The organism is Microaerobacter geothermalis, assembly GCF_021608135.1.
GTDB lineage: Bacteria > Bacillota > Bacilli > DSM-22679 > DSM-22679 > Microaerobacter > Microaerobacter geothermalis.
Window position 1 is genome coordinate 1 of the sequence record NZ_JAKIHL010000020.1, and the last position, 51,835, is coordinate 51,835.

Below are 51,835 nucleotides of genomic sequence, written 5' to 3' on the forward strand. Positions count from 1 at the left end.
CTGTTACAACAGATAGGTCATCCTTCATCCCTTAATGGCCCTAATAGCTTGTATCGTGAATGAAATCAAGGGCGAGCGACAGCGAGGGCTTTGCCTTTACCCTTGATGAAATGAGCGATACAAGCTAGCATCCCTCAAGGGATGAAGAACATCTAAAAAAGTGACAGAATCACTGACGTTTTAATATGACATTTTCACTGACGCTTGACATGGGTTGTACAATGCTCCACAGGGATTGCCGACGGTAGGGCTAGTTCAAGTAAGGAAAGGAATATGGGTGTAGGATCCAATTATCACATCGGGCAATTCCTCCTGGTATATTTCGATCGCTCTCTTGACCCCATACAGTTCTCCCTTACGTTTTGGAATCATTTCCAAATAGCTTTCTGGATCGATATTCAAATTGCGCAATTGGATCAATTTCACTTTATGCTTACGAACAAAGTGAATCATCGCTTCCATTTCCTCTTCACGGTCAAAGACACCTGGAAACATCAAGTAATTAATGGAGGTATAGACTCCTTTTTGTGCTGCATAAGAAAGGGACTCCCCGACATTTTTTAGATGGTATCCCCTGGGGCGATAGTAGGCTTCATAATGTTCGTCAATGGCACTGATGATACTAACCCGCATCAAATCTAAGCCGGCATCAACGATGGATTTAATCTGACTGGTCAGACCTGCGTTGGTATTTATGTTGATATATCCAAGGCTTGTCCTCTTCCTTACCTGTTTGATCGCCTCTACAATTAATCCTGCCTGGGTTGAAGGTTCTCCTTCGCATCCTTGTCCAAAACTAATGATGCTTTCTGGAGTTTTCAAATGGTTTAACATCACTTCAACCAGCTCTTCTACGTTTGGACGAAAATTCATCCTTGTCTGAGGTGATGGAAATCCGCTGTCTTCCGGCTGTTCGGAAATACATCCAAAGCACCCGGCATTACAGGAATAGGAGACGGGAAGAGCCCCCTCCCATCGATTTAGGAATGTATTGGAAGCTGTCAGGCATTCATATTCAAGGGCACATTTTTGCAGGTGAGCATAGATTCGGTTTTCCGGATGATCCTCCAGAAAACGATTTACCTGTTTTTTTATCTCATCCCTGTCAAAGTTGAGGGGATTCCATTGATCCGGGTTATCGCTTTTTCTGGCAGCCACGTAAAAACCATCCTTCTTCCATACCACTGCAGTATATCCAAACAGAGGGAGCTTTTCCTCTTTGTTCGTTTTTACGTACCCCGGAAGCAACAGCCTGGTATACCCTTGGGGAAGGAGTGCGCCAACGGCCCAACCTCCTTCTAGGGCAACGATTTCCCCAGTATCAGGGTCCATGGCCAAAGGACGTGTGCAGGGTAAGGAGACTAGGGTGGCTCCCTTAGGAAGGGGAATCAGTTCTTCTTCCAGCATTTCCATGACCATGTCCCCGTCACGACCGACTCCAAACCATTCGGGATGATCAAAGACTTGGCCCTTTTCATCTGCATATACTAAATACATTTTCACTTCTCCTCATATAGGAAACTTTGCTTGCCACATTGTATCTCATCCGGATGGTAGTGTAAAGTGGAGAGTTCACCAAGTCAAGGGAGATATGGCAATGGGTTTATGGGAGCTTGATTGACCCGAATTTCAAAATGAAGATGGTATCCGGTTGTATCTCCTGTATTTCCAACATACCCGAGACTTTGCCCCACATTGACATAATCCCCCTCTTTTACTAACAATTTTCCCATGTGGGCATAATAGGTTTCTATCCCACCGCCATGGTCAATGATAATCAGATTCCCATATCCGCCCCGGTTAAATGACGACTGAACTACGGTTCCACTTCTAGCAGCCTTGACGATGGTTTTGTCTTCATTCTGATTCCAGATATCTAAACCCGTATGAAGCCTGCCCCAGCGTATGCCAAAACCGCTAGTAATGGTTCCCGTAATAGGCCAGGAAAAGGAGGGCAGTTGATTTCGTGCGGCTCCTTCTCTACTGCGACTGGCAATGGTCACCCCTATTTTCCGGGAAGAATAGGGCTGTCTGATGGGTTCCGGTTTGTTTCTGGGGATGACCAATTCCTGTCCGTAATAAAGGCGATTTGCCACTATCTTCAGTTCCGGATTATTTTCAATCAATTCCTCTACTTCTACGCCTCTGGATTCTGCTATGGAATAGAGGGTATCCTCCCTTTGGACCGTATAAACTTCACTGTTGACGGGGATTTTTAATGATTGTCCCACTCTGATCAGGTTGGGATTCTCCAGTTGATTCATTTCAATGATTTTTTCCACAGGCACACGATATCTCTTAGCAATAAAAGTCAGGTTGTCCCCTGGCTTTACCTTATATGTTAATTGGACTTCTTTAGGTTTGGTTATTTTTTGCTTGAGATCCATGAAGGGATTAAAATATCGAAATACGGCTTCTCGAGCAATAGCCTTTTGATATTGAGGTGTATCCGCCGGCCTGGCTTCTGCTTTCCCCTGAAGGGAATTGGCAGATAATCCGATCCCAGCGATGACAGCTGAGGAAATGACGAAGCGTTGAACAGATTTCATTCCCATTCACCCCATATAGTTTAGTGGATCATCCTCTTTATATCATATGAGGCAACGGGAGTAATTAGACCGTTTTCCAGGAACTTAAGATGCGGTCGTTTTGACCGGCTTTGGAATTCCCTTTGGTTCTCCTTTGGGTTCAAACAGCTGAAAGAATTCTGCATTTGTTTTTGTCTCTTTTAGCTTCCGGATAAATTGTTCTACAAAATCTGCCCCTTCCGTCATGTTTTTTCGCAAGACCCATAATTTGTCCAATTCATCCTTCGTTAGCAACAGTTCTTCTCTTCGTGTACCGGAGCGGCGAATATCAATGGCCGGGAAAATTCTCCTTTCTGCCAGCTTTCGGTCCAAATGAAGTTCCATATTTCCTGTTCCTTTAAATTCTTCATAAATGACATCATCCATTCTGGATCCTGTTTCTATAAGAGCAGTTGCTAAAATCGTTAAGCTGCCCCCTTCCTCAATATTGCGGGCCGCTCCAAAGAATCGTTTGGGTCTATGAAAGGCCGCTGGGTCAATTCCCCCTGATAATGTCCTTCCACTGGGGGGGATAACCAAGTTGTAGGCGCGGGCGAGGCGAGTGATACTATCTAATAGGATCACTACGTCCTTTTTATGTTCAACAAGCCTTTGCGCCCTTTCAAGAACTAGTTCCGCCACTTTAATATGATTTTCAGGAAGCTCATCAAAGGTTGAGCTGACAACTTCTCCATTTACCGATCTCTGCATGTCAGTCACTTCTTCTGGTCTTTCATCTATCAGTAATACAAAGAGTTCAATATTTGGATAATTGGTGCTGATACTGTTGGCAATCTCTTTAAGCAACAAGGTTTTTCCCGCTTTTGGCGGAGCGACGATTAATCCTCTTTGACCTAAGCCTACTGGAGAAATTAAATCCATAATTCTGGTGGAAAAATTGTCGGGTGTTGTTTCCAGGTTTAATTTTTTCTGAGGATGTAAAGGAGTTAAGGCAGGAAAGTGGAGTCTTTCTGCTGATAATTCCGGATTCTGGCCATTTACGGCAAGAACTTGGAGCAAGCCGAAGTACCTCTCATTGTCTTTTGGGGGCCTTACTTTTCCCGATACTTTGTCACCTGTTCTTAAGTCAAACCTTCGAATCTGGGACGCAGAGATATAAATATCCTCCGAACTGGGAAGGTAATTAATGGGTCTTAAGAACCCGTATCCTTCCGGAAGGATTTCCAATACTCCTTCCATAAACATAAATCCTTCTTTCTCTGCTTTTGCTCTTAGGATAGCAAATATGAGCTCCTTCTTTTTTAATGTACCGTAATAGGGAATTTGATATTCTTTGGCTAATTTATAAAGATCAGTCAGTTTCATATCTTCCAGTTTTGCAATTTCTAGATCCATAGATCCACCACGCTTTTCTAATTAAATTTTTCATCAGTATAACCAGGTTTTTTCCACCTTATTCCATTCCTTCGTTATTCCATAACCAAATGGGGCTTTCTGGATAATTTATGCTTCCCTTCAATAAAGCGTACGGTTCCGGTTCTCGCCCTCATCACTACGGAATGGGTGGTTGCTTCCAATCCGTGAAATCGAACTCCCTGTAACAGTTCCCCATCTGTTACACCAGTGGCTGAAAAAATGGCGTCATCCCCTTTTACCAAGTCATCCATACGGAGTACCATTTTGGGATCTGCCAACCCCATTTTTTTACACCGTTCATATTCCTCATTGTTTTGGGGAAGTAAACGGCCTTGAATTTCTCCTCCTAAACACTTGAGGGCGACGGCAGCCAAAACTCCTTCGGGTGCGCCGCCAATGCCAAACAAGATATCTACACCCGTATCAGTAAAAGCGGTATTAATGGCTGCTGCCACATCACCGTCAGAGATCAGTTTGATTCTTGCTCCGGCTTCCCTTATTTCATGGATAATCTTCGCATGTCTTGGCCTATCTAAAATGACGGCGGTTAAGTCGGTCACGTCTTTATTCAGAGCTTTCGCCAAATTGTACAGATTATCCTTCACTGGAGCATCAATGTCTACCACTCCAACCCCTTCGGGACCTACAGCAATCTTGTCCATATACATATCGGGGGCATGGAGTAAATTTCCCTGGTCTGCCACGGCAACAACGGAAAGGGCATTCCATAATCCCTTGGCCACAATATTGGTTCCTTCCAAAGGATCCACGGCTACATCTACCAAAACTCCTCCGCCACCCAGCTTTTCACCGATATATAGCATCGGAGCTTCATCCATTTCCCCTTCTCCAATCACAACGGTCCCGCTCATAGGCACTGTATCAAACACTGCTCTCATGGCACTCGTCGCTGCATGGTCTGCTTCATTTTTCTTTCCTTTTCCCATCCATCTTGCTGAGGCCAGGGCAGCTGCTTCAGTTACTCTTACCAGCTCCAATGTCAGGCTTCTCTCCATGTTTGACCCTTCCTTTCTTTATGAATACCGATTATTTCCTGTTCATCTATCCCTCTTTTGGTTTTTCGTCTTTTGGGTTATGATCTTTTGATTTTTCGCCCTGTCGGGGAACAAGGCCCTTCGGAATCAGATTTTTTGAAAAGGAAATTCCGGAGAACATGCTTTTCTTCTCAGGGTCTCCTTCACTTCTATACATATCCAAAAGAATTACACCATAGAAGAGAACAATGATTCCCAGTAGTTCACTAAGGGGTAAAAATGCGGTTAATCCCATTTTTGCCAATCGTCCACCAAAACTCATAATCAATGCACCGGCAGCAATATAAAGGAATCCTTTATGTCGATTTCTCCACCAAGAGTAAAGGGAGCCTACCAATAAAAGGATTCCGCCTACTCCAGAAAGCCAAAAGCTGTATCTTCTCACCTCGTCAGGCATTCCCTCTCCGCCAACGGCATAATCGGCGCTAAATAGAAGGTTGGTATTCACTTCGGCTGGAATCAGTTGAATCAGCAATAAAAGGGAAAGGATTCCCACATACCCAAGGTACACATAATTAACCCAACGATTCGCCATAATATAAATGGTTCCTCCGGCCATCACGGGGACTAATGTGATGGCTGGAAAATAATAGATCTTGTACATCCAAATGGTCCATCCAAAAGCAGTAGAATAAAACTCCCCGAAGGCTGCGATCGTAAACATGTATAGGGAGATGGCATATAGCAGATTGTGCACTTTCCTGGTTTCTCTATACTTTTGAGTCAGTACTAAGGCAAAGAACAGACTGATGATCGTTGCCAACAGGGGAATAATCCACACGAAATGTTCACTCCCTTTCATACGGATGATGATGGGATGGGTATTTATGAGATTCGGTGGAGGCTCTCCAAGTTTTAGCCCCTAGTGCCTTCAATTTCTCTTCCAACTTCTCGTAACCTCGATCAATATGTTCCACCCCGCTGATCTCGGTTACTCCATCGGTCATTAAACCGGCAATGACCAAAGCGGCACCTGCCCTTAGATCACTGGCTTTAACCTTGGTTCCATGAAGAGGAAATCTACCGTCAATGACCGCAGAACGACCTTCCACCTTAATATTTGCCCCCATTCTGCGAAGTTCATCTACATGTTTAAAACGGGACTGATAAATATTATCCGTTACGATGCTCGTCCCATTCGCTTTGGTTAACAAGGTTGTGAAGGGTTGCTGCAGATCCGTAGGAAACCCGGGATAAGGAAGGGTTTTTAAATCAACGGATTTGTATTGCTGACCACCTGATATATATAAAGCATCATCCTCTTCTTCCACTTGAACGCCCATTTCTTTCAGCTTGGCGGTCACTGGTTCAAGATGCTTTGGGATCACATTATCCACCAGTACATCTCCATGGGTAGCCGCAGCAGCGATCATATAGGTGCCAGCTTCTATTCGGTCCGGGATAATGGAATGGGTACACCCGTGAAGTTCGGAAACTCCCGTAATCTTGATCATATCGGTTCCCGCTCCTTTGATTTGCGCTCCCATGGCATTTAACAACGTTGCAACATCTACAATTTCTGGCTCCTTTGCCGCATTTTCAATGATGGTTTGTCCCTTGGCCCGGACGGCTGCCAACATAATATTGATGGTTGCTCCAACACTGACTACATCCAGATAAATTTTGGCTCCGACAAGTTCTTCCGCCTTTATATAAACAGCACCATATTTGTTCTCCACGCGGGCCCCCAATGCTTCAAATCCCTTGATATGCTGGTCGATGGGCCTGGGACCCAAATTGCATCCCCCCGGAAGGCCAATCACTGCTTCACCAAACCGGCTTAATAATGCACCCATCAGATAGTAGGATGCTCTTAAGCTTTTGATTTTCCCATTAGGCATCGGCACCGGGGAGATGTTTTCAGGGTGAATGGTCATTTGATCTCCCTTAAGGAACACATTACAGCCCAGTTCTTCCAAAAGCTCTTTATACATCACCACATCTCGGATGGCTGGAAGATTGTCAAGGACAGTTGCGGAATTGGCAAGGATGGTTGCCGGTATCAGAGCCACAGCACTGTTTTTTGCACCGCTGATTTCCACCTTTCCTCTTAAGGGATGGCCTCCTCTGATATACAATTTTTCAGCATTTTCCATGATTCCTCTCCCTTTCTATAGATGCGGAACTAACGCCGTCCTTAGTAAATTCTTTGATATGAAAATAACATTTTCATATCAATTTGTGACCCTTCGGGTCATGGATGTTTAGTTCCGTCCATATAGCTTGGGCAAGAACAAAAATCGCATTGCGATTCTGTTTAGAAGTTTAGAAATCAGACCGGTTGAAATCGAGATTGGCGCTCTTCCAGTCAGACAAAAATTTTTCTATGCCAATATCCGTGAGAGGATGCTTTACCATCTGCTGAAGAACTTTAAATGGGACGGTCGCAATATCCGCACCTAGTCGTGCAGCTTCCAGAACATGTATAGGGTGGCGAATGCTGGCGGCGATAATTTCTGTTTCAATTTCGTGGATGTTAAATATCTCTGCAATATCTGAGATGAGCTGCATTCCGTCATGTCCGATATCATCCAAGCGGCCGAGGAACGGAGAAACATAGGTTGCTCCTGCTCTGGCAGCAAGCAATGCTTGAGTGGCAGAAAAGACTAAGGTTACATTGGTCTTGATTTTCTTCTTGGTAAAAATCTTCACAGCCTTCAGACCTTCAGCAGTCATCGGGACTTTCACAACAATATTTTTGGAGAGGCGGGCCAGTTTCTCTCCTTCCTCCACCATTTCTTTGGCATCCAGGCTGATGACTTCAGCACTAATGGGACCGTCAATGATGTCAATAATTTCATTTAATGTTTCAATGAAATCGCGGCCTTCTTTTGCCACAAGGGAGGGATTGGTGGTGACGCCGGTGATGACGCCCCATTCATTGGCTTCCCTGATTTCATTCATATTGGCCGTATCAATAAAGAAATTCATGACTTTTTCCTCCTTGTTGCCTATGCTTCCCTATGCTTTGTTGTTGCTTCCAAACAGGCGAATTTTGCCTCGAACCACTTCTTTCATGGCTTCTCTGGCCGGACCAAGGTATTTGCGAGGATCATAGACCTTCTTATCTTTTTCAAAGATATCGCGAATGGTGTTGGTCATCGCCACCTGGTTTTCTGTATTGACATTAATTTTACCCACACCATAGGAAATAGCCTTCTTGATGGACTCATCAGGCACTCCGGAGCCTCCATGGAGAACAATGGGAACATCAATCTGTCTGGCCACTTCATCAATAATATCATAATGGATCTTGGGCTCGCCCTTGTAAATTCCATGGGCCGTTCCCACGGCAATGGCTAAGCAGTCTACTCCTGTTTCTTTCCAGAAGCGGATTGCTTCTTCCGGGTTGGCTAAATGAGCCTTGGATTCATCTACGGAGATATCATCTTCCGTTCCGCCAATGGTTCCCAGCTCTCCTTCTACAGATACTCCCATGGCATGGGCAACTTCCACCACTTTCTTTGTGATCCGAATATTCTCTTCCAATGGATAGTGGGAACCGTCAAACATCACGGAAGTGAATCCAGCACGAATACATTTCATCGCCACTTCAAAGCTGCTTCCATGATCCAAATGAAGAGCTATGGGCAATCCGGACCAATCGGCCGCCGCCTTTGCCATCGCTACTGTAAATTCCATCCCCATATATTTTAAGGCCCCTTCACTGACACCAAAAATAAGGGGGGAATTTTCTTCTTTAGCGGCTTGAACAATGGCTTGTGCAAATTCAAGATTGTTCATATTAAATTGACCGACTGCAAACTTCTCTTCTTTTGCCTTGGACAAAAAGGCTGTCATCGGAACTAAGGGCATGGATAAAATTCCTCCTTTAATTGTTTTAAGATTGTTGGATATGAAGAATCTTTCTGGCTTCATCCGGTGATGCAATATCACGTCCTATCTCCCTGGCCAGTCTCACCACCCGCTCTACCAATTGGGCATTGCTAGTTGCCAGGATCCCTTTTTCATAAAATAAGTTATCTTCAAAACCAACGCGTACATGTCCTCCCCAAAGGAGGGCATGTGCAGCCATGGGAAGCTGCCATCTGCCAATCCCTGCAACGGTCCAGGTAGAGCCCTCAGGAATTTGTTCCACCAAATGCAGAAGATTCTTAGGGGTGGCAGGTATTCCTCCCGGGACCCCCATGACAAAGTCAAAGTGAAGGGGGGGATGAAGTAATCCCAGTTTGACCAACTTGAGAGCATTGGATATCATGCCCACTTCGAATATTTCACATTCAGGTTTTACTCGATATTCCTGAAATTTTTGGGCAAATATTTTCAGATCATTGAAGGAATTTGCAAAAATGTCTTCTCCAAAATTGACACTACCGGTGGTAAGGGTGCCCATTTCTGGATGTAGTTCCAACGGCTGTATCCGTTCTGCAGGAGACATCCCCACGGCTCCACCAGTTGATACTTGGATAATTATATCACAACGTTCCTTAATTTTTTCAATGATTTGCTGATAAATTTTCCGGTCTTGGGTAGGAGTTCCATCAGATCGACGTGCATGAATATGGGCAACGGACGCCCCCGCTTGATGGGCCCTTGCCACTTCATCTGCAATTTCATCAGGGGTATAGGGAACGTGGGGATTATGTTCTTTCATCACTTCCGCTCCAACCACCGCAGCGGTAATAATCACCTTATCCAATGGATTCATCTCCCCCGATGATTTTTTTCTTCCTCTGTTTGTCTTTGGGAACCACACAAATGCCTTCTGCTTTACAGACTAAAACAGGCTGTTCCAGCACATCTGCTGCAGAAGACTCTCCTGGTATCCCATGGACCTGAATCACCTTATATGCCTCAAACTCCATCCTTCTTGATGTAATTCCCACTTTCGTGATTCTTCCCTTGGCTTCTATGTAATCCCCTGCAAAAACCGGCGCCGTAAAATGAACATGTTCATAAGTGAGAAAAAGACCCTCATCCCCATCATGACGAATCAAAAGTTCTGTTGCCACATCTCCAAACAAAGATAACACCTTGGCTCCATCCACCAAATATCCTCCATAATGGGCATCTGCCTGTGACATCCTTAAACGTATCATCGCTTCTTCCATTCCTTTCCCCCCAATTTCCTTTACTCAACCGAATGCTCTTCCGCTATAATTTGTTCCACTGTTTTCCTGAGTTCATCAATATCAAAGGGTTTGGTAAAATGGCTAATTGCGCCCAAATCAGTGGCTTCCCTTACCATTTCCAATTCCCCGTATGCTGTCATCATAATTACTTTTATGTGGGGATTGGTTTTCTTTATGCGTTTTAATATTTCCAATCCATCCATTCCGGGAATTTTCATATCCAATATCACTATGTGGGGCGAATGCTCGTGTACAATCTCCAACGCTTGTTTCCCATTGGATGCTTGAAAAGTTTCATATCCTTCCTTACCAAACACCTCTGCTAGTAGGGCCCGAATACCAAACTGATCATCAACGATTAACAATCTGCCTCCTTTTTTCATATGAACCCCCTTCGTTAAAAATGAACATATTTTTTAAATTTATTTGCAATATTCGCCATTCCCAGTGGAAATCCTTTTTGTCCCCCTTTTCGTCTATAAGATTAGGAAAAAATTCCTACAGATTTCAAACATTCGTCACGTTTCCAGTTTGGATCTATAGATGTGGAACTAAACATACATGACCCGCAGGGTCACAAATTGATATGAAAAGGTATTTTCATATCAATTTGTGGCCCGAAGAGGCATGGGCGTTTAGTTCCGTTTATATAGTTTAAAAGTGGAAGATAGATTCACACGTCCGCTTGTCGGGCAAGATGTGAGAAAAAAGAAACACCGGATTTCTCCGGTGTTGAGTTAATTCTTCTTTATTTGCAAAGAGGCTCGCACAAATTCGCGGAAAAGGGGCTGTGGACGGTTAGGTCTTGAGGTAAATTCGGGATGAAATTGGGTAGCCAAAAACCAAGGATGATCAGGAATCTCAATGATTTCGACCAATCTCCCGTCAGGGGAGGTTCCGCTGAAGCGAAATCCTTTTTCCAGCATTATTTCCCTGTATTGATTGTTAAATTCGTAACGATGGCGGTGTCTTTCATAGATTAACGAATCCTGATACGCTTCATAGGCGAGACTGTCCTTTTCCACCTTACAAGGATACAGCCCCAGTCTCATGGTACCGCCGAGATCTTCCACTTCCTTCTGCTCTGGGAGGAGATCAATGACCGGATAGGGTGTAGACGGGTTGATTTCCGAGCTGTTAGCATGGATCAGGTTAAGCTCATGTCTGGCAAATTCCACACAGGCCATCTGCATGCCCAGACAGATTCCGAGAAAAGGAATGCGACGGGTTCTCGCATAATGAATGGTAGTGATTTTCCCTTCTATTCCTCTGTCCCCAAATCCGCCGGGTACTAAAATGCCTTCCACATCACCCAGTAAAGCATCCACATTATCCTGTGAAACCTCTTCAGCGTTTACCCATTTAATATCAATTTGGGTGTCATTGGCAAATCCGGCATGATACAAGGCTTCAGCCACTGACAGATAGGCATCATGAAGAGCTACATATTTACCGACGATGGCGATGCGGGTAACTTCCTTTAAATTCTTTATCTTGTTCACCAACTGAGTCCATTCTGTCATATCTGCTTTATTACATTCTAAATTAAGATAGCGGCAAACATAATCGTCCAGTCCCTGTGTTTGCAGCATCAAAGGAACATCATATAAGGTATCTGCATCAACGGCCTCAATCACGGCGTTGGGATCAATATCACAGAACAAAGCAATTTTGTCCTTCATGTCCTGGGAGAGAGGATGTTCCGTACGGCACACAATCATATTGGGCTGAATACCCAGACTTCGAAGTTCTTTCACACTGTGCTGGGTCGGTTTTGTCTTTAATTCTCCGGCTGCATTTAAGTAGGGAATCAAGGTGACATGAATATACATGACATTTTGCCGTCCAACGTCACTCTTGATTTGACGAATCGCTTCCAAAAAAGGCAGGCTTTCAATATCCCCTACAGTTCCGCCAATTTCGGTAATAACCACATCGGGAGAGTTATCTCTTCCCGCTCGGAAAACCCGTTCTTTGATTTCATTGGTAATGTGGGGAATCACCTGAACGGTTGCTCCGAGATAGTCTCCCCTTCTTTCTTTGGTAATGACAGATGAATAAATTTTGCCGGTGGTCACATTGCTGTTGGCATTGAGATTTATATCAATAAAACGCTCATAGTGTCCCAAATCCAAATCTGTTTCTGCCCCATCATCTGTCACAAATACTTCACCATGCTGGTAAGGGCTCATAGTTCCAGGGTCAACGTTTATATAAGGATCAAACTTCTGTATCGTAACCTTAAGTCCCCTATTCTTTAACAATCTGCCAAGGGATGCTGCTGTAATTCCTTTTCCAAGGGAGGACACAACTCCACCCGTTATAAAAATATATTTTGTCATGATTAACCCCTCTCTGAATATCTATTCCTGATTGCGTCGAAAAAACAAAAAAACAAAAGCAGCACCTGTAATCATCAGGGGCACTTTTGTTATTATTATTTTCCAATCTTCACTTTATCTAAAGCCCAAACAGAATTTTACCCTTAATTCGATAACGATGTCAAGGGGACAAGTCCACTCTTTTCTTTGGTTTTAATCTTCTTCCCCTTCATCATCCAAATCCCTTAGATCATCTTCTGGAAATTCATCGTCAAATGAGGCCTCACCATCCTCGATATCTTCATCCAGTCCAAACTCATCTTCTTCCACAAGATCTTCATCCAAGTCTACATCCAGTTCATCATCCACTAAATCTGTATCCAGATCATCAGAATCATCCAAGTCATCTTCATCTAAATCCTCTTCATCCAAGTCATCCAATGATTCCTCATCTTCGTATACGTCAAATTCATCTTCCATAAGATCATCCAGTTCATCTTCATAGTCTGCCTTCATTTTTGCTTTCTTGGCTTTTTTGCTTGGGGTATAAACAGGTTCATCAAATTGTTCAACAGGATACCAGGCCTTCAATCCCCATTTCCCTTCTCCTAAGGAGATGAACCGACCGTCTATATTAATTTCAGTATAAATTTGGGCAATCACTTGCTGCAGTCTTTCTTCTGAAAATCCTTTAATTTTGCCAATTTCTTTCAATAGCTCTTGAAAATGAACAGGTTCATTTTTTTCTTTTAATAATTGATATGCTATTTCCACGATGGACATATTGTCTAACTGTTCTTTATCCATTTGATGCAGCGTACTCAAACCCGGCACATCCCTTCTATATCTATAGTTATCTTAGCTTATTTTATACAAAAAAATGAAGAAGTCAAATTGTAAAGGTGAATTCGGGGCGTTCATTAAAAATGATGCATTAGGCAGTTACAGTTTAGCCTAATGCATCAGAACATAAACAGATCAGTGACTAATTGCAATGAAGATGAAACTCCTTTGGTTATCCTACATGTTTCTGCGGTATTGTCCTCCAACCTCATACAAAGCCTTTGTAATTTGGCCAAGGCTAGCTACCTTCACCGTTTCCATCAGTTCCGCAAATATATTATCTCCTTTTCTGGCTATCTCCTGCAATCTCTTCAAGGCGGCGGGAGCTTTATCTTTATTTCTGTTCTGGAATTCTTTTAAGTTCTTAATCTGTTGTTCCTTTTCTTCCTGTGTGGCTCTAGCCAGTTCAATTTCCAGCTCTTCCGATTGATTGGGATTGATAAAGGTATTCACCCCAATGATGGGAAGTTCTCCGCTGTGCTTCTTCATTTCATACAGCATGGATTCCTCCTGGATTTTACTCCGTTGATACTGGGTCTCCATAGCTCCCAAGACTCCACCGCGATCGCTGATCCTTTCAAATTCTCGCAGTACGGCTTCTTCAACCAAGTCGGTCAATTCTTCAATGATAAATGATCCCTGGTTTGGATTTTCATTTTTTGCCAAACCCAATTCTTTGGTAATAATCATCTGAATCGCCATGGCCCTGCGTACGGAATTCTCCGTAGGAGTGGTAATCGCTTCATCAAAGGCATTGGTATGAAGGGAGTTACAGTTATCATAAATGGCCAGCAAAGCCTGCAAGGTGGTGCGGATATCATTAAAATCCATTTCTTGGGCATGCAGGGAGCGTCCGGAGGTTTGTATATGGTATTTTAATTTCTGGCTCCTCTCGTTCCCCTTGTATTTATATTTCATCACGGTGGACCAAATGCGGCGGGCAACCCGGCCAATGACAGTGTATTCAGGGTCCATGCCGTTGCTAAAGAAGAATGACAAATTGGGGGCGAAATCATCAATTTTCATTCCCCGGCTTAAGTAGTATTCCACATAGGTAAATCCGTTGGCCAGGGTAAAGGCCAGTTGGGTGATGGGATTGGCCCCCGCTTCAGCAATATGGTATCCGCTGATGCTGACAGAATAATAATTTCTAACTTTTTTATCAATAAAATACTGCTGAATATCCCCCATCATTTTTAAGGCAAATTCTGTGGAGAAGATACATGTGTTTTGTCCCTGGTCTTCCTTTAAAATATCGGCCTGAACCGTTCCCCGCACCTGCTGGAGGGTGCAATCAGCTATTTCCTTCCTCTCTTCTTCGTTTGGCTCCCGGCCATTTTCCTGAATAAACTTTTCGATCTGCTGATCAATGGCCGTATTGAAGTACATGGCCAAAATAATGGGGGCTGGCCCATTGATGGTCATGGATACACTGGTATTGGGGGAGCACAAATCAAACCCGGCATATAATTTCTTCATATCATCCAGGGTACAGATGCTAACCCCACTGTTCCCTACTTTTCCGTAAATGTCAGGGCGATAATCGGGGTCTTCTCCATAAAGGGTGACACTGTCAAAGGCTGTGGAAAGCCTCTTGGCGGTATCATTTTTTGATAAATAATGAAATCTTCGATTCGTTCTCTCCGGTGTTCCTTCTCCGGCAAATTGACGTTTCGGGTCCTCTTCCTGACGTTTAAAAGGAAATACACCGGCTGTGAAGGGAAACTTCCCAGGAACGTTTTCTGTCATGGACCAGCGGAGAATTTCTCCCCAATCCTCAAATTTAGGCATAGCCACCTTGGGAATTTTTAGTCCAGACAATGACTCGGTATATAACGGTGTCACAATCTCTTTATCCCTTACTTTTGTTACCAATTGATCCTGCTGGTAGGATTCCTTCAATGTTTTCCAATTCTTAAGGATTTGTTTACATTCTGGGTGAAGCTGACCTTCAACATGCTCTATCTGCTGATCAATGGCCTTTAATAGCTCCTTAGACAACTCATCTTCCTTTACGGAAAAGGTTTCTCTAACCCCTTTCAACTGATACAGTTTGCGGGCAAGAGCCACTTGTTCATCAGTAAATCTTTTATAGTCCCTGACTGTCTGAACAATCTCCCTTAAATAATGGGTCTTCTCAGGGGGAATCACATAGGATTTCCTTGATTGTCCCCCAAGCGAAAATTCATCCACCTGCCAATCAACTTGTACCGTCTCTGAAATTTTCTTCATAAGGGCAACAAAAAGGCGATTGGTTCCCGCGTCATTAAATTGGCTGGCGATGGTTCCAAATACAGGAAGTTCTTCATCCGGAACGTCAAACCAATTGCGGCTTCTTTTCAACTGCTTTCGAACATCCCTTAGTGCGTCTTCGGAACCCTTTCTTTCAAACTTATTAATCACGATGATATCGGCGAAATCGATCATATCTATTTTTTCCAATTGAGTGGCTGCCCCAAATTCGCTTGTCATGACATACATGGAGAGGTCTACCACATTCACGATTTCCGCATCTCCCTGACCAATTCCACTGGTTTCCACAATAATCAAGTCGTACCCCGCTGCCTTTACCACATCTATGGCCTCTTGAATGGCCTTGCTTAATTCGGTACGGGATTGTCTGGTGGCCAGACTTCTCATGTAAACCCTTGGCGTGTTGATGGAATTCATCCGGATTCGGTCTCCTAACAAAGCTCCTCCGGTTTTTTGCTTGGAGGGGTCTACAGAGAGAATGGCTACTGTTTTTTCAGGAAAATGGTATAAAAACCGCCTTACCAGTTCATCGGTTAGTGAGCTTTTTCCCGCTCCCCCCGTACCGGTAATCCCCAGCACAGGAGAGCGTCGGCTTATATCTTTGAGTCTTGAAAAAAGGTGAGTAAATTTTTTCTCCTTCTGTTCGGAGTCCCACTCCGCAAGGGTAATCAATTTGGCGATAGCTAGGTGATTTTTTTCCTTTAATCCTTCAACTTCTTTTTCCACCTGCCGTATGGTCGGGAAATCTGTTTCTCTTAACATGAGATTAATCATGCCCTGAAGTCCCATGCGGCGACCATCTTCCGGCGAGAAGATCTTGGATATTCCATACTCCTCCAGCTCTTTGATTTCTGCCGGAATGATCACTCCACCGCCTCCGCCAAATACTTTAATATGGCCCGCTCCCTTTTCCTGAAGAAGGTCATATATATACTTGAAATATTCTACATGGCCCCCCTGATAGCAGCTGACTGCAATGCCCTGGGCGTCTTCCTGGATGGCTGCAGTCACCACTTCCTCCGCAGAACGATTATGGCCGAGATGAATCACCTCTGCTCCCGATGCCTGTAATATTCGTCTCATGATGTTAATGGTAGCATCGTGTCCGTCAAAGAGACTAGCTGCGGTGACAAACCGTATATTATGCTTTGGTCGATAACTTTCTGTTTCCATTTGATATCCTCCTTTCTCCTCTCCATTACTCTAACTTTCTACTTTTGCCTGACGGCTAACCGCCATTGACACTTTATATATGCGTTCAATCTCTCCATCCATATCTGTAGGGTTGGAACTAAACATCCATAATATTCTCTAATTTGTTTTCTCTATCTGGAAGCGGAACTAGGATTTTGCTCGAGCAGCGAGTTGAGTTCTAATCTATTTTAGCTTGCAGTTCTTTTAATAAAAGGGAGGTTTGTCTTTCTGTAAATTCCTCCAAAGTGTAATGCTTTCTTAAAGCCCAGCGGCGGAATGTCCACATCTCAGCAAGAACCATGATGTTTTCAGCCATCAGTTTCACCAGATTTTCCTCCAAGGTAATGGTTCCATCCTCAATTCCCTTACGTATGATCTCCTCAAAGTGTTTGGCAATCTCCTCTTCCCTTCCCAGAACATATCCCATTGTTTCGTTTGGAAGAGATTTAGCTTCCTGATAGATTAACAGTACATCATCCTGCATTTCATCCATAACTTGGATTAATCCCTTGATGGCTGATTTTAAGGTTTCCGCTCCCGTGTGGGAATAATTAATGGCTTCCCGCAAACGCTCCTCCACTTCCTTATGGATGGCTTCACATACCAGGTATAAAACATCTTCTTTCGTTTCAATATATTCATAAAGGGTGCCAATGCTAAATCCCGCGGCTTTAGCGATCTCCCTTGTGGTGGTTTTGTGAAATCCCTTTTCTGCAAAAAGCCGAACGGCAGCCCTTATCATTTGATTCCTTCTTTTCTCTACCAAATATGGGTCCTTTACCAGCGAAGGTACAGCTCTTTTTTTATTCATTTTTCCCTCCCTCTCTAGAAATGAAAATCTCTTTTAATAGATATTGGGCAGCGGAGTAGGGGTCCTCGTCCCTATTGCTTACCCTGGTCAAAAGATGATCATATTGTCCAGTTTTTAATAGATCGTTAACTAATTTTTCCAGACGGTAGTGGATGATTTCTAATACTTCTGAGCGGAGATGGGATTTCCTCCTTCTGGCCCATTCTCCTGTTTCCTTCAGAAATTTCTGATGAAGGGCAAAAGACGCCCATAATTGATCAATTCCCTCTGAACGGATAGAAACTGTTTTTATAACAGGCGGTCTCCATGGTGCATCGTGTTTGACAACATCAAGCATTCCTTCCACTTGGGCTTTCAGCTTGTCTGCCCCTTCTAAATCGCCTTTATTTATAACAAACAGATCGGCAATTTCCATGATACCCGCTTTAAAGGCCTGTACCTGATCCCCTGCACCCGGGGTTAGCACTACGGCTGTGGTATCGGCGATGTTCATCACATCCAATTCTGATTGCCCTACTCCAACGGTTTCAATGATAATCACATCTTTTCCTGCGGCATCCAGAACCCGAACGGCTTCTTTTGTTGTTCTGGACAGTCCGCCAAGACTGCCACGAGTTCCCATGCTTCGTATAAACACTTCTGGATCGACGGCATGGGTTTGCATTCTTACCCGATCCCCCAGAAGGGCTCCTCCCGTAAAGGGGCTGGTTGGATCCACCGCAATGATTCCCACTGTGTAGCCCAATTGTCGGAGGTGGGATACCAACTGGTCAACCAGGGAGCTTTTCCCCGCTCCCGGTGAACCGGTTATCCCCAATAAATATGCATTTCCGGTATGGGGATACAGGGCTTTTAATAGTTCAGCTTTTTCGTTGTGATCATTCTCTATATAGGTGATGGCACGAGCCATAGCCCGTGCTTCTCCCTTCACCACCTGCTCTGCCAACGGATGCAATGGTTTCACCTACTTATTCTTTGATTAAATAGTTGGAGATAACTAGTCTTTGAATCTCGTTGGTTCCCTCATAGATTTGAGTAATTTTCGCATCCCTCATCATCCGTTCAACGGGATATTCTCTGGTATATCCATATCCTCCAAAAATCTGAACCGCCTCGGTGGTGACTTCCATGGCCATATCCCCAGCAAACAACTTTGCCATGGCTGAGGCTTTTCCATAAGGAAGGCCTTGATCTTCCAGCCAAGCTGCCTGATATACCAATAACCGTGCCGCTTCTATTTTGGTCGCCATATCCGCAAGCTTAAATTGAATCGCCTGCTGGCTGGCTATTGGTTTTCCAAATTGCTTTCTCTCTTTTGCATAGGCTAGTGCCTGTTCGAAGGCCCCTTGGGCAATTCCTAAAGCTTGGGCGGCGATTCCGTTTCTTCCGCCATCAAGGGTCATCATGGCAATTTTGAAACCTTCACCTTCTTCACCCAATCGGTTTTCCTTGGGGATCCGGCAGTTGTCAAAAATAATTTCCAGGGTTGGGGATGAACGGATACCCAATTTTTTCTCCTTCTTACCCATGGAGAATCCAGGGGTTCCTTTTTCAACGATAAAGGCACTGATTCCTTTATGCTTTTTCTCCGGATCAGTCACAGCAAATACTACATAAATCTCGGCTTCTCCTGCATTGGTAATAAAGATTTTGCTGCCGTTTAACACATATTCGTCTCCATTCAGTGTTGCGGTTGTCTTCATTCCGGCGGAATCAGAACCTGACCCGGGTTCCGTTAACCCATAAGCTCCGATTTTGGTTCCTTCAGCCAAAGGTTTTAGGAATTTTTGTTTTTGCTCTTCAGAGCCAAATTTATAAATGGGCCAGGATGCTAAAGATACGTGGGCTGACAATGTTACTCCAGTGGAGGCACATACCCGGGAAAGCTCCTCGACGGCAATGACATAGCTGAGGTAATCGGCTCCGACGCCACCGTATTCTTCCGGCCATGGAATTCCGCTAAGGCCCAGTTCTGCCATCTTCTCGAAGATGCTGCGGTCAAAGCGCTCTTCCTCATCCCTTTCTGCTGCAGTAGGTGCCACTTCATTTTCGGCAAAATCGCGGACCATTTTTTTCATCATTTCATGCTCTTCTGATAATTTAAAATTCATTATCCCACTCCTCCTGAAATTAATTTACCTTCATTCCAATATTATTGTATATCGGTCTATTGTAGTGAAAGATGAAGACTGAGCGTTCAATCGGCAATCAGCCATAAAAAATAGGTTCTTTCTTAATCATTTAGCAGTTCCTTGGCAATCACAATCCTTTGAATTTCGTTGGTTCCTTCATAGATTTGCGTGACTTTTGCATCCCGAAACAGACGTTCTACAGGATATTCCTTCGTATATCCATACCCTCCGAATACCTGAATAGCTTCCGTGGTGACCATCATCGCCGTATCGCTGGCAAATTTTTTGGCCATTGAGGCTTCTTTCCCACAAAGTTGACCATCATTTTTCAAATTGGCGGCTCGGTAAACCAAAAGCTTGGCTGCTTCTACTTGGGTAGCCATATTGGCAAGCTTAAAGGAAACCCCTTGTTGTGAAGCAATGGCTTTACCAAATTGTACTCGTTCTTTGGCATATTGAACAGAATATGTTAAGGCAGCTTCTGCAATCCCCAAAGCCTGGGCAGCAATACCGATTCTCCCCACATTTAAATTGGCCATGGCAATTTTATAGCCCTCCCCCTCTTCTCCCAACCGATTTTCCGCCGGAACTTCCGCATGGTCAAAAATCAGCTCCGTTGTCTTGGAACCATGAAGTCCCATTTTCTTCTCATTTTTCCCAATCGTAAATCCCGGCGTATCTTTTTCTACGATAAAGGCGGTAATTCCCTGATGCCCCTTGGAGGGGTCGGTGACAGCAAAGGTAACATAAGTATCTGCTTCCCCTCCGTTGGTAATAAAAATTTTGTTTCCGTTCAGAATATATTTATCCCCTTCCCTGACGGCTTGGGTTCTTATATTGCCGGCATCAGACCCGGCTCCTGGTTCCGTTAAAGCAAACGCCCCTAGATATTCACCCCTGGCTAATTTGGTTACGTATTTTTTCTTTTGTTTCTCTGTTCCAAAGTACAGTATGGGATTTGTTCCTACCGAGGTATGGACGGAAAGAATTACTCCAACGGTAGCACTAATTTTGGAAATTTCATGGATTGCTATAATATATGAGGTAAAATCTGCGTCCGCCCCTCCCCACTCCTCAGGGATGGGGATTCCCATTAATCCATATTCTCCCATCTTCTTTATCACTTCTCTTGGGAAACGGTCTTCCTTCTCCATTTGAGGGATGATGGGAGCAATCTCACTTTCAGCGAAGTCCCGAACCATCTTTCTCATCATCTCTTGTTCTTCTGTAAAGTGGAGATTCACGATGATATTCCTCCCAGTTCGTAAAATCTATCCTTTTCTATTTTCTTAGACTCCAATTTCTTAGACTCGAAGTTTCTCGTCCATTTTCCATCTTCGTTCTAATAAGCGGAACGAAAGATTTGCACGTACATTCAGTTGAGTTCGCCTCTACTGATAGACGTAAAATCCTCTGCCTGTTTTCCGTCCCAGCCATCCAGCCTTTACGTATTTTCTCAACAGGGGACATGGACGGTATTTGGAATCTCCCAATCCTTCATGGAGTATTTCCATGATATATAAGCAGGTATCCAATCCGATAAAATCTGCTAGGGTTAAAGGTCCCATTGGATGATTCATCCCCAGCTTCATTACTTCGTCTACGGCCTCAGGTGTGGCTACCCCTTCATAAACACAGTAAATAGCTTCATTAATCATCGGCAGAAGGATTCGGTTTGAGACAAAACCAGGAAAGTCATTTACTTCTACTGGAGTTTTGCCCATCTTTTTGGAAAGCTCCTCCACGATTTGATAGGTTTCATCGCTTGTTGCCAATCCGCGGATGACTTCAATTAACTTCATGACCGGAACAGGGTTCATAAAATGCATTCCGATCACCTGCTCTGGTCTCTTGGTCACAGCCGCAATTTCGGTAATCGGCAATGATGAGGTATTGCTTGCCAAAATCGCATGGGGAGGGGCAATTTCGTCCAACTTACGGAAAATATCTGATTTAACCTGCATATTTTCCACGGCGGCCTCCACCACAAAGTCCGCCTCGCTTGCATCTTCCAATGAAGTGGAAGGCTGAATTCTGCTTAGGATGGCCTTTTTCTCCTCCTCAGACATTCTCCCCTTCTCTACCTGACGGGAAAGATTTTTTTCAATCGTGGACAATCCTCTCTGAACCAATTCTTCTTTAAGGTCATTTAGGATCACCTCTAGACCGGTTTGGGCAGCAACTTGAGCAATCCCACTTCCCATCTGCCCGGCTCCAATAACCATAAACTTTTTAATCTCCATTTCCCCCACTCCTTCAACAATGCTATTTATTTTCATAATATACTCAATGGCTAATTGACGCTCACACGGAGCAAGCCCCGTGGATTCCCGCTTCATCGACCTCGCAACCTACTATCTCCACAGGCGTTATAATTTCTGTGGATATTGTTTGAACAATTCAATAACTGAAATGCTTTTTAGTGTTCGCACAATATCCGTTGGTGCGACAGTAGGTTTTGCAGATAAAAAGATATGAATGTGGTCGGGCATGACTTAAGTCGGACAAATCATCCTGACGGTAAGCCGACAGGTTTTCTTGGCTAAAAATTTATAACCACTATGAATCTCAATGGAACTGTAAAATTTACACGTCGCGAGTCGAGTTCGGCGAGAAATAATGAAAAGTCCACCCCGTCATTCAACATGAACCAGCACAGCATCTCCTTGGGCGGCTCCGCTACAGATGGCAGCTACTCCTAATCCTCCTCCCCGGCGCTTAAGTTCATAGATAAGTGTCATCAGTATCCTTGCTCCGCTGGCTCCGATCGGATGCCCAAGAGCAATGGCACCTCCGTTGACATTTACTTTTTCTACATCCCATCCCACCAGTTTCTGACTGGTTAAGACCACTGCGGCAAAGGCTTCATTTACTTCAAAAAGATCTATATCATAAGGTGTTAGTCCCGCTTTCTTCAATAGCTTTTGTATGGCTAAGCCCGGGGTGGTTGCAATATAGGGAGCTTCTGCCCCGACCGCTGCGTGTCCCAGAATGGTTGCCATCGGTTTTTTGCCCAATTCCTTGGCTTTCTCCTCAGACATCAACACCATGGCTCCAGCTCCATCATTCACTCCTGGTGCGTTCCCTGCGGTGATGGACCCATCCTTTGTAAACACTGGCGGAAGTTTTGCCAATTTCTCCAAGCTGGTATCTTCCCTTGGCCCTTCATCGGTATCCACAAGAATCGGATCTCCTTTTCTTTGAGGGATAGAAACGGGTACAATTTCATCTTTAAATTTACCGCCTTTAATTGCTGCTACAGCCCTTTGGTGGCTCCTCAAAGCCCATGCATCCTGATTTTCTCTGGGTATAGCATATTCTTTGGCCACATTGCTGCCATGAACCGCCATATGAACCCCTTCAAAGGGACAAGTGAGTCCATCATAAACCATTAAATCCTTTATGGTGTCATCTCCCATTCTCATTCCCCAGCGAGCTCTTGGAAGAGCATAAGGGGCGTTGCTCATGCTTTCCATTCCTCCAGCAACCAAGATTTCACCGTCTCCTGCTCGGATGATTTGATCCGCCAATGTAACACTTCTGAGTCCTGATGCACAAACTTTATTAATCGTTTCCGTTTGCACTTCCCAAGGTAATCCAGCCTTGCGGGCAGCTTGCCTGGATGGAATTTGTCCGGCTCCGGCTTGAACCACCATCCCCATAATAACCTCATCCACCTGTTCAGGTTGAATGCTTGCTCTCTCCACAGCTTCTTTAATGACTATTCCTCCCAAATCGACGGCCTGAAGGCTTTGCAAGGCACCGCCAAATTTACCAAAGGGTGTTCTGGCTGCGCTGACAATTACCGTTCTTTTCAAAATTGGTTTCCCTCCTTCTTTTACTTGTTGAGGTCCGTTTGCTTGATGGCAGGGATGTTGTATCCTTGCTCCTTGCCTTGTCTCCCTTCGCAAGGATGCTTCAACTGCCGCTCCTCCCTTTTGAGCGGATGCCCTCATAACATCTGGGCTTCTCATGGTTGGAGACAATTGAGGGCTATTTTTCCGCTCAAAATGGTTTCCGCTTGGTACGAAGGGCCGGTCTGCGTCTCAAGGATTCAACATCCCTAGCTGTACATTTATTTCTTTATTGCGGGGATGTTGTATCTTTGATTCCTTGCCTTGACTATTCGTCTTTATATTGCTTCGGCCAGGATTTCAGCAATATCTTTGGTTTTCACTTGGTCTTCCACTTCCTTCATCTTGGTTCCGTCACTCATCATGGTGAGACAATATGGACATGCACTTCCAATGGTGGTTGGGTTTACGGCTAAAGCCTGTTCTGTTCTGGCTACGTTTACCCTGGTTCCTTCTGTTTCTTCCATCCACATCATTCCGCCTCCAGCTCCACAGCACATGCTGTTTTCCTTATTCCGATCCATTTCTACAATTTCTACCCCAGGAATCGCCTGAAGGATTTTGCGCGGAATCTCATAGATGTTGTTATAACGTCCCAGGTAACAGGAGTCATGATAAGTAATCCGTTCCTTCACTTCTTTAACAGGCTTAATCTTTCCTTCTTCCAATAATTTGTTCAAAACTTCAGTGTGATGGTATACTTCTGCCTCCAGCCCGAATTCCGGATATTCATGTTTTAAGGTATTGTAAGCATGGGGATCGCAGGTCACAATTTTCTTTACATTGTACTTCTGGAAGGTTTCTATATTCTCCACAGCCATTTGCTGGAATAAGAATTCATTTCCTAATCTTCTGGCGGTATCCCCGGAATTTTTTTCTTCGTTTCCTAAAATGGCAAATTTGACACCGGCATGATGAAGGATTTTTGCAAAGGCTTGGGATACTTTTATGTTACGATTGTCGTATGAACCCATGGAACCCACCCAGAAGAGATATTCAAATTCTTCTGCTTCTTTGACGGTCGGAACCATTTCTTCCATCCCTTCACGCCATTTGATGCGGTCATTCCGGTTGATCCCCCAAGGATTCCCCTGACGTTCAATGTTATTTAACGTGCGTTGGGCCTCGGCAGGCATACGCCCTTCGGTAAGCACCAGATAACGGCGCATGTCGATGATTTTTTCCACATGTTCGTTCATCACCGGGCACTGATCTTCACAGTTGCGACAGGTGGTACAAGCCCATAATTCCTGTTCTGTAATAACATCTCCAATCAATTCAATGCTGTAATCAAATTCTTTCTGTGCTCCTTCCGAAGCTGCGGCTGCTTCACTGGCTGCAATCGCCAATGAATTGGCTCTGGTTCCGCTAAAAGCAAAGGCAGGCATCCAAGGTGTCCTTGAGGTAATAACGGCCCCCTTCTCGGTCAAATGATCTCTCATCTTAACAATCAAATCCATTGGAGATAGCATTTTACCTGTTCCGGATGCGGGACACATGCTTGTACAGCGGCCGCATTCCACACAGGCATATAAATCAATCAGGGATTTCTGGCTAAAGTTCTCAATTCGTCCAACGCCAAATTCCTCCTGGGTTTCATCTTCAAAATCGATGGTCTTTAGTTTGCCAGGCGGATCCAACCGCTTCAAAAATACGTTGACGGGAGCGGCAATCAGATGGGCATGTTTGGACTGCGGAACATATACAAGAAAAGTTAACAAGGTAAGGAGGTGAATCCACCAGAAGAGATAAAAAAGGCCGCCAGCAACTCCCGGAGAAACCCCGCTAAAGGCTGTTGTAATTAATGAAGAAAAAGGAGCATAGGCGGAAGTTTCCTCACCCAACCAGAGACGTTCAAAGCCGAAGCTGAACAGCTCTGAAAGCATCAAGATGCCGATAAACCAAATGACCAATGATGCCTTCCATCCCCTTTTTAATCGGGGAAGTTTTTCGATGTATCTTCGGTATGCAGCATATAGTACCGCGATAATGACCAAAACAATGACAATTTCCTGGCTGAGGGTAAATAAGGAATAGGCAGGTACAGGCAAAGTCCAACCCTTTACCAATCCTTTCACAATCAATTCAATGGCACCAAATTGAATGATAATAAATCCATAAAACATAATGACATGCATGATTCCGCTTTTTTTGTCTTTTAACAGCTTCTTCTGCCCGAAAACATTGACAAGGATGGCATTGATCCTTTCACCCATGTCTTTCTTAAAATCGCTCTTTTTCCCGAGCTTAATGAAGGTATAGCGACTATACACAACATGGGCAAAAAGATACAAAGCATATCCCGTAATACCTAAAAATGCAAGTAGATTGATCACCTGAAGGAAGTCCATGTTTCATCACCATCTCCTTTTCTCTTTTATCTCTAAGATTTTGTTAGATGCAGATCTAAAGATTCACACGTCTGCTGGAATCAGTTTGAGGGCTAATTCCCGTTCTTTTGCCTCTTCGCCAAGTTTGAACTCGAAGGCTGTCCTTTGTGAATTCTTTAGCTCCGTCCCTATCTTACTCTATAATCATAAAATAAATTGAAAAAATAAGCCAATTAGAAAGAGTCAAAACAATATATCTTTTCGTTCACTATTGTACCACAATTCTGAGCGGTTGTTCAGCATAAAATTATTTTTTTCGGCTGAAAAATTTGTTAGAGAGGTGAGAATGGATGGAGGACCTTAGTGACGGTTAGCTATCGGATAAAAAAATCCGCCTACCTGTTCAGAAAAAGGGGCGGATTGAATGACAAAACGCTGGGTTTCACTTTTTTATTTTAATACCTTAAGATCGGTTACCGGATTTACCAATTTTTCGAAACCATCAATGTGGCATTCTACGACATCGCCATCCCGAATCACCACTGCACCTGGAGTTCCTGTTGAGATGATATCCCCAGGCAAAAGGGTCATGACCTTTGAATGGAAGGATACCAAAAACCATGGACGGAATGTCATATTAGAGACCACATTTTTTCGGTGGATTTTTCCATTGATGACGGTCGCAACATGTAAATGATGAACCTCGTCCACCTCATCGGGAGTGACCAATTGGGGCCCAAAGCTGAAGAAGGTGTCAAAGCTCTTAGAACGGGTTAAATACCTGGGATTTTTCTGTAAAATATCTTCTGCCGTCATATCGATGATGGTGGTAAATCCGGCAATCACTTGAGGAGCATCCTCTTCGGAAACATCCTTGCATTCTTTGCCGATGATGATTCCTAGTTCAGCTTCTGCCGTCGTTCGTTCTGATTGATGAGGGATTTTGATGGTATCGTTTGGACCAATAATGGTCGTATCCGGCTTCATAAAGCTGGCTGGTTCCGTATTGGGGGCTTTTTCGCTTAAATCGGCGGCATGTTCCACATAGTTTAATCCAATTCCCCAAATCTTTCTGGGATGGCGGTAAAGGGGACCGTATTCCACGTTATTCAATGGAATGTCTACCTGGGAAAGTTCATTTATTTGGCTTTCTCCACCGTTTTTATACCAATTTTTTATTTCATCCAAATGGCCAGATTTAATGATTTCCAATAGGTCGGTAGACCAGTTTTTATTCATTTTTTGATTAATAGTTCCAATTAATATGGCTCCTCCCTTGCCAATCACTGCTGCTTTTTCTGATCCATTTACTTTTACGGTTGCCAAACGCATGGTTTACCCTCTCCTTTTTGTTTGATTGATTTTATTCTTGATAATATGAAAAATCAGGTTCATGACCTCCTAGGTTGATGAATGCCATTCACCACAAAATCGGGGGCATCTCCCTGCTCCACCCTTAAGATATTTTGAAACGCAAGATGAAGGACCCGGTTTAACGTATCCCTTGTGCCTGCCCCGATGTGGGGTGAGGCGATGACTTGCTCAAGCTTTAACAAGGGGTTATTCGGATTCACTGGCTCTGATTCCCAGACATAAATTTTGCCTTTGCTGCCTTTTTAAAAATATTTTCTCCAATTTTCTTCGTGGCAACCAGTAAGTAATCTGCTTCAGAAAGTTTCTCGTCCTTTTCCTCATCAGCCATTTCATCCCAAAACCACAAATCAAATCCTTCGGGCTTTTGTTCATGCAAAATTTTCTTAAATTCTTCAAATACCTTGTCAAAATATAATATCTTCTTTGTCACGACACTCACCTACATGTATCAACTTAACCGGCAAAGGTCTCGTCTTTTTTGTCTTCCGTTTTTCCTGTTCCTCTGTTCTGCATTTTTTTCATCGATGACAAACGCTGTTTTTTCATTTTCCTGAATGGTTAAATCCAATTGATCCACCTCATCACCCCTGAGTGAACAATTACATTTTGTCTCCATTGAGAATTCTCCAGATTTTCTTCTCGTTTCTCAACAAATGGTTCCTCATGGCTTCCATTGCTTTCATACCATCTCTTTGAACAATGGATTGGATAACTTCTTCATGTTCCCCATGACTCTCTAAAAAACGGCCTGGAACCTTTACCGATTGCATTTTACTGATCCTGATTCCCTCTTCAAATTTATTGGATACATTCTCAAAAACCTCTTTGTAAATGGAGTTGTGAGCAGCTAAGATGATTGAATAATGAAACATATAGTCCTCTTCGACACCCAGCAGACCATTCTGGTTTGCCTCTACCAACTTTTCATGGGCTTGCCTGATCAGATACAAATCTTCATCTGTGGCCCTTGAAGCCGCTAAGGCCGCAGCTTCTACCTCTATTCCCCTGCGAAATTCTAATATCTCTTGAAGGGCTACTTTTTCTATCAAATTCTTTGTCACCCGTTGGGCAATGGTTTCTCCTTCCATTTCCTTTAAAAATATGCCTAATCCGGGCCTCGTCTCAATAATTCCATTGGCATGAAGAACACTCATTGCCTCCCTGACTGCCGTTTTACTCACATTAAAAATGTCGGTCAATTCATTTTCTGAGGGTAATTTTTGTCCCGGCTTAATATTTTCTTCTTCAATGTATTTTTCAATCGCTAAAATAATCTCCTCAAACAGCCTCTTTTTTCTGATCGGTTTTAAAGCCAAGTCATCACCTTCTTTTGGGCCAGGATAAAAATGGATAGAAATTGTTCATTTATAATATAATTAATCTTTTCATTTATTCATATGGTCAGACCAATTATCAAGCCATTTTATCTGAAGTTTAATATTTTAAGAAAAGTGTGTCAATCATTAGTTTGTCTTGCCCTGGCTTCTCCTATTATATTTATTGAATGTACATGATATGATACATTAGAAAAAATATTCTATTTTCCGAGGTGTACCCATGAAGGAGAAATACATCACACCATCCGTTCCAAGAACCTTTGAACAGGTAGCTAAACAGATCGTCCAGTTTATCATGTTGGAAGGGATGACCCCGGGCACAAAACTGCCAACGGAAAGAAAATTAAGCGAATTGCTGGAAGTAAGCCGTTCCTCCATCCGTGAAGGATTACGGGTGCTAGAATTATTAAAGTACCTTGAATCAAGGCAAGGAGGAGGAACCTTTGTTTCAGAACCTCCCCCATTTTTAATCCCTGTTCAAGTATTAAACGAAGGGACCGATAAAAATAGATTAGATCAGTACTTTGATGTTGCCCTGATGTGTGCAAAAAAAATAGTATATTCATGTTTGGATGATATCCATTCAACTGAAACCTTTTCTTTTATACAAGACTTTTCGCCTTCACCTGAACAACGTGATAACCAAAGTTCCATTCATGATTGGTTTATTTTTCACTCCATGATCATTTATCTGGGTAAGCATCACAATCTGTCTTATTTCCTTTCCCTTTGGTCCAGTATTTTCGATTTGTTAACTCAAAACAAGTATTTTCAGGATTATTCTATCACGATAAGTGTAAAGGAGATCATTGATGCCATTGTGCATATGGACCGATATGCAGTTGATCACTTTTTTCACAAGGTATATCGCCACATTTCCTAAATCATCCCATATATAATTTCAAACATTTTATCTCGGTGTACTTCTAAGACCCCATCTGAAAACTATCGTCCACTTTATTTACTTTTTTCTCCTTTATCGTTAATCTATTATAAACGGCGATTTTTTACGCTAATTGGTCTGACCATCATATTAGGCGTTATACCCGTTTGTATCAGCAGCATGTTTTGCAGGCCAATTTGGGCTGTGATTTTGATTTCCTTCTTCCTAAAAAATAGACAAGGTGAAAATAAATGGGAATCCCAACACCACTTGCGAGTCCTCCTATTGAAAAGCAAAAATTAGCCGGTAAAAGCAACTTGGTTCTTGCCATGTGTGCTTTTTATATCATTCAGTTTTTCTTACCGTTCTATTTTTTAAAGGTGGTCTTATCCATTGTCTCCGTCATCGTGTTTACCATCAGCTTGCCATCGGCGAAACCGATCCCAAGATACCTAAGCCTGGTGATGTTTTCTTTCGGTATTCTCCTCTACATCATGAAGGGGAGTCCCTTTGAGGAGATCGCGAACGGAATCATCACCAATTTGCCACTGCTGACTCTTGTCATCCTGGTTCCTTTAATTTCCATCCCCCTAAAGATCGGGGGCTATTTTGATTCGATCCATTTTTACATGGACCGACTGAAAGAAGATCCCAGAAAATTGTTTGGCGGAATTTCATTCTTTCTCTTTTGCTTGGGACCCATACTAAACTTGGGATCCATTCGAGTCCTTCATGAGTTAATCAAGGACTTAAACTTGCATGCGAAATTGCTTGCCAAGTCCTATTTGGTGGGATTTTCCACGGTGATCCTTTGGTCCCCCTATTTTGCCTCGGTGGCTTTGGTCTTATACTATCTTGATGTCCCTGTCTCGACCTATATCTCCCTAGGATTGCCAATGGCATTTGCCCAATTGCTCATCGGCAATCTGTTGTTTGGACTATGGCTGAAAAAGAAGGGATATGTATCAAAGGATACAATCTTATTCCATTTCAAAGAGAAAGGAGAGCAGTCCTTTAAGGGAGGAACCCATCGCAATAAAATCATCATTTTGTTTGTGATTCTGGTATTTTTGATGGGATCCATTTTCGTCCTTGAGTTATTGACAAAATGGCCGATGATGTTTCTCGTGAGTCTGATCTCCCTTCTTTTCCCCTTGATCTGGTGTTCTTTCAAAAGGAAACTGAAGGAGTTGAGAGAACATTTTTACCAGTTTAAAGATCAAACGGCCCAAACCATGAATAATGAAGTGGTGCTTTTTATCAGTGCCGGATTATTTGGAAAGGCATTGGCCGGAACAGCCATCGCTGACTCCATTCAGCTCTTTTTAAACGGTGTTTCTGCCGCTTCATTTATGCTGTTTATAGTGGTTGTGATGTTCATTATCATTAGCCTTACCTTTATCGGTATTCACCCAATCGTAGTGGTGACCGCATTGATTACCCAAATGGATGCGGCTTCTCTGGGAACCCGCCCGGAGGTTCTTGCCCTTCTGATGATGGTATCCTGGTCGATTTCTGCTGTGTTAAGTCCGGCTAATCCACTAAACATTTTGGTGAGCGGTTCAGTTAATAAATCGCCTTTGTCGGTAGGACTAAAATGGAATGGGGTTTATTTGATCTCCATGTTTCTTACAGGTTCCTTGTATGTTTATCTTCTTCATTGAACAAACCGGGGAGTCTATTGGCTCGCCCGGTTTTTATTTTCGTACTTTCTCTGAATCATTTCCTCAACGATATAGGAGGCAACGACGGATGCCGTCGTTCCGGCCCCGAAGCCGGCATCATAACCCAATTCCAAGGCAATTTCATGATTAATTCTGGGGCCGCCGCAAATCACTAGCCAACGGTCCCTTAACCCTTCTGCTTCAAGGAGTTCAATTAATTGGGTCAGATTCTTGACATGGATATCCTTTTGGGTGACCACCTGGGAGACCAAAAGAACGTCGGCATTCACCTCCAATGCCTTTGCGATGAGGTCCTCATTGGCGACCTGACTTCCCATGTTGTAGGCTTCCATTTCCGGATACCTTTCCAATCCATAATCCCCATGATATCCCTTCATGTTCATAATGGCATCAATCCCTACCGTATGGGCATCTGTTCCGGTACATGCCCCTACCACCACAACTTTTCTTCCTATCTCTTGGCGAATTCGTTCATTGATTTGATAAAAATCCATCGCCTTTGTTTCTACTTTGGGGACCACGATTTGCGAATAATCAACGGAATGAATGCATTTCCCGTAAACAATCAAGAAAGTAAAGTCTTTTCCAACGGCGGCAGCATGATAGACTTGGGGTTCCTTTAGTCCCATCTTCCTTGCCAACTGCTTCGCTGCCTCCTTGGCTTCCTCTCCAAAGGGAACGGGCAGGGTGAAGCTTAATTGTACCACTCCATCTCCAAGGGTATCTCCATAGGGTTTAATTAGGTGGCTCCTTTGCTCATGACTCATTTAAAGCCTCCTCCCTTCCGAGAAGGTAATCCAAGCTTTTCTCGTAGCAGTTCTTCAAAGGGATTAAAATAATTCTGATCTTTGATAAACACCCCATCCAGCCCCCGTCCACCTTTCATCGTTCGTTTCACATCGGCAAACCATCCCTTTTCTATGGCTGAAAACAGTCCTGATTCGGCTGTTTTCTCCAGCATTTCCTTAGCCTTTTGTAAGGTTTCCCCGGCCCTTTTTACGATACGCCCTTCTGGTGCAAAATAAATTTCTTCCATGAGATGACGTCCATTATTAAATATATATTTGGCATTTTCAATGGCTAAGTGGCGGTCATGGATATGGGGTGTATGCATTGCTTCTGTCATCATGCCCAGCAATTGAATTCCCTGCCCCGTCATGATTCCCACCAGATTGAACAGGGCGTCCTGAATATGTCCCTTGAAAATGTTGCCTGTCATATGTTTGGTCGGGGGCATGTACTTTAGCGGAGCTCCCGGAAACACTTCACGGACCAATTGAGCCTGGGCAATTTCCAGCAGCAGCCCATCTTCCAGGTCCGGATTCATTTCAAAGGCATGACCTAATCCCAATTGTTCCGTAGGCAGTCCTGAAAAAAATGCCAGCTGTTCGTTGATAAACTGAGAAGCCAATACGGTGTGGGCGCTGGCTACGGCATCGGCAGTGGTCAGATAATTGTCTTCACCGGTATTGATGATGATTCCGGCATAGCTGTTGATCATTCTGGAAAAATATTGATCCACCAAGGTTCTCTGCATATTAATATCCCTGAACAGGATGCCATAAAGGGCATCATTCAGCATCACATCGAGCCGCTCTAACCCGCCCATGGCAGCAATTTCCGGCATACACAGCCCGGAGCAGTAGTTACAGAGACGGATGTATCTTCCCACTTCTTCCCCCACTTCATCCAGAGCCTTTCTCATGATGCGAAAATTTTCCTGGGTGGCAAATGTCCCGCCAAATCCTTCTCTGGTTGCCCCATAGGGTACGTAATCGAGCAGGCTTTGCCCGGTGCTTCGAATCACGGCAATAATATCGGCTCCATCATAAACCGCTGCCTTGGCCTGATTGACGTCCTCGTAAATGTCGCCCGTTGCTACAATCACATATAAATATGGCGTGGAAGGTTCCCCCAACTGTTGCAAGAGCGTATCCCTTTCCTGACGACGGGATGCAATTTTGTTTAACCCCTCTTCTGCCAGTTGAAATCCTAATTTCTCCATCTCTTCTTTGGGAATGGAGGGAGCTTCAGTAAGAGATATTTTGTTGGCTGCGGCCAGGGACACGGCCTCATGAAGGGGAATCTGGTAATGGACGATGCTCTGTAAAATCCAAGGCATTACTCCCTTTCCAAGTTTTCCTTCTTGCAGGATCTTATCCACGATGACGTTCACAAGGGGGGTATCTGTCTCATGGATACCATCTATCCCCAATAGCCGAAGGACCGTTCGTTCAATGGCTACGGTTGACCGCTTGGCAATAAAACGATCCACCTCTTCTGCGATTACTCGCGCTGCTGATCGGCAATCATCGATCCACTGGCGATTCAGATTTAGTTTATTCAATTTCACCTCACCCCATTTCATCTCATTCAGGTTTTATTTCTTGAATCTATAGAAGTGGAACAAAACGTTTTTTCATGTTGTTTCATCTTCATTTTTCAAATATCGTCTCCTTTTCCTTCACCACATCCACCATTGGAATCCCGGGCATTTGCCGGCTGATCTGATAAATAAACATTTCGGGGTCGTAATGTATGCCCCAAGGGGTTGTTGGATTGACTGCGGCAAATAACAAAGGAGTTTGTTTATATACCAGCAACCGGTTGCCATGATAAAACCATTTTTTTAAAACCGGCATGGTTAGGAAGCATTTTGTTGAATCCATAAGCATCATGCTGACTTTCTTGGATAGGCCCAACAGATACTCAGCCTGTCTGTCTGTAAAGGAGCCTGAAATCACTACCCGTGTATAGCCTTTTCCAATAAAGCTTCCCACCTGTTTAAGGCAGGTCATAAGGGTCCCTTCGAGATGAATCCAATCCTCTTTGGTACGGTACATGAAAATCTTTGACTCGATTATCGATTGATGATTTTCAGATTGAACCTTTGATATTGGCAGAGATATTTTGGAAAAAAATTCATCGTCATCAGCGGAAGGGAGTGTATATTTTTTATAAAACAGGTCTGCTTCTTCCATAATTTTCTCTATTTTTTCATGGACTGTAGCACCGATCACCGGAATGATACCATCGGTAACCATGGGATTGGCTGAAGTCTGCCTGTCATAGGCTCCGTCAATTAAACAGCGCTTGGTCCCATGACGAAACATTAAATCCATCGCATCGATGATTCCGCTGATGGTAGGGGTGCCTCCTACCTTTATGTCTCCCTGCTTTTTTATCCTCACCAGGAAGAGGGAACCCATGTTCGTGGTTCCCTTCATTTCCTTCAGGAGTTCTATTTCCGCCGTGCTCTCTTCCATGGCCCATTCTCCGGTTACTACCAGCATTCCCGGATACACGTGAATGGGAGGTTTGGGAAATTCCAGCCAGGCATCCTTTTTTTCGCCATCGACTCCTATGCTGGCTATTCCAATAGGAATTTGATCCTTGACACTTTCTGATATGAGCCGGTTTAATACCGTGGTTTTTCCGGCATTTTTGGCCAATCCAATGATACTGATCCGCCGATGTTCTTCCTTTATATATTTGTTCAGCATCTTTTTAGAACGCTCCCAATCAGTGGTTGATTGCGGATTCTACTTCCTTGGTTGGGGATGATTCGGCACTTCTCCTTCTTTCCCTTCGTGGCAGATGCCCCGGCTCCAGATTGATCCTATCGCCCTCCATGATGCTGGCAACCCCTACCGATTTCCCTTTATTATCCCGGCAAAACTCACATTGATCCTGATCATGGGGGGTGTAAGCAGAGGGTTGAGGATAGGAGGTAACTAGTCCTTCAAAATTGCGCAAGATGACTTTATCCGCACTTTGGGAGATCAAGTAGTTTGGCATTACCGGGATCTTCCCTCCGCCGCCCGGCGCATCGACAACAAATGTAGGAACCGCATAGCCGGAAGTATGCCCTCTAAGGGCCTCAATGATTTCAATCCCCTTGGATACCGGTGCCCTGAAATGGCCAATTCCTTCAGACAGGTCACACTGGTAGATATAGTAGGGTCTTACCCTGATCTTGACCAATTCATGGACCAATTTTTTCATCACATTGGGACAGTCATTGATCCCGGCCAAAATGACCGACTGATTTCCCAGAGGGACCCCTGCGTTGGCCAGCATTTCACAAGCCTGTTTCGCTTCCGGCGTTATTTCCTTTGGATGATTGAAGTGGGTATTTATCCACACGGGATGGTATTTCTTGATGATCTTGCACAAATCTTCAGTAATCCGTTGGGGAAAAACGACAGGCGCTCTAGTTCCGATGCGAATGATCTCTACATGGGGGATTTCCCTCAAGTTTTTTAACAGGTACTCTATGATCCGATCATTCACCAGCAGTCCATCTCCGCCGGATAAGAGAACATCCCTTACTTCCGGGGTACGGCGGATATAATCGAGACAGGCATCCATTTGTTTCTTGGGTACTCCCTGCCCCACCTGCCCGGAAAAACGACGGCGGGTACAGTAGCGGCAATACATGGAGCATTGATTGGTAATCAGAAAAAGCACTCGGTCCGGATAGCGATGGGTTAATCCAGGAACGGGGGAATCGGTATCTTCCAGCAGCGGGTCCCGCATATCATAGGGTGTTCTGGTGGTTTCATGGGACAAGGGAACCGATTGTCTACGAATGGGACAGCCGGGATCATCAGGGTCCATCAACATGGCAAAATAGGGCGTAATGTTTAAGGGAATCGTTTCATTTGATCTTCTAACCCCTTCCTCCTCTTCCGGTGTCAGGTGAATCACCTTTTTTAACTCATCCACCGTTTTGATCGTATGGGTTAACTGCCACAACCAGTCATTCCACTGACGCTCACTCACATGTTTCCAAATCTCTATTTCCCGCCAATCTCGCATCCTTCTTCCCTCCTAAAACATTTATTTAAGGAAACTATAGATCTGGAATTAAAGATTTACACGTCCGCTTGCCGAGTTCGTCAGGAAGTAATTCAGGTCCGCTTTAAAGAAAATTCGCCGATTGGCGAGCCTCTGGGCGAAGACAGAGACTTAGTTGCCCTTATGCGACATAAGAAAGTATAAATAATAGATGTATGCTTTCTTATTAGCCAAGGCTAAAGAACGGAGCCCTCAAAAACATCTAGGTATTTCAAAGGTGGAGTCAGTTTGAGGGCTAACGAACTCGAAGGCTGTCCGTATAAATTCTTTAATCCCTCTATATAAAAACCACTTTCCTACCAATGGAACTTAGCCGTAAACCTCCATGAACAACTGAAAAAGTGCCCTGGACTCCCTCATCATTTGAAAAACCAGCTCTGTGTGGCCCCGGGTGTAACCGTTTCCAATGATGAGGTCTACATCCTTCCCTACCCCTTCGGCCCCCAAGGCGGCTGCGGAAAAGCTTGTCGCCATATTAAAGAAGTAAACCTTTCCCCCTTGTTTGGCCGATAGAATGGCGGACATCTCTGTATGGGAAACATTGGCACAATTAAGAACCACATCTGCCAATCTTCCTTCGGTCGCCTGCTCTACCGCTTCAAGAACATCTACTGGACAAGTGGCATCCACTTTTATGATTTGATCAGCCAACTGCAGTTTCTTGAGCCTTTCAATCCCCTTTTCCCCTTTTTCCAACGCCATGATTTTCCCGTGATTTCCAACCTTTTGTCTGGCTGAATAAAGAGACAATAGACCCGATTTTCCTCCTGCACCCAAAATCACCACGGTATCCCCTGAAGAGACCAATTTGGCTGTTTGGGCAGGTGCACCGCAAACATCCAATACCGCTAGGGATAATGGCTGAGGGAGATCCTCTGGAAGTTTAGCATACAGTCCGCTGGCAAAGAGGATCGCTTCTCCGGTTACGTTAACCTGTCCGGTGTCCAAATCGATCCGGTGAATGTGCGATAACCGTAATGGAGTTAGTGTTAGGGATACTAAGGTGGCTATCATATCTCCTTCCCGCAAATCCTTACCCGGGAAATGGGGTCCGATTTCTTTTACTTTTCCGATGAGCACCCCCCCGGACCCGGTCACTGGATTATGATGCTTCCCCCGTTGAGCCACCAGGGAAAACATATACTTACAGATAGCTTCAGCATGATGACCTACTTCCTCTTTGATCTGATGAAAGGACGCAGAGTCGATATTCAGTTGGTGTACATCAATGAGAAGTTCATTATCATACAGGATCATGTCATTGTTTAATTTCCAAGCTCCCTGGGGCAAACTTCCCTTTGGATCAATGACCCGGTGTAGTCCTAATGGATGACCAATCACTTGACAACCCCCTTTGAAATGGTTGATATGGTTCCACTATTTCTATAATTGGAAAATTAATGATGCAAAAGCCATGCCAATGAGTATATTCATACAAATCACGATGTTATTCTTATCCAATCAAAAAAAAGCGCCGAATATTCGGCACTTTTTAAATACTTTAATTTATCAATCTATAGATAGCAGAACTAAACTGACTCCACCATTAAATTACCCGAATGTTTTCGAGGGCTGCATCTTTAGACATGAAGCGGACCTCAATCGCATCTTGGACGAACTCGATTGGCAGACGAATTTATAGTTCCACACTTAGTTCTACATTTATATCGATGCAGAATGAAAGATTCACAGCCTGCTTTGAATTATTTTTTCAGCTTATATTGAAGTGTCTGCCTGGGAATTTGGAGAATTTCAGCCGCCCTTTTTACATTGCCTTCTGTTGCTTTCATTGCCCTGTTTATCAGTTGCTGCTCCAGTTGATCCAGAGCCTCCCTAAGGGGAGGAATTTCGTTCATTTCCCACTCTCTGCTGGTTCTCCCATGTATCAAATGTGGTCTGTCGGAAGCGGAAGATACACCCCTTTCTATAAAATGATTAGGGATATGTTCTGTATCAATCCATTCCCCTTCTACTACATTCATCGCTCCCTCCAACAGATGTTCCAGCTCTCTCACATTTCCTGGCCAATCATAGGTCATCATCCAATCCATCACCTCTTTGCTCACCCCTTTTACAGAGGATGCAAATTGCTGGTTAAACTTGTCAATAAACGCTTCGGTCAACAGAGGAATATCTCCTCTTCTTTCCCTTAATGGGGGGATAGCAATGGATACCACATGTAGCCGATAATATAAGTCTGAACGGAGGGTTCCATCCTTTAAAGCCAATTGGGGAGAAGTATTCATGGCAGCAATTACTCTCACATCAACCGGAAAGTTATCTGAACCCCCTATCCTTCTAATAGTTCCATCCTGCAGAGCTCTTAGCAGTTTTGCCTGAAGATGTACGGGCATCGAATTGATTTCATCAAGAAAGAGGGTCCCTCCATCCGCCAGTTCAAATAGCCCCATCCGATTTTCTGCACCTGTATAACTCCCTTTTACCGTTCCAAATAGTATCGATTCCAGTAATGCAGCGGGGAGAGCGGCACAATTTTGAGCCACGAAGGGTTTATTCCGGCGGGGTGATGCATTATGGATAGACTGGACGACCAGTTCTTTTCCTGTTCCTGTTTCTCCATATACAAATACAGGCGAAGAAGTTCTTGCTACCTTTAGAATTTGATGTTTGATCATTTTCATCCTCTTATCAGCACTGAGGATGTCGGTTACTTCATACCTGGCTCCCTTCCCCCTTCCCTTCATTCGGTTCAGATTGGGTTTAATGAGTTGAACTTGAAGGTCCACCAGTTTTTCTGAGAGTTCCTTCACCTTTGTCAGATCCTTGGCGATTTCCAATGCTCCATACAGTTGTCCATCAATATAAATGGGAAGTGTTGTGTTGACGGTATCGATTTTCTTCCCTTTTACATTGGTATAAGTTTGGTGCTGGTTATAAATGGGGGTTCCTGTTTCAATTACTTTTAACAAGGTGCTGCTTTCGGACGTTAAGGATGGAAAAACTTGGAGAAGATACTTTCCTTCCACCTCCTCAATTTCTAGACCATCAAAACGGGCCGCAGCATGATTGTAAAAAATGGTGATCCCGTTTCGGTCCACCACATGTATCCCTTCATCAATACTGCTAAGAATCGCCTTTAACACAGCGGGCTCCAAATGAACTGCCATCTCATTCACCTGCCAATTTTTTGGCACATATGCTGAATTTTCAGCAAAATGTTCATCGCGTATCCTATTATATCAGAAAATTTATCCTATGGTTAGCCGCTACTAAAACTCTCAATTATCAATTCCTTTAGTTCCATCCATGATCATATCTAAAAATATAAAAGCAGACGGTTTTAAAAAAACCATCTGCTTATCCATTGAAACAACCGAACTCCGATATATATACCGAAGATACCCATTACTCCTGCCAACACCGGAGGAGCGGGAATGGGCAGCCTGAATAGGGCGAAAATAAATCCGACGACTATTCCTGTAACTGTGGAGAGTAGAATTTCCTTCATGTCAACAACACACCTCATTATTGTATTAATCCTTACATCTTTTCCGGGCTGCTCACACCAATTAAGGTTAATCCATTCTTAATGACCGTCTGAATACATTTCAACAGGGCCAATCTGGACTGAGTTAAAGGCACATCATCACCATTAAGAATTCTCTCGGCATTGTAGTAGCTATGGAATTGGGAAGCAAGGTCATGGATATAGCGAACTAGACGGTACGGGGTTAATTGCTCGGCAGCATAGGCCACTTCCCCAGGAAAAGCTCCCAATTTTTGCAGAATATCCAATTCCTTCTCATGGGTTAATCGCTCATAGTCATCTGGCTCAGGAGCAAAAGTGATTCCCATTTCTTCAGCCTGCCGGAAGATACTGCAGATCCGGGCATGGGCATACTGAACATAAAAAACCGGATTTTCATTCGTTTTGGAAACGGCAAGATCCATGTCAAAATCAAGGTGGGCATCTGGACTTCTCATGGCAAAGAAATAACGGGTCGCATCAATGCCTACTTCATCCATTAACTCCCTTAGAGTGACTGCCTTTCCCGTCCTTTTGGACATTTTTACCTTTTCTCCATTTTGATAAAGGCTCACCATTTGGGTAATGATCACTGTCAACTGCTCCGGATTGTGTCCAAGGGCTTCAATGGCCGCCTTCATTCTCGGCACATACCCATGATGATCGGCACCCCAAATGTTAATCACCTGATCAAAGCCTCGCTGAAATTTATTTTCATGATAAGCCACATCAGGGGTTAAGTAGGTATATGTACCATCTCCCTTTACCATTACCCGGTCCTTATCATCCCCAAAATCTGTGGAACGGAACCAAACCGCTCCATCTTTCTCATAGATATGCCCTCTTTTTTTCAACAATTCTAAGGTCTTATCGATAGCACCGGATTCATATAGAGAGGTTTCGCTGAACCAGACATCAAAATGAACCCGGAAATCAGCCAAATCTTTTTTAATCTTTTCCAGTTGCTTTTCCAAACCGTATGTACGGAAAAAGGTATATCTCTCCTCATCTGAGCCATTTGCATATGTATCGCCATAGGTCTTGGCCAATTCCTCACCCATTTCCACGATATCCTGTCCAAAGTAGCCATCTTCCGGCATGGGAAAATCTTGTCCAAGCGCCTGAAAGTAGCGGGCTTCAAGGGATTTCGCCAAGTTGTGAACCTGATTCCCTGCATCATTGATGTAGTACTCTCTTGTCACATCATATCCCGCCATATCTAAAACATTACAAAGGGTTGAACCCACTGCAGCCCCCCTGGCATGTCCCAAATGCAGACTGCCTGTAGGATTGGCACTGACAAATTCCACTTGGACCTTTTTCCCTTTACCCGAGTCTGTTCGCCCATACTCGTCCCCAGCGTTCAGAATTTGATGAATCACCCTTGTCAAATATCTCTTATCCATGAAAAAGTTAATAAAGCCGGGTCCGGCAATTTCAATCCTTTCCACGTCATTTTTTTCTTTGTCAAAATGGGAAACCAGTTGCTCTGCAATCTGCCTTGGGGGCTTTTTGACTACACGGGACAATTGCATCGCCATATTGGTAGCATAGTCTCCGTGGCTTTTTTCTTTGGGAACTTCCAGAACCACAGGAGGAATTTCCTCCTGTGCAGCAATTCCTGATTTCACCACCGCTTCTATGATGGCTTTCTTCATCTTTTCCTGAACTTGTTCAACGATATTCATGGGGCGGCCTCCTCTTTCACCTCGATGTAAATCGTCTTTCTTTCCTTCATTCCTTCATTCAAACTGACATCGTAATCCAAAAAAACCTTCCAGTGATTCCTGTTCTGTTGTTCTATCCGAAGGAAATGGGTATAAACCAACAACTCTATGATACCATAAGCTGTCTCATAATAAGAAATGCTTTCCAAGCCTTCTTGAAAAATTTGCTTCATCTTTATTTCGCCCATTCTTATTATCGTAACTTTCCCTTCCTCAAGCTTGATGATTGTGGTAGTCTCCCCCATTTCCTTCTCCGGATACCGTATATAGACCGAATGGGCTTTCTGAATCAACCATCCCTCAATCTTTTGTTCGTTTCGATTCTGTTGAGTTACTTTGACTATCACTTTTATTTCATGTTCATTTCCCATTTCATACCCCTCAGTATCCTCCTATGGATCCAGGACCAATGATTTCATGTCCACCCTTCTATTTCACCCACCCAAGAAGAATTTCTCTCACCAATTTAGAAGCAACAATTTGGGTTTGTTCCGTGGGATCATATACTGGAGCAACCTCAACTACATCAGCCCCGACGACGCGAATATTGGATTCCGCTATGGCATGGATAGAGGCCAACAGCTCGCTGGAGGTGATTCCGCCAGCTTCAGCGGTTCCTGTTCCCGGAGCAAAGGCCGGGTCTAATACATCAATATCAATGGTAATATAAACCGGACGTTTTCCTATTTTGGGCAGTACCTTCTTTAAGGGTTCAAGAACATGAAATTTGAACATCTGTCCGTATTTTTTGCCCAATTCAAATTCTTCCCTTGTTCCTGAACGAATACCAAACTGGTATACATGTTCTCCCCCCATTAAATCGATGGCCTTTCGGATGGGAGTTGAATGGGACAACGGCTCTCCTTCATAATCAGTGCGCAAATCGGCGTGGGCATCGATATGGAATAAGATCAAATCAGGATATTTTTTATACATTTCCTGTATGATTGGCCAGGTGACCAAATGCTCTCCCCCTAATCCCAAGGGAAATTTGTCGTCTGCCAGCACTTTAGAAACAAAGCTTTTGATCATCTCCAAGCTTCTGGATGGATTTCCGAAGGGAAGGGGAATATCTCCGGCATCAAAATATCTGACCTCTTCCAGACCTTTATCCAGATAAGGGCTGTACTCTTCCAACCCAATGGATACTTCCCTAATTCTGGCCGGGCCAAAACGGGAACCGGGTCTGAAGCTTACGGTAAAATCCATAGGCATTCCATATATGACGGCTTTCGCTTCTTTATAATTGTCGTGGCTTCCGATAAATACATTACCGGAATAAGCTTCATTAAACCGCATCACGTATCCTCCTATTTAACCAAATCCTCCACAAACTTAGGCAGTTGAAACACTGATTTGTGAATTCGTGGCGAATAATATTTGGTATCCAAATCTTTTAATTGAGAATCTTCCACCTGAAGGGGATCATGCTTTTTTGAACCCAGGGTGAAACTCCATAATCCGCTTGGATAGGTAGGTATGCTAACCGTATACAGTCTGGCGATGGGAAATATCGATTTGATATCCGCAAACACACGGCGAATCAGGTCCGCATTAAACCAGGGGGATTCTGTTTGGGCAACCAATATTCCATCTTCCTTCAGTGCATCATAAATCCCCTGATAAAACCCCTTTTCAAACAGGCCCACCGCAGGTCCTACCGGTTCTGTTGAATCCACCATAATGACATCATAAGTACCTATATGGTCATGGATATGTTTGATTCCGTCCACTACCTGTACATCCACCCGAGGATCCGTCAGTTTCCCGCCAATTTGTGGAAAAAATTCTTTGCTGGTTTCTATGACTCTTCCATCAATTTCAGCCAATACGGCCTTCTCTACTTCCGGGTGCTTTAAAATCTCCCGGATAGCTCCGCCATCACCACCGCCGACTACCAGGACCTTCTTTGGATTGGGATGGGTATTTAGTGCGATATGGACAATCATTTCGTGATACACAAATTCATCTACATCGGTGGTCATCACCATTCCATCCAAAACAAGCATCCTGCCAAACTGTTTGGTCTCAATAATATCCAGCTTCTGAAATTCTGTCTGTTCAGTATGTAAAGTTTTGGTAATCTTCGTGGTAATGCCGTGGTTCTCCGTCTGTTTTTCCGTATACCACAATTCCATGCTCATCACTCCATTCAAAAAATATCTATCACTTTTATTTTTCCCAATAACTTAACCTCAATGCCCATGAGGTACAGGATAAACAAATAAATTATATATAATCTCGCACAAAAAGCAAGAAAAAATATTTTCTCGATTCCTCTACTCTTGTCACTTCGTATAAAACCCCCTATATGAGTCAACAATGATAAGAAGTAAAAAAGCACTTTGGAGATCGGGAAAGGGGGGGCTAACCTGTGGAAATGGTTCGCGAGCCAAGAATCATCCGATTGATTCGTTTGGTAATAAAATCTTTTCGCTTTCTATTTATCGTCTCGGTCTTAAGTTTTGCTGCATTGACCTTATTTATCATTTATCTTCAATCTCAACCTTTGCCCAAGTCAAGCATTCCTGAAACGACAACCATTCACGATATGAACGGAAATGTGATTGATACCATATTTACTGGTGAGAATCGGAAGAGCATTTCACTCTCCGAGATTTCCCCATTATTGATAAAAGCCACTATATCCATTGAAGACCGGAAATTTTACGACCATTTCGGCTTTGATCTTAAGAGAACTGCTAAAGCCATTTTAGTAGATTTGCAGCATATGGAAAAGTTGCAAGGGGGCAGTACCATCTCCCAACAGTTGGCAAAAAATTTGTTCCTTACTTCACAAAAAACTTGGGAGAGAAAAATAAAAGAAGCGGTATATACCATCCAATTGGAGCTTAATTATACTAAGGATGAGATTTTGGAAGCTTATCTAAATCAAATTTACTATGGACACAGCGCCTACGGCATCGAGGCAGCCGCTCAAACCTTTTTTGGCAAATCAGCGAAAGATTTGAACTTGGCGGAAAGTTCCATGCTTGCCGGAATTCCAAAGGGACCTGCATTTTATTCGCCCTTTCTGGATTATCGGGCGGCAAAAGAAAGGCAGCAGATTGTCCTTCAAGCCATGGTAAATGAGGGATACATCAGCCAGAAGGAGGCGGAAGAAGCATTTCAGGAACCCCTTCAGTTCACGAAAAAAAATGAAAGGGTTCGCCCCAATGACGCACCCTATTTTACCGATTATATTGTACAACAGTTAAAGGACATCTACGGTTTTTCAGAGAAGGATATTAAACAAGGTGGGTTACATGTATACACCACTTTGGATCTTACCCTTCAGAAGGCTGCGGAAAACGCAATGGAAACCTACCTACCAAAGGACCGTCCCCTTCAGGCAGCCTTAATCGCCGTTGAACCATCAACCGGAGAAATTAAAGCCATGATTGGCGGGAATGACTATGAAACCACCCAATTCAACAGGGTTTTTGCCAAAAGACAACCCGGTTCATCCTTTAAACCTATCGTTTATTTAGCGGCACTGCAAAACGGCTTTACTCCGGTTACCTTGATGAAAAGCGAACCTACCGTATTTACCTATGACAAGGAAAAAGTATATGCCCCGGAGAATTTTGGCGGAAAATACCCGAATGATTTTATTACCCTCCAAAGGGCCATAGCCCAGTCGGACAATATTTATGCCGTAAAAACCCATATGCTCATTGGACCAGAGACGACTATTGAGATGGCCAAAAAATTGGGAATCACCACTCCCTTAAAACCCCTCCCATCCCTTGCTTTAGGGAGTGCAGCTGTCAGCCCTTATGAAATGGCTACCGTTTATTCCACCCTGGCCAATGGGGGGGAAAGAATACAACCATGGGCGATTAAAAAAATTACCAATAGAAACGGTACGGTGCTGGTTGAAAATAAGCCAATTGGCGAAAGGGTTGTGGATGAAGCAACCGCCTTTGTTCTGACATCCATGCTGCAAACTGTTTTTGCTGAAGGTGGAACAGGCTACTCCATAGCAGGACAGTTGAATCGACCCGTTGCCGGAAAAACCGGAACAACAGACTATGATGCCTGGTTGTCCGGCTATACCCCGCAATTGGAAGCGACCGTGTGGATCGGTTACGATATGGGCAGGCAGCTAAATCCGGTGAATGACGGAACATTGGTAAAAAAAATCTGGGGACAATTTATGGCTGATGCCTTGGCTGGCCAGCCTCCAGAAATTTTCCCGGTTCCTTCTGGAGTTACTTCAGCCTATGTAAATCCCGATGATGGATTATTAGCCACTGAATCTTGTCCGAAGCAGGTTCTAATGTATTTTCTGCCAGGAACCGAACCCACAGAGTATTGCAAGCTTCATTTAAAGGATGGTGAAGAAAATAATACTTCTTCCCCTGAGCAAAAATCTTTTTGGGATAAAATCCGCAACTGGTGGAAAAATGAAGATTCTCCCGACACGTGAAAGTCAGCACTCATCACTGCCACCTATTCGTCCGCGACCATCTGCCCATACGCCATCATTATGAATCGTAATTAATTTGGCTTGTTCAAGTTCTTTAAGAACTTCGAATAAGCTTTCTCTTTTGCCGGCCGGCAGATTCCGAACAAAAACATTTATCTCTTCGGGAGGAACATGATTGGTAAAATGAACCCCTCCAAATTGAGCAAAATGATCTTCACCTTTCACTTGCATCACCTCTTACAGAAATTACTTTTATTCTTTCTCTTCAAGAAGAAAATGATACGGAATTTTGAAGAAAATAAATAAGGTAAGGACCAAATAGTCCCTACCTTATTTATGTCCTAGTAGTGTGTGCATCTACTAGTCTTAGTTTACATGACAACTTTAAAGGTGACAATTAGCCACAAGTGGTATTTCCTTCAAGGAATGAATTTGTCATAAATTAGACAAATTTCTGGTTATACTTGTAAATTTTCCTTTAATTCATCCCTGGAGTTTTCCCAGAATTCGGGATTCTGCTCAACCAACAATTTTTTTAATGCTCTTTTGCTTCGGTCATCCATCTCTGCTAACCGAATTCTTCTTTTTAAAGCATCATCCATTCTATTGACATGTTCGGCCAATATCTTATATCCCCTTTTTGCTTCCCTGTCCACTAACATAAAGGATGCGGCTACCCCGGCATAATAAGGTCCCTTTTCATTCCTGTCCATTGCCACCCATACAATCCAGTACGGTTTTCCATTCGGTACATCTTCCTTATTTGTCAAAAATTTAATCCCTTTCTCCACTTGGCTTCGAGCATGAAGAGCTCCCATATCCACATAGGCTTCATCCCCGTCAATAATGACCGGAGCAAGTGAATTCAAATCCAGCACCCCTGCCCCAAAGGAGCCATGGGTATTGGTGGCACTGATAATTCCGAGCCCTGAACGATTTTTCTTATCTTTTTTGCTATTATTAGGATGAAGTAAATCCATGATATCTCTCCTTAAAAAAGGAATCCGCTTACGCAATATTTTAACCTATATTTTCTGATAAAAGCAATTTTCAACGCTCTCCTGATGCTCTGCTTCTATCAATATGGTAATATTATATTAATGATCATTTCAATTAACCCATTACATGTTAAATATGAAAGGAAGTGTACATATGCCATTTGTTACGATTGAATTGTTGGAAGGGCGCACCCCGGAACAAAAAAGAGAACTGATGGAAAAAATAACTAAAGTGGTTTGCGAAACCGTCAATGTCCCTGCAGAAAGAGTTCACGTTTTTATTGAGGACTTGAAGAAGGATCATTATGCCGTAGCAGGCAAGTTTATGTCTGATCCAAAGGAGTAAAGATATAAAAGAAAACTATATGATGGAGCTAAGAGCATATAGCCGGAATTAAAGAATTCACTAAGGACAGCCTTCGAGTTCGGACTTAAGCGAAGAGGCTAAAGAACGGGACTTAGCCCTCAAACTGACTTCAACTCTGAAATACCCAGATGTTTTTGAGGGCTCCGTTCTTTAGACTTGCAGCGGAACTGAATCACTTCTGTGACGAACTCGATAAGCGGACGTGTGAATCTTTAATTCCACACCTATAGTCAGACATATGAATAGGGCACCGAAATTCCCACACTGGGATTAAGGTGCCCTCATTTCAGTTACTCAACGATCATCTTACCGCGAAACATCCCCATTTGACAAGTAAAGGCATATTCTCCAGGTGTTTCGGGCTTTATTTCCAGGGTTACCGTTTCATTTGTCGGAAGGATGGCGCTTTTGTTAAAATCGCCAAAAACCACTCTTTCTGAACAGGATGCGGTTTCCTCCCTACGAAAGTGGAATCGCACCGGGCGTCCAGCTTCTACCACGACCACATCGGGCGTATACCCTCCTTTTACGGTAACAAAAACCTCCTGAACCCCATCTGCACTTATTTTTGCTTTTTGCCCTTCATTGGTTGAAAAGAAGAAATACCAGACGATCCAAATGATTAGCGCAACTCCACCTAATGTGACAAGGATTTGGTCAACTGTCATGATTTACACCCTCCTTATTTTGCCGTATATCGCTTTAGCCGAAGTGAATTACTTATGACTGTAACGGAACTAAATGCCATGGCAGCAGCCGCAATTAACGGGGACAATAATATTCCGAAGAATGGATATAGTAATCCGGCAGCGACAGGAAGTCCCAAAGCATTATAGATAAATGCACCAAAAAGATTTTGCTTGATGTTTCTCATGGTCGCCGCCGAAAGCTTAATGGCGGTTACCACACCAGACAAACTTCCCTTAATCAGGGTGATATCAGAAGCTTCTATCGCTACATCAGTACCTGTTCCAATGGCTAACCCGACATCAGCTTGGGCAAGGGCCGGGGCATCGTTGATCCCGTCACCCACCATGGCAACCACTTTTCCTTCGCTTTGCAATTTCATAATGTTATGGGCTTTTTCTTCCGGCAGTACATCAGCAAGAACCCGATCAATGTTTACTTCTTTTGCTATGGCCTTGGCCGTTCTTTCGTTGTCTCCTGTCAGCATGATCACTTCGATCCCCATGGCTTGCAAGGCTTGAATGGCTTCCTTGGAATCTTCTTTTACCGTATCGGCAACGGCAATGATTCCGGCAATCTGGTGATCAATAGCCACGTACATCGGAGTTTTTCCTTTATCAGACAACTGCAAGGCCTGCTCTTCCAAATCTCCGATCTCTATCTTTCTCACATTCATCAGTTTCTTATTCCCCAACAGGATGATCCGATTATCTACCGTAGCCTCTACTCCATGACCGGGGATTGCAGAGAAATTGGTTGGATCACTTAATGTCAATCCTTTTTCTTTTGCTCCAAGAAGAATCGCTTCACCGAGAGGATGTTCAGAACCTTTTTCAACAGAAGCTGCCATTCTTAAGACTTCGTCCCCATTAAAACCGTTGTATGGGATGACATCGGTTAATGAAGGTTTTCCCTTTGTTATCGTTCCGGTTTTATCCAAGACGATCGCATCTAACCGATGGGCTGTTTCAAGGGCTTCCCCACCTTTGATGAGTATTCCGTTTTCAGCCCCTTTTCCAACACCTACCATCAGGGAAGTAGGGGTAGCCAACCCTAATGCACAGGGACAAGCTATTATTAGTGTTGTGACAAATACGATTAAACCATAGATCAGGCTGGGCTGTGGCCCGAAATCATACCAGATAACAAAGGCGGCAACTGCCAAAATCATGACGATGGGAACAAAATATCCCGAAACCTTATCCACTACCCTTTGAATTGGAGCTTTGGTTCCCTGGGCATCCTGTACCATCCTGATAATCTGTGAAAGCATGGTGTCTTTCCCGACATTGGTAGCCTTAAACTTAAAGGAACCCGTCTTGTTGATTGTAGCGCCAATCACTTTGTCCCCCACTTGTTTTTCAACGGGAATGGGTTCCCCGGTGATCATGGATTCATCCACGGATGAGGAACCTTCTATGATTTCGCCGTCCACAGGAATTTTCTCTCCGGGCCTTACAAGAACAATATCTCCGATTTTCACTTCTTCCACGGGTATATCGATCTCTTCTCCATCTCTAAATACCCTTGCTGTTTTCGCTTGCAATCCCATTAATTTCTTAATGGCATCACTGGCCTGCCCCTTGGCCCGCAGTTCAAGGGCCAAACCCAACACCACTAAAGCAACCACGACAGTGGTGACATCATAAAAGACTTCGGCCAATTTTGCTTCTGGGAATATGCCGGGAAACAAAACGGCAACTGTTGAATACAACCAGGCAGCAGCGATTCCTATAGCAATCAAAGTGTTCATATCCGCACTTCTATGTTTAAACGCCGACCATGCGCCGGTAAAAAATTGTGATCCTCCCCAAATCATAACAGGTAAACTGATCACTCCAAGGCCCATCCAGACATACCTTCTGGTATCACTTCCCATCGGCATGCTTTCCCCAAAACCAAATAAGTCAGGATAACTGAAAATAATAACAGGAATAGAGATGATGGCGCTGATGATAAACTTAAGCATCAGCGTCTTATACTCTTTTTCAGTTGCATCTTGTTTGTTTGTTTCTTCTTTTTTTGTCTGATGGTCATGGTGCTTGTGCTCATGATCCATGGAGCTAGTGTTTTCATGATGATGGTGCTGGCCGTGATCATGGTGCTGATGGTTATCGTGATGATGATGATGCTCGTGTTTACTGTCTCCCTTTACCTTATATCCTGTTGATTCAATGGCTTCCCGAATCCCCGCCATATTGGTCTGGGAAGGAACGTACTCAATATGGGCTTCTCCTGATACCACGTTAACGGATGCTCCTAATACTCCAGGTTGTTTTTTTAAGGATCCTTCGATCTTATCAATGCAGGAAGCGCAACGAATTCCTTCCACCCCTATCTTTACTTTGCTGGCTCCCACATGACATCCTACTCTCTTTGCTTTCTGCAGGATGGTCGAAACATTTACCTTTTGTGGATCATAGGTTACTTTAACTTGCTGGGTATGACGGTTTACAATGGCCGTCTTCACTCCGTCCATACTTCTTAAAGCATCTTCCAGTTGTCCAGCACATTTCTTACAATCTACTTCGGCAATTGAAAAACGGAACTCCTCCCATTTGTTTTCATGGGAATGATGGCAACTTCCTTCTTCTGACTGATGAGTATGATGATTATGGCCCATAATGATTCACTCCTTTATAAAACTATACCCTGGTATGGTATTTGTTTTCATTTTATAGGTGTTTCCCTTTATTGTCAATAAGTTTTTTTAACAAAAAACAAAGCCGAATTCTTTTACCCGGCTCTGTTTCATGATGTCTTATTTCATCCCTTGATCAATCCATCTAAGGATGACATCTACCTCTTCCTCTGAAATTTTACTGAAAGTCCTCATCTGCCCATCCGGACCAATGGCTTTAGCCAATGTCCCGCTTTCCGCTTGAGCCTTTACTTTATCGGGTTTACTGAAATCCAATTCTGGCCTCATCCCGTTTTCTACAGCATGGCATGTGAGACAACGGGTAGCAATAATGGGTTCAACATCGGCATCGTATGTGGGGTTTTTAATGTCCCTAAACTTTCCGATATCATAAGGAAGTTCAGCCGTTAATTCCCCTCCAAACATTTTCGTTAGTTCCCGTGATACTTCATCCATTTTGGGCTTTAATTCATCATAGTTAAAGGTAAACTGTGGCGAGTCGATAAAAGGCTTTAATTTTTCATTGACAGCTACTCCCTCTGTTAATGGAATTTCAAAATATTGATCCGTTAAAATCTTTTCCATCTCAGCTGATGTTAGAAAACGGACAAACTCTTCTGCCTCTTCCTGATTTTCTGCATTGGTTATCTTTATGACCGCATTGTCCACCATCAGGGTTTTTCCATATTTTCCGGTAATCGGCGCAACTGTAATCGGATCCCCTAAGGCAGCATGATGAAGGGCGTCAGACACATTGCCTACACCAATGGTTTGTTCCCCTTTGGAAACTTTATTGGCCACACCCCACTCCTCGTGATAAAGGGAGAGCCCAATGTTGTTTAAATCTTCAAAGAAATGCTCTGTCTTGGGGTCAATCCCATAAAGGTTGGTTGCCCACACCAGTCCATTGCTGTGACGGACATCGGGGAATGCTACTTGGTTTGCCCACATCGTGCCGTGGGCATATTCATTAATGGCTGAATTTAAATTCTTCACTTTATCGGTATTAGCCATCATTCCCCATGGACTTTTACTCACTATGGTAATCACATGATTCTCCTTTTGCAGGCGGTTGATAAATTCAAGATCTGATGTCCAAACTACGTCGGCATCAATGGGTTTGTCTTTGTTGGCCATGATATCCTTCGGCATTTCAAATTTTACCCTAATTTTAATTCCTGACTTCTCCTCAAACTGTTTGATGATTTCTTCAGTTCTAGCCTTTGATCGGGTGGTTAGCAGGGTTAATTCCTTCATCTCAGGTTCCGGCTGGGGAGCCGGTTCGTTGGCTGGGGGTTGTTCTTGGGGCTGGGCCGGTTCTTCGCTTTTCGCACAACCAATTAATATGAGAAAAATGACGGCGATCAACACAATCCATATTTTTTTCATTTTAAGTATCATTCCTTTCGCTGTGCTCAAGGCACAAAATTTAATGAAAGTACTCTCCAACCCTGCTCATGCTATAATGTATTTGGGTAAGCAGATACACTACAGAGCACGGGGAGGTGAGTGGTGCAGTTTCATACT

General features: G+C 43.7%; 47 protein-coding genes. 4 read left to right on the forward strand and 43 right to left on the reverse strand.

All coding sequences use genetic code 11. The features are described from left to right. Window positions 1-255: 255 nt before the first annotated feature. The 27 genes from L1765_RS08850 to L1765_RS08975 all read right to left on the reverse strand — a co-directional run bounded on the left by L1765_RS08850 (window position 256) and on the right by L1765_RS08975 (window position 28,520). Window positions 256-1,497, reverse strand: a complete 1,242-nt coding sequence (locus L1765_RS08850; RefSeq protein WP_236406411.1) for a radical SAM protein — start codon at window positions 1,495-1,497, stop codon at window positions 256-258. An 83-nt stretch (window positions 1,498-1,580) separates the two neighbouring features. Beyond that, a complete protein-coding gene (locus tag L1765_RS08855; RefSeq protein ID WP_236406412.1) occupies window positions 1,581-2,549 on the reverse strand; it encodes a M23 family metallopeptidase in 969 nt (322 codons plus the stop codon). Window positions 2,550-2,633: 84 nt separating this feature from the next. Beyond that, window positions 2,634-3,923 (reverse strand): transcription termination factor Rho, encoded by a 1,290-nt coding sequence (gene rho, locus L1765_RS08860; protein WP_236406413.1) that lies wholly within the window; start codon window positions 3,921-3,923, stop codon window positions 2,634-2,636. Window positions 3,924-3,997: 74 nt separating this feature from the next. Further along, window positions 3,998-4,960 (reverse strand): class II fructose-bisphosphatase, encoded by a 963-nt coding sequence (gene glpX, locus L1765_RS08865; protein ID WP_236406414.1) that lies wholly within the window; start codon window positions 4,958-4,960, stop codon window positions 3,998-4,000. 46 nt (window positions 4,961-5,006) lie between these two features. After that, window positions 5,007-5,780, reverse strand: coding sequence for a hypothetical protein (locus tag L1765_RS08870; RefSeq protein WP_236406415.1), 774 nt, complete (start codon window positions 5,778-5,780; stop codon window positions 5,007-5,009). Between the two features lie 7 nt (window positions 5,781-5,787). Further along, window positions 5,788-7,095, reverse strand: a complete 1,308-nt coding sequence (locus tag L1765_RS08875; protein WP_236406416.1) for a UDP-N-acetylglucosamine 1-carboxyvinyltransferase — start codon at window positions 7,093-7,095, stop codon at window positions 5,788-5,790. Window positions 7,096-7,264: 169 nt separating this feature from the next. Continuing rightward, window positions 7,265-7,930 carry a fructose-6-phosphate aldolase gene (gene fsa, locus L1765_RS08880; protein WP_236406417.1) on the reverse strand — a complete coding sequence of 222 codons (666 nt, stop codon included), beginning with the start codon at window positions 7,928-7,930 and terminating at the stop codon, window positions 7,265-7,267. Between the two features lie 30 nt (window positions 7,931-7,960). Further along, a complete protein-coding gene (locus tag L1765_RS08885) occupies window positions 7,961-8,815 on the reverse strand; it encodes a class II fructose-1,6-bisphosphate aldolase (RefSeq protein WP_236406418.1) in 855 nt (284 codons plus the stop codon). 25 nt (window positions 8,816-8,840) lie between these two features. Further along, complete coding sequence (gene kce / locus L1765_RS08890) at window positions 8,841-9,668, reverse strand: 3-keto-5-aminohexanoate cleavage enzyme (protein WP_236406419.1); 828 nt, start codon at window positions 9,666-9,668, stop codon at window positions 8,841-8,843. Next, a complete protein-coding gene (kal, locus tag L1765_RS08895; RefSeq protein ID WP_236406421.1) occupies window positions 9,652-10,071 on the reverse strand; it encodes a 3-aminobutyryl-CoA ammonia lyase in 420 nt (139 codons plus the stop codon). Before kal ends, kce begins: the two co-directional genes overlap by 17 nt. 20 nt (window positions 10,072-10,091) lie before the next feature. Next, entirely contained in the window at window positions 10,092-10,475 is a 384-nt protein-coding gene (locus tag L1765_RS08900) for a response regulator (RefSeq protein WP_236406422.1), read from the reverse strand. A gap of 354 nt (window positions 10,476-10,829) precedes the next feature. After that, the gene (locus L1765_RS08905; protein ID WP_236406423.1) at window positions 10,830-12,434 is read right to left on the reverse strand and encodes a CTP synthase; all 1,605 of its coding nucleotides are present in this window, start codon (window positions 12,432-12,434) and stop codon (window positions 10,830-10,832) included. A gap of 192 nt (window positions 12,435-12,626) precedes the next feature. Next, window positions 12,627-13,220 (reverse strand): DNA-directed RNA polymerase subunit delta, encoded by a 594-nt coding sequence (gene rpoE, locus L1765_RS08910; RefSeq protein ID WP_236406425.1) that lies wholly within the window; start codon window positions 13,218-13,220, stop codon window positions 12,627-12,629. A 213-nt stretch (window positions 13,221-13,433) separates the two neighbouring features. Then, window positions 13,434-16,682 (reverse strand): fused isobutyryl-CoA mutase/GTPase IcmF, encoded by a 3,249-nt coding sequence (gene icmF, locus L1765_RS08915; protein WP_236406426.1) that lies wholly within the window; start codon window positions 16,680-16,682, stop codon window positions 13,434-13,436. A gap of 199 nt (window positions 16,683-16,881) precedes the next feature. Continuing rightward, complete coding sequence (locus tag L1765_RS08920) at window positions 16,882-17,514, reverse strand: TetR/AcrR family transcriptional regulator (RefSeq protein ID WP_236406428.1); 633 nt, start codon at window positions 17,512-17,514, stop codon at window positions 16,882-16,884. Further along, window positions 17,507-18,469, reverse strand: a complete 963-nt coding sequence (gene meaB / locus L1765_RS08925; RefSeq protein WP_236406470.1) for a methylmalonyl Co-A mutase-associated GTPase MeaB — start codon at window positions 18,467-18,469, stop codon at window positions 17,507-17,509. Before meaB ends, L1765_RS08920 begins: the two co-directional genes overlap by 8 nt. A 13-nt stretch (window positions 18,470-18,482) precedes the next feature. Beyond that, window positions 18,483-19,625 carry an acyl-CoA dehydrogenase gene (locus L1765_RS08930; RefSeq protein ID WP_236406430.1) on the reverse strand — a complete coding sequence of 381 codons (1,143 nt, stop codon included), beginning with the start codon at window positions 19,623-19,625 and terminating at the stop codon, window positions 18,483-18,485. Between the two features lie 122 nt (window positions 19,626-19,747). Then, window positions 19,748-20,890, reverse strand: coding sequence for an acyl-CoA dehydrogenase (locus L1765_RS08935; RefSeq protein ID WP_236406433.1), 1,143 nt, complete (start codon window positions 20,888-20,890; stop codon window positions 19,748-19,750). Between the two features lie 147 nt (window positions 20,891-21,037). Then, on the reverse strand, window positions 21,038-21,889 hold the full coding sequence (locus L1765_RS08940) for a 3-hydroxybutyryl-CoA dehydrogenase (protein WP_236406472.1): 852 nt from the start codon (window positions 21,887-21,889) through the stop codon (window positions 21,038-21,040). Window positions 21,890-22,015: 126 nt separating this feature from the next. After that, the gene (locus L1765_RS16210; RefSeq protein WP_407942238.1) at window positions 22,016-22,138 is read right to left on the reverse strand and encodes a transposase; all 123 of its coding nucleotides are present in this window, start codon (window positions 22,136-22,138) and stop codon (window positions 22,016-22,018) included. Between the two features lie 144 nt (window positions 22,139-22,282). Continuing rightward, complete coding sequence (locus tag L1765_RS08945; RefSeq protein ID WP_236406473.1) at window positions 22,283-23,464, reverse strand: acetyl-CoA C-acetyltransferase; 1,182 nt, start codon at window positions 23,462-23,464, stop codon at window positions 22,283-22,285. 314 nt (window positions 23,465-23,778) lie between these two features. Beyond that, a complete protein-coding gene (locus L1765_RS08950; protein WP_236406434.1) occupies window positions 23,779-25,851 on the reverse strand; it encodes a (Fe-S)-binding protein in 2,073 nt (690 codons plus the stop codon). Window positions 25,852-26,280: 429 nt separating this feature from the next. Continuing rightward, window positions 26,281-27,162 (reverse strand): fumarylacetoacetate hydrolase family protein, encoded by an 882-nt coding sequence (locus L1765_RS08955; protein ID WP_236406435.1) that lies wholly within the window; start codon window positions 27,160-27,162, stop codon window positions 26,281-26,283. A gap of 59 nt (window positions 27,163-27,221) precedes the next feature. After that, window positions 27,222-27,404, reverse strand: coding sequence for a hypothetical protein (locus L1765_RS08960; RefSeq protein ID WP_236406436.1), 183 nt, complete (start codon window positions 27,402-27,404; stop codon window positions 27,222-27,224). After that, window positions 27,401-27,643, reverse strand: a complete 243-nt coding sequence (locus tag L1765_RS08965; protein ID WP_236406438.1) for a hypothetical protein — start codon at window positions 27,641-27,643, stop codon at window positions 27,401-27,403. Before L1765_RS08965 ends, L1765_RS08960 begins: the two co-directional genes overlap by 4 nt. A 9-nt stretch (window positions 27,644-27,652) precedes the next feature. Continuing rightward, the gene (locus tag L1765_RS08970; protein WP_236406441.1) at window positions 27,653-27,820 is read right to left on the reverse strand and encodes a hypothetical protein; all 168 of its coding nucleotides are present in this window, start codon (window positions 27,818-27,820) and stop codon (window positions 27,653-27,655) included. After that, window positions 27,804-28,520 (reverse strand): FadR/GntR family transcriptional regulator, encoded by a 717-nt coding sequence (locus tag L1765_RS08975; protein ID WP_236406443.1) that lies wholly within the window; start codon window positions 28,518-28,520, stop codon window positions 27,804-27,806. The genes L1765_RS08970 and L1765_RS08975 overlap by 17 nt, the downstream gene beginning before the upstream one ends. A gap of 241 nt (window positions 28,521-28,761) precedes the next feature. Between L1765_RS08975 and L1765_RS08980 the strand changes: the two genes are divergently transcribed. Both L1765_RS08980 and L1765_RS08985 read left to right on the forward strand, forming a co-directional pair. Next, window positions 28,762-29,424, forward strand: coding sequence for a FadR/GntR family transcriptional regulator (locus L1765_RS08980; protein ID WP_236406445.1), 663 nt, complete (start codon window positions 28,762-28,764; stop codon window positions 29,422-29,424). 251 nt (window positions 29,425-29,675) lie between these two features. Continuing rightward, complete coding sequence (locus L1765_RS08985; protein WP_236406448.1) at window positions 29,676-31,088, forward strand: hypothetical protein; 1,413 nt, start codon at window positions 29,676-29,678, stop codon at window positions 31,086-31,088. Between the two features lie 14 nt (window positions 31,089-31,102). On the opposite strand, the gene kamE is transcribed toward L1765_RS08985, so the two are convergent. The 11 genes from kamE to speE form a co-directional block, all read right to left on the reverse strand. Then, window positions 31,103-31,876, reverse strand: coding sequence for a lysine 5,6-aminomutase subunit beta (gene kamE / locus L1765_RS08990; protein WP_236406449.1), 774 nt, complete (start codon window positions 31,874-31,876; stop codon window positions 31,103-31,105). Further along, complete coding sequence (gene kamD / locus L1765_RS08995) at window positions 31,873-33,456, reverse strand: lysine 5,6-aminomutase subunit alpha (RefSeq protein ID WP_236406450.1); 1,584 nt, start codon at window positions 33,454-33,456, stop codon at window positions 31,873-31,875. Before kamD ends, kamE begins: the two co-directional genes overlap by 4 nt. Window positions 33,457-33,544: 88 nt before the next feature. Further along, window positions 33,545-34,612, reverse strand: coding sequence for a lysine 5,6-aminomutase reactivase subunit KamB (gene kamB, locus L1765_RS09000; protein ID WP_236406451.1), 1,068 nt, complete (start codon window positions 34,610-34,612; stop codon window positions 33,545-33,547). A 19-nt stretch (window positions 34,613-34,631) separates the two neighbouring features. Beyond that, on the reverse strand, window positions 34,632-35,930 hold the full coding sequence (kamA, locus tag L1765_RS09005) for a lysine 2,3-aminomutase (protein WP_236406452.1): 1,299 nt from the start codon (window positions 35,928-35,930) through the stop codon (window positions 34,632-34,634). Window positions 35,931-36,278: 348 nt separating this feature from the next. Further along, window positions 36,279-37,310, reverse strand: a complete 1,032-nt coding sequence (kdd, locus tag L1765_RS09010) for an L-erythro-3,5-diaminohexanoate dehydrogenase (RefSeq protein WP_236406453.1) — start codon at window positions 37,308-37,310, stop codon at window positions 36,279-36,281. A gap of 362 nt (window positions 37,311-37,672) precedes the next feature. Then, window positions 37,673-39,097, reverse strand: coding sequence for a sigma-54 interaction domain-containing protein (locus tag L1765_RS09015; RefSeq protein WP_268928812.1), 1,425 nt, complete (start codon window positions 39,095-39,097; stop codon window positions 37,673-37,675). A 173-nt stretch (window positions 39,098-39,270) separates the two neighbouring features. Further along, entirely contained in the window at window positions 39,271-39,438 is a 168-nt protein-coding gene (locus tag L1765_RS09020; protein ID WP_236406454.1) for a XapX domain-containing protein, read from the reverse strand. 32 nt (window positions 39,439-39,470) lie between these two features. After that, window positions 39,471-41,144 carry an arginine--tRNA ligase gene (gene argS / locus L1765_RS09025; RefSeq protein WP_236406455.1) on the reverse strand — a complete coding sequence of 558 codons (1,674 nt, stop codon included), beginning with the start codon at window positions 41,142-41,144 and terminating at the stop codon, window positions 39,471-39,473. Then, window positions 41,141-41,554 carry a DUF1934 domain-containing protein gene (locus tag L1765_RS09030; protein ID WP_236406456.1) on the reverse strand — a complete coding sequence of 138 codons (414 nt, stop codon included), beginning with the start codon at window positions 41,552-41,554 and terminating at the stop codon, window positions 41,141-41,143. The genes argS and L1765_RS09030 overlap by 4 nt, the downstream gene beginning before the upstream one ends. Before the next feature lie 58 nt (window positions 41,555-41,612). Further along, window positions 41,613-42,482 (reverse strand): agmatinase, encoded by an 870-nt coding sequence (gene speB, locus L1765_RS09035; protein WP_236406457.1) that lies wholly within the window; start codon window positions 42,480-42,482, stop codon window positions 41,613-41,615. Window positions 42,483-42,493: 11 nt separating this feature from the next. Then, window positions 42,494-43,321, reverse strand: coding sequence for a polyamine aminopropyltransferase (gene speE, locus L1765_RS09040; protein ID WP_236406458.1), 828 nt, complete (start codon window positions 43,319-43,321; stop codon window positions 42,494-42,496). 242 nt (window positions 43,322-43,563) lie between these two features. On the opposite strand from speE, the gene L1765_RS09045 reads away from it, so the two are divergent. After that, a complete protein-coding gene (locus L1765_RS09045; RefSeq protein ID WP_268928817.1) occupies window positions 43,564-45,615 on the forward strand; it encodes a transglycosylase domain-containing protein in 2,052 nt (683 codons plus the stop codon). 3 nt (window positions 45,616-45,618) lie between these two features. Here L1765_RS09045 and L1765_RS09050 read toward each other — a convergent pair whose 3' ends face one another. Together L1765_RS09050 and L1765_RS09055 are read right to left on the reverse strand one after the other, a co-directional pair. After that, window positions 45,619-45,846: a hypothetical protein gene (locus L1765_RS09050; RefSeq protein WP_236406476.1), complete on the reverse strand. Its 228-nt coding sequence runs from the start codon at window positions 45,844-45,846 to the stop codon at window positions 45,619-45,621. Between the two features lie 227 nt (window positions 45,847-46,073). Next, window positions 46,074-46,595 carry a YwhD family protein gene (locus tag L1765_RS09055; protein ID WP_236406462.1) on the reverse strand — a complete coding sequence of 174 codons (522 nt, stop codon included), beginning with the start codon at window positions 46,593-46,595 and terminating at the stop codon, window positions 46,074-46,076. 145 nt (window positions 46,596-46,740) lie between these two features. On the opposite strand from L1765_RS09055, the gene L1765_RS09060 reads away from it, so the two are divergent. Continuing rightward, window positions 46,741-46,959, forward strand: coding sequence for a 2-hydroxymuconate tautomerase (locus tag L1765_RS09060; protein WP_407942239.1), 219 nt, complete (start codon window positions 46,741-46,743; stop codon window positions 46,957-46,959). A gap of 311 nt (window positions 46,960-47,270) precedes the next feature. On the opposite strand, the gene L1765_RS09065 is transcribed toward L1765_RS09060, so the two are convergent. The 3 genes from L1765_RS09065 to L1765_RS09075 all read right to left on the reverse strand — a co-directional run bounded on the left by L1765_RS09065 (window position 47,271) and on the right by L1765_RS09075 (window position 51,727). Next, window positions 47,271-47,648 carry a cupredoxin domain-containing protein gene (locus L1765_RS09065; RefSeq protein ID WP_236406465.1) on the reverse strand — a complete coding sequence of 126 codons (378 nt, stop codon included), beginning with the start codon at window positions 47,646-47,648 and terminating at the stop codon, window positions 47,271-47,273. A gap of 14 nt (window positions 47,649-47,662) precedes the next feature. Then, window positions 47,663-50,290, reverse strand: a complete 2,628-nt coding sequence (locus L1765_RS09070) for a heavy metal translocating P-type ATPase (RefSeq protein WP_236406467.1) — start codon at window positions 50,288-50,290, stop codon at window positions 47,663-47,665. 138 nt (window positions 50,291-50,428) lie between these two features. Beyond that, window positions 50,429-51,727, reverse strand: a complete 1,299-nt coding sequence (locus L1765_RS09075; RefSeq protein ID WP_236406468.1) for an ABC transporter substrate-binding protein — start codon at window positions 51,725-51,727, stop codon at window positions 50,429-50,431. Window positions 51,728-51,835: the final 108 nt, after the last annotated feature.

Coding starts and splice junctions, on each gene's coding strand:
- L1765_RS08850 (WP_236406411.1), bottom strand. CDS start 1,497: ATGTATTTAGTATATGCAGATGAAAAGGGCCAAGTCTTTGATCATCCC.
- L1765_RS08855 (WP_236406412.1), bottom strand. CDS start 2,549: ATGAAATCTGTTCAACGCTTCGTCATTTCCTCAGCTGTCATCGCTGGG.
- rho (WP_236406413.1), bottom strand. CDS start 3,923: ATGGATCTAGAAATTGCAAAACTGGAAGATATGAAACTGACTGATCTT.
- glpX (WP_236406414.1), bottom strand. CDS start 4,960: ATGGAGAGAAGCCTGACATTGGAGCTGGTAAGAGTAACTGAAGCAGCT.
- L1765_RS08875 (WP_236406416.1), bottom strand. CDS start 7,095: ATGGAAAATGCTGAAAAATTGTATATCAGAGGAGGCCATCCCTTAAGA.
- fsa (WP_236406417.1), bottom strand. CDS start 7,930: ATGAATTTCTTTATTGATACGGCCAATATGAATGAAATCAGGGAAGCC.
- L1765_RS08885 (WP_236406418.1), bottom strand. CDS start 8,815: ATGCCCTTAGTTCCGATGACAGCCTTTTTGTCCAAGGCAAAAGAAGAG.
- kce (WP_236406419.1), bottom strand. CDS start 9,668: ATGAATCCATTGGATAAGGTGATTATTACCGCTGCGGTGGTTGGAGCG.
- kal (WP_236406421.1), bottom strand. CDS start 10,071: ATGGAAGAAGCGATGATACGTTTAAGGATGTCACAGGCAGATGCCCAT.
- L1765_RS08900 (WP_236406422.1), bottom strand. CDS start 10,475: ATGAAAAAAGGAGGCAGATTGTTAATCGTTGATGATCAGTTTGGTATT.
- L1765_RS08905 (WP_236406423.1), bottom strand. CDS start 12,434: ATGACAAAATATATTTTTATAACGGGTGGAGTTGTGTCCTCCCTTGGA.
- rpoE (WP_236406425.1), bottom strand. CDS start 13,220: ATGGATAAAGAACAGTTAGACAATATGTCCATCGTGGAAATAGCATAT.
- icmF (WP_236406426.1), bottom strand. CDS start 16,682: ATGGAAACAGAAAGTTATCGACCAAAGCATAATATACGGTTTGTCACC.
- L1765_RS08920 (WP_236406428.1), bottom strand. CDS start 17,514: ATGAATAAAAAAAGAGCTGTACCTTCGCTGGTAAAGGACCCATATTTG.
- L1765_RS08930 (WP_236406430.1), bottom strand. CDS start 19,625: ATGAATTTTAAATTATCAGAAGAGCATGAAATGATGAAAAAAATGGTC.
- L1765_RS08940 (WP_236406472.1), bottom strand. CDS start 21,889: ATGGAGATTAAAAAGTTTATGGTTATTGGAGCCGGGCAGATGGGAAGT.
- L1765_RS16210 (WP_407942238.1), bottom strand. CDS start 22,138: ATGCCCGACCACATTCATATCTTTTTATCTGCAAAACCTACTGTCGCA.
- L1765_RS08950 (WP_236406434.1), bottom strand. CDS start 25,851: ATGGACTTCCTTCAGGTGATCAATCTACTTGCATTTTTAGGTATTACG.
- L1765_RS08955 (WP_236406435.1), bottom strand. CDS start 27,162: ATGCGTTTGGCAACCGTAAAAGTAAATGGATCAGAAAAAGCAGCAGTG.
- L1765_RS08970 (WP_236406441.1), bottom strand. CDS start 27,820: ATGGAGACAAAATGTAATTGTTCACTCAGGGGTGATGAGGTGGATCAA.
- L1765_RS08980 (WP_236406445.1), top strand. CDS start 28,762: ATGAAGGAGAAATACATCACACCATCCGTTCCAAGAACCTTTGAACAG.
- L1765_RS08985 (WP_236406448.1), top strand. CDS start 29,676: ATGGGAATCCCAACACCACTTGCGAGTCCTCCTATTGAAAAGCAAAAA.
- kamE (WP_236406449.1), bottom strand. CDS start 31,876: ATGAGTCATGAGCAAAGGAGCCACCTAATTAAACCCTATGGAGATACC.
- kamB (WP_236406451.1), bottom strand. CDS start 34,612: ATGCTGAACAAATATATAAAGGAAGAACATCGGCGGATCAGTATCATT.
- kamA (WP_236406452.1), bottom strand. CDS start 35,930: ATGCGAGATTGGCGGGAAATAGAGATTTGGAAACATGTGAGTGAGCGT.
- L1765_RS09015 (WP_268928812.1), bottom strand. CDS start 39,097: ATGGCAGTTCATTTGGAGCCCGCTGTGTTAAAGGCGATTCTTAGCAGT.
- L1765_RS09020 (WP_236406454.1), bottom strand. CDS start 39,438: ATGAAGGAAATTCTACTCTCCACAGTTACAGGAATAGTCGTCGGATTT.
- argS (WP_236406455.1), bottom strand. CDS start 41,144: ATGAATATCGTTGAACAAGTTCAGGAAAAGATGAAGAAAGCCATCATA.
- L1765_RS09030 (WP_236406456.1), bottom strand. CDS start 41,554: ATGGGAAATGAACATGAAATAAAAGTGATAGTCAAAGTAACTCAACAG.
- speB (WP_236406457.1), bottom strand. CDS start 42,482: ATGCGGTTTAATGAAGCTTATTCCGGTAATGTATTTATCGGAAGCCAC.
- speE (WP_236406458.1), bottom strand. CDS start 43,321: ATGGAATTGTGGTATACGGAAAAACAGACGGAGAACCACGGCATTACC.
- L1765_RS09045 (WP_268928817.1), top strand. CDS start 43,564: ATGGTTCGCGAGCCAAGAATCATCCGATTGATTCGTTTGGTAATAAAA.
- L1765_RS09050 (WP_236406476.1), bottom strand. CDS start 45,846: ATGCAAGTGAAAGGTGAAGATCATTTTGCTCAATTTGGAGGGGTTCAT.
- L1765_RS09055 (WP_236406462.1), bottom strand. CDS start 46,595: ATGGATTTACTTCATCCTAATAATAGCAAAAAAGATAAGAAAAATCGT.
- L1765_RS09060 (WP_407942239.1), top strand. CDS start 46,741: ATGTTAAATATGAAAGGAAGTGTACATATGCCATTTGTTACGATTGAA.
- L1765_RS09065 (WP_236406465.1), bottom strand. CDS start 47,648: ATGACAGTTGACCAAATCCTTGTCACATTAGGTGGAGTTGCGCTAATC.
- L1765_RS09070 (WP_236406467.1), bottom strand. CDS start 50,290: ATGGGCCATAATCATCATACTCATCAGTCAGAAGAAGGAAGTTGCCAT.